Below are 57,671 nucleotides of genomic sequence, written 5' to 3'. Positions count from 1 at the left end.
CTTGAACTTTAATTCTTCCTGCTAAACCCATTAATACTTTTTCTCTATAATCTAAATTTATGAATTTATCTATCTTTTCTATTAAATCTTCCGCACTCTTAACATTAAATAATAGTCCATTGATATCATTATCTATTATCTCTCTACATCCTGGAATATCTGATGCTATAAGAGGTCTTCCACAAGCAGCACCTTCTAATAAAACATTTGACATTCCCTCTGAATATGAAGGATTAATTATACAACTACTTTTCTCTATAACATGAATTATATCATCATTAAATCCTTCATATTTAATAATTCCTCTTCTTTCATACTCACTTAAGATACTTCTATATTTAACTTCTTCTATTTTACCTATTATGCTAAAGTTTACTCTAGGGTAATTGACCTTTATACTTTTTGCAGCTTCTAAATATTCATCTATACCTTTATCTTTCATTACTCTAGCTATAAAACTAAAGTTAACTTCTGATTCTTTATCAGGATAATCTAACAAATTATATCTCTCTAAATTTACTCCTGATCCTGGCAGTAAATCATAGTTTCGAGTTAGAATATTATCGTTTATTAATGTATTCATATCTGATGTATTTTGAAAAAATATCTTAGTAGCTTTTTTATAAGATATTCTAGATAATATCTTTATAATTTTCTTCACTAGTCCATTTTTTAGATATCCACTTCCTAAACCAGTAATATTACAAATATAAGGAATTCTCATAAGTCTACAAGCTATTCCTCCATATATATTAGGTTTTATTGTATAAGTTAAAACTACATCTGGCCTTACTTTTATTAAAGTCTTTAGATATTGTAAACATAATTTAATATCTTCAAAAATATCAGTACCTCTTCCATTAATCTCTGTATTTATAAATATGCATCCCATATCTTTTAAAGCCTCAGTTCTTTTACTATACGGTAAAGATACATATACTTCATAACCTGACTTTATCATCTTTTCTATAAGTTCACGTCTAAAGTTGTAGATTACAATATCACTATTTCCTAACATCAACACTTTTTTCATTTACTTTAAACTCTTAATTAAATCCTCTGAATCTAATACCTTAGTTATCTTAATTCCAAAGTTTTGTTGAGCAACCACAACTTGTCCATACGCAATCTTCTTATTGTTCACAAGTATTTCTACCTCTTGGTTTTCTAATGTATCTAATTCCACTAATGAACCTCTACCTAACTCTAGTACTTCATTTAAAGACATCTTAGTTCTTCCCAAAACTGCAGTTATCTCTATTGGTATATCTAAAATTCTAGCTATTTTATCAGTCATTTTTATCTCTCCTCATTTACAATATCACTTATTTCTACGCCCTTTTTCATACCTATTAATCCTGGTTTAGCTTTATAGATAAATTCATCTCCTACACTTAACTTAATCTCATCATTAATCTTTTGATTTAAAAGAACTACATCTCCACTTTCTAAATTGATTAAATCATTAATACTTATATTTGTGCTTCCTAAAATTGCACAAACATCAACTTTAACATTTTTTACTGAATTAAAAATTTCATTTGTCTCTATATCAATATCTCTATCACAACATATTTCATCTATTTCCTTATACATTAGCGAGTTTACAATATGCCCTAAATTTTTGTATGGCATACAAATTACCATATCTCCTATAGCTTCATTTTCTAAATTTACTTTTATAAAGGAATTAAACACTATATCTTTGTTGCTTAATCCTTGATACTGAACAGAATTAGTATAGATATTTACAATGCTTATACTTTCATATTCATATGGTATATATATTCTCTTCAACAAATTTTGGATTAAGTATTTAATTAGCTCTAAATCGATATTAGTTAATTCTCTTCTTAAATCCTCTATTACTCCATTTCCTCCTAATAATAAATCAACTAAGCTTAACGCCACCGATTTATCTATAAATAGAGTTAGATTTTCTACTACAGGGCAAATATTATATTCAACAACCAAACTATTATTATCTATTTTTTCAATTAGTTCTCCATATGAAACTTGACTTGATCTATCTAATCCCATTTTAAAAGTTTTATTTTTCGTCTCGTAAGTTATTTGCATGTTTGAAGTCTTACAAAACTCCTCGCTAACTTGAATTAAATGTTTTAAATTTTCTATAGAGAATTTTTCACTTCTTTTAAAGTCATATAATCTTATATCTTCCATCTATATCCTCTTTCTATCTTGATTGTAGATTATTAATCATAGACCACATATCATCTGCAACAGTAATTCCTTTACTGTTTAATTGAAAAGCTCTTTGTATTGCTATTAATTCAGTCATTTCTTGTGAAATATCTACATTTGAAGCTTCCACATATCCTTGCATAATATTAGCCTTATTGCTAATTTTAATGTTTGATCCATCCTTAGGAGTAAACAAATTATCTCCTACCGCTAAAAAGTCATCCATACCTTCTCCAACATACAGTTTTATACTTCCTACCTTCTTGTCACCTGCAAATACCTCACCTTTTTTATTAACCGTAAAATTTTCAGAAGTAATTCCTGAATTTAAATAATTATTACTTCCTTCAAACTGTATATCTAAAACATTACCTTTGTCATCTACAAGCTTCCCTGTTGCATCTATATTAAATTCTCCACTTCTTGTGTACGCATATGTTCCATCTGGTCTAATAACTCTAAAAAACCCTTCTCCATCTATAGCCATATTGCTAACTAACTTAGTTTCTTTTAAACTACCTTGAGTAAAATTTCTTACTTCACTACTGGTTTTAACTCCTGTCCCAATAGTAGAATTTTTATTATTTACAGGGTACGAATCTCTATTTAAAGTATCTCTTACTAAATCCTGAAACCCCATTTCTAGCTTTTTATATCCAGTTGTATTTACGTTAACTATATTGTTAGATATTATATTTATCTTATTTTGATTTGCACTCATCCCAGTTTTACTAGTGCTTAATATACTATACATTTATATTCACCTACCTAACTGCTCCTATTTCATTAGCTATTTTACTTAAAGTTGAATCCATAATTTGTACAACCTTTTGATTAGCCTCAAAGGCCCTTAAATTTGCCATTAATGCTGATGTTACATCAATCATATCTACATTTGATGATTCTTTAGCTCTATTTTGTATTTTATAATTATTTGTTCCTATTGGATTTTCACCTGTAAAGAGATTTTGTCCAACTTTATTTAACCCATCATAATTTTCAAAATCTACTATGCTAAATTTGTAAGATATCTTTGAATCTAATAACAAATTATTATTGTTATCAACAGATACTTTTTTATTACCCACATAAATTGGTTCAACTCTGTTAGTAATCTGATTAACTCCTAATACATTTTCACCTGAAGAAGTAACTAAATACCCTTTACTATCAACTTTGAATACTCCATCTCGTGTATATGCTATATTCCCATCATTATCTCTTACAGTAAAAAATCCATCTCCTAATATAGCAAAATCAGTGTCACTTTCCGTATCAACTATTGTTCCTTGAGAGTAATTTGTTACTGTCTCATCTATTTTCACACCTGGATTCAAACTTCCTATTTGTTGTCTTTTACCTTCTCCATTAATATATCTATCTTTATTACTTAGCACTATTTCATCAAAGCTCTTAGAAACTAATGTTTCTGATTTATACCCTATAGTGTTTATATTAGCCATATTATTGCTTATTACGCCTTGATTAGCTTGTAAATTTATCATTGCTGATATTGATGAATACATTCCTCTTAACATAATTACCTCCCTAAGCTATATTGTAATTAAGCCTTTTCATTATATTTCTTAAGTTAACTATTGCTCTACTATGTAATTGTGATACTCTTGATTCAGATACTTCTAAAATCATTCCAATCTCTCTTAAATTCAATTCTTCATAATAATATAAAGATAAAACTAGCTTATCCTTTTGCTTAAGCATATCTATAGCCTTAGAAAGTATCTCTAATTTTTCCTCTTCCTCAATAACGTGTAATGGCAATAAAGTCTTATCATCCTTTATCGTATCTATAAGACTTATATCATTATTTCCTTGAAATATAACTGTATCTAAAGATGTTGTTGTCATAAGATGAATACTATTTTCTATTTTTTTAACTTCTTTTATAGATATATTTAAATATTTAGATATTTCAGTCTCAGTAGGTTCCCTTAATAAGTTATTTTGTAAATCTTGTATAGCAGAATTGTATTTATTTATCATTGATACATCTTTTCTTGAAATTGGAGAGTGTCTCCTTATTTCATCTATTATATAAGATTTGATCTTTAATGATGCATATGTTGAAAACTTACAGTTCCTATCTTCGTCATATTTATCAGCAGCATCTATAAGCCCCATTGTTCCATAACTTACTAAATCCTCATATTCTATTCCAATACTTTCTGTATAATACTTAGATGCTATATATCTTACTAAATTCATATTTTCTAATATGTATTTTTCTTGTTCTGATTTCATCAACTCAATACCCTCCCCTACTATATACTAACTGTAGCCTGCGCTTTTATTTGAACTTCATTTGGTATTTCATTTAGCGAAAGCACAGATACATTCGGAAATACCATCTCAACAAGTTTTCTAAATGGTGCTCGTATTTTTGGCGAAACTAAAATTATTGGCCTATTATTATAAAAATCAATGTTTTCACTTATATTTTTTATACTGCTAAAAATTTTATTTGTATTATCTGGATCTACTGCTGGATAAGTTCCATGGGCAGATTTTTGTAAGCTATTAGATATTAATCTTTCAACATCACTTGATAATGTTGCGACATTTATATAGTTATTTTCATCTATAAGCTCCGAACAAATTCCTTTGCTTAACGCCATTCTTACATACTCAGTCAACAATTCAATATCTTTTGTATTTATGGCATTATCAGCTAAAGTTTCAAGTATTGTTACTCTATCTTTTATTGATACTTTTTCCTTAAGTAAATTTTGTAATACCTTTTGAACCTCTCCTAATGTCATTAAATCTGGTATAAGCTCATCTACAACTACACTATATCTATCTTTAGTTGCATCTATTATAGCTTTAACTTCTTCCCTTCCCATTAATTCATGAGATTTTTCCTTTATTATTTCTAACAAATGAGTAACTAATATAGTGGAAGGATCTACTAACGTATATCCTTTTAATTCAGCTTCTTCAACTTTATCTTTAGTTATCCACATAGCATCTAACCCAAAACTTGGTTCAATTGCTCTTATTCCCTCTATATCTAACCCTAATCCCATAGGATCCATACATAAAATCATTGTTGGCATTAAGTCATATGTAGCTACTTTATTTCCCTTTATTTTTATACAATATTGATTTGGATTTAATTGTAGATTATCTCTTATTCTTATCGGTTGAACTATTATTCCCATATCTATTGCACATTGTCTTCTTATTGAAGATATTCTTTGTAATAAATCTCCTCCACCACTTTCATCAGCTAAAGGTATAAGGCCATACCCTATTTCAACCTCTAATGGTTCTACACTCAATAAATCTGTTACATCTTCTACTTCATTTAACGTAGCACTTTCATCTACTGCTACTTCATTATTTACAATTTCATTTCTACTTTCTTGCTCACTCTTTCTTAATACAAAGCCAATTGCAACACATCCAATACCAAGTGTTAAAAAAGATAACTTAGGTAATCCTGGTATCATTCCAAGTATAAGTAGTACTACACCTGTTATTGTTATGGCCTTTGGAATAGATGTTAATTGTTTCCCAGCAAGACTAGCAAAGCTTTCATCGCTATTGACTCTAGTTACAAGAATACCTGCTGAAGTCGATATTAATAACGCTGGTATTTGACTAACAAGTCCATCTCCAATAGTTAAACTTATAAAGTTTTGAGCTGCTTCTCCAAACTCCATATCTAACATCATGACTCCAATTATTATTCCACCTATTATATTTATTAAGGTAACTATTATCCCTGCTATAGCATCACCTTTTACGAACTTAGATGCACCATCCATAGATCCATAAAAGTCTGCCTCCTGTTGCAACTCTTTTCTTCGTTTCCTAGCAGTTGTTTCATCTATCATACCTGCATTTAAATCTGCATCTATAGCCATCTGTTTACCTGGCATAGCATCTAATGTAAATCTTGCAGATACCTCTGAAACTCTTCCTGATCCATTAGTAATTACTACAAATTGTATTATTATAATTATTAAGAATATAATTATTCCTACTACATAGTTACCTCTTACAACAAAACTTCCAAAGGATTCAATTATATTTCCAGCATAACCTTCTCCTAAAATAAGTCTTGTTGAGGAAATATTAAGCCCTAATCTAAATAATGTTGTTATTAATAATATTGTTGGAAATATTGATAATTGTAGTATATTAGTTGAAAATAAAGTCATAAGTAAAATCAATACTGACAAACTAATATTTATTACTAGTAATATATCAAGAACAAATGAAGGCAATGGTATTATAATCATTAGTATTATTCCAATTACCCCAAAGGCAACTAATATATCAAATCTATTTTTAATGTTGAATTTACTCATTTATAACCTCTCTATTTATTCTTTTTATATCTATTTTTTATTTTATATACAGCAACTAAAACTTGAGCTACTGCCTCATACATATCTGCTGGAACTTCCTGATCCACATCTACTTCTCTATACATAAGTCTTGCTAACGGTATGTTCTCTATTATAGGAATATCATTTTCTTTAGCTATCTCTCTTATCTTCATAGCCAAAACATCAGCTCCTTTTGCAATTACCGTAGGGGCTGAATCTACATCCCTTTCATACTTAATAGCTATTGATATATGAGTTGGATTTGTTATTATCACAGTTGCTTCTCTTGCATTTTGAATCATTCTCTGACTAGACATCTGTCTCTGCCTTTGTCTAATTTGAGACTTTACAAGAGGGTCCCCTTCTGACTGTTTATATTCTTCCTTCACTTCTTGCTTAGTCATTTTCAAGTTTTTCTTATGAGAATATAATTGGTAAGCAAAATCTATAGCACCAATAACTATTGCTATAAGTATTGCTATACTAAATAGTTCTTTTACTATTTCAATTATTGAATAAATTAAATATGGAAAATAAATATCTCCCAACTTCAAAATATCTATATATTTTTTTGAAATGAATGAATATCCTATATATCCAAGAACTATTAATAAAATAGTGTTTTTTATTGCCGATACCGCTGCTTTTTGTGAAAATATATTTTTAAATCCACTTATAGGGTTTAACTTTGAAAACTTAGGTTTTATTGCTTCTTTACTAAATAAAAATCCTGTTTGTGCTACATTCGATATAACTCCTAGCATCATAATTACAACACCTATAGGTATAAATATTTTGGCATAATTAAACAATCCATCAACTAGTAAAGAATGTCCCATTCCATTAGTTATATCAGTATTAAAGTTCATGGTTAAAGACGAGGAGATAATTATTTTTAATTGTTTTATTGAACTATTAAGCATTATGTAAATGCAACCTACAGCACCTATTAAAGTAAAAGCATTTGAGACTTCCTTACTTTTTGCTATATTACCTTTTTTACGCTCATCTTTTTTCCTTTTGGCGGTAGGTTGTTCTGTCTTATCTGATGCAGACAAAGTATCTCCCCCTAAATTTATATTTATGTGTTTTAAATTAATTCACTTATTAAATTTATAATTGGACCACTATATGCTAATGTTCCTTCTAACACATCTATTAATCCCTTAAACATATCCTGTATTTGATTTAAAATAAAAGGCAATGCGCTCATTAAAAATATTATTCCTACCAACATCTTTAATGGCATTCCTATAATCATTACATTTAAGCCTGAAATACTTCTTGATATTATTCCTGTTATTAAATCAGTTAATATTAATACAATTATTACTGGTATTGCCAGCTTTATTCCTATAATAAAATACTGTGTAAATACATGTATTATATAACTTAGATTATTTTCTAATATAGAGTATCCTATAGGTATTAAGTTAAAGCTTTTTTGTATAGAATCAATCAAAATATGATGGGCATCTACCACAAAAAATATTACAATTCCTACAAAGTACATTAAGTTTTCAATTATAGTTGATTGACTTTGAGTATTAGGGTCATATGTACTTGCCATAGATAATCCTAATTGGTTATCTATTAACTTACCCGCCATCTTCAATGTATAAAAACATATATTAACTATATACCCTAATACTAATCCATTAGCTGTTTCAATAGCAGTACATCTTATCAGTTCATAAAAGTTGTTTATTTCTATATTTACGTCTACGTTAATTCCTATTGCTATTGATAAGAAAAGTGAAAATGCAACCTTAAACAATTTAGGTGTTCCGTTCGGAAATATTATATTAGTAGCTATAAAGAACGCTGTTAGCCTAAAAAATACATATATTATCATAATTATTTAGCTATTGATGATATCATATTAAATAACTCTGTCGTAAGCATAACTAATTTATTTAACATCCATGGTCCACATAAAACTAAAACTAAAATTATAGTTACTAGTTTAGGTACGAAGGTCAAAGTTTGTTCTTGAATTTGCGTTGTAGCTTGAAAGATACTTATTACTAGTCCAACTATTAACGATATAAGGAGTATCGGACCTGCTACCATTATTCCTGCTACTAATGCTTTTTTAACTATTGTCATTATCATTATTTCACTCATATTTTTCTCCTATCATATAAAACTCTCAATTAGGGACTTAACTAATAAGTTCCATCCATCAACCATTACGAATAAAAGCAATTTAAATGGTAATGAAATCATTGCAGGTGGAAGCATAAACATTCCCATAGACATTAAAGTACTAGATACTATAAGATCTACAACTAAAAATGGTATATAAATTATAAAACCTATTTGAAAGGCTGTTTTTAACTCACTTATTGCAAATGCTGGCACTATTATATTAAGTGGTAACTCTTCTCTATCTATATTTTCACCTTTGATTGATGAGTTGTTTACAAATAACTCTAAATCTTTTTCTCTTGTATTCTTAAGTAAAAACTCTACTATTGGTTTTTTTAACTCTTCATAAGCTTGTTCATCATTTATTTCTTCACCCATATAAGGCTGTATAGAGTTTTGATTTATTTTTTCTACAACAGGACTCATAATAAACATGGTCATACACAAAGCTAATCCAATTAATATAGTATTAGGTATTGTTTGTTGAGCCCCTAATGCAGACTTTATAAATGAAAATGTAATTATTATTCTTACAAAGCTTGTCATCATAATTAGTATCGTTGGCAATAGCATAAGAATAGTCATAAAGAATAACATCTGCATACTTGAAGTTAATTCTGTATTAGATAAAATTTCGCTTATTATATCCATCTTTTCTTTTTCCTTTAAAGTTGTTATTTAATATTTCTTTAAAATTTATCTCAGATACTGCTGATAAACTTATAGAAGCTCTTTTCTCTTTTTTAGCATTAATAATTTCATTAACATCTTCTTCACTTAATTCTTTAATTACTTCCGTGTGATGAGCTGAAGATACTAATACACATCCTGTTTTTCCTGTTCTTATTACATATAATGTCGTATCTTTAGTCATATTAAATCTTTCAATAACCTGAGTATATGAACCTATATTTAACGTTTCTATACTCTTTCTACTAAGTCTTAGCGAAATTATTATTAAAGAAACTATAATCGGTACTATTATAATTATGTTAATCCAGTATTCTATAAGTGTTTTATCCATTATCTACTCTGTAGTCTCCTTTTGTTGAACTATTAATATATCAACTCTTCTATTTATCTCCATATTTGCACTTGATGTATTTTCTACTAAAGGTCTATTTTCTCCATACCCTGTCGCTGAAAATCTAGCAGGATCAAGCCCTTTTTCATTAATAAAGTACTTAACTACAGCAACTGCTCTAGCAGTAGATAGCTCCCAGTTAGATGGATATACATAAGAATTTATAGGTCTATTGTCTGTATGTCCTTGCACCATAATTTCATTATCAATCTGTGGTATTATACTGCTTATTACATCAAGAGCTTCAAAGCTCTCACTTTTCAATATAGCTTTAGATGAATCAAACAGTATACTATTTCCTAATTGAAGAATTACTCCTGCATCTTCTTCCCTTATTGTTATAACGTCACTTAATCCATTTTCTTCAATAATCGTAGTTACTTTTTCAACTAATATATCGTATGGATTTTTACTACCTACTCCAGGCTCTAAAATTTCCACTTCATCTCCTATTGGTTCAACAACCATTGGAGTTCCACTTACCTGCCCCTTAAGTGATGATGCAATTTGTTTTAACTTTTCATTATCAATAGTAGAAAATGAATATAATAGTATAAAAAATGTTAGCAATAATGTTATGGTATCTGCGTAAGTATCCATCCATGCATTTGTATTAATATCATCTTGCTTTCTTCTTCTACGCTGCATGTTTATTCATCCTCTTATTTAATATTCCATCGTTTAAATATTTGGCTTTTTCTTCTACAGTTAAAAAGCTTACTAATTTCTCCTCTAACACTCTTGTTGATTCAGCATTTTTTATACTTAAGATACCAACTAATATCATTTCTCTTATCTCAACTTCTTTTTCGCCCTTATTTTGAAGATTAAACCCAAGAGGATTTAAAACTAAATTTGCAAGCAATGCTCCGTAGAAGGTTGTTATAAGAGCCTTTGCCATACCACTTGCTATATTGTCTGGGTTATCCAACTGTGCCAACATTTCTATTAACCCAATTAATGTACCTATCATACCAAAGGCTGGTGCAAATGAACCCCATGCTTTAAATATCTTTGCACCTTTGTTATATCTATTTTCTACTTCTGAAATATTAGTATTTAAAATATCTACTATTAATTCTGTTTCAACACCATCTACTACTAATTCTAGCCCAGTTCTTAAAAAATCATCTTCTATGTCTTCTATATCTTCTTCTATTGAAAGTAATCCATTTTTTCTAGATTTCATAGATAAATTTTTAAAAGTGTCTATCATTTCAACTTTAGATACAGCTGGTGTCGTAAATAAACTTTTAGTCATCTTTAAAATATTTATCATTTCATCTAGTGGAAATGTTATAAGTAAAGCAGAAAATGAACCACCAATAGTTATGATTATGGACATCACATCGTAAAAACCACCTAAACCAACTTCACCACTTGATATTGCAAATATGATAAGACTTATTCCTAATAACAATCCAATTGGTGTTAATATATCTTGTTTCTTCATAATTAACCTCTTATTTATCTCTTAAGATTTATTATTTCTTGTAATAATTCATCACTTGTAGTTATTACCTTACTTGAAGCTTGGAATGCTCTTGTTGTAACTATCATATCCGTAAACTCCTCTGATAAATCTACATTTGACATTTCTATTGCTCCTTGTATTACCGAACCCGAAACTGCACTGTTATTTACAACATCTCCTGAAGCAACTGTTGCCTTGTATATATTTCCACCTATCATCTCTAAACCTTCTGGATTTGGAAATGTTGCTACATTTATAGTTCCAAGTTCTACTTTATTACCATCTTTCTCTATACCTGTAATAGCTCCATCTTTCCCCACAGTAAATGATATATATGTAGATAAATCAATAGTTATCGGATCGCCATCTGAATTTAACACTCTATATCCTTCAGCTGTTACTAATTGACCATTAGTATCTATATTAAATGATCCATCTCTCGTATATCCAATCTCCCCATCGCCTAAATCTATTACAAAAAATCCATCTCCATCAAGAGCTAAATCTGATGGTCTTCCAGTTGGTTGTAATGAACCTTGAGTCATATACTTATTTATTCCTATAACTTTTGTTCCAATCCCTACTTGTCCAGGATTTACTCCACCTACTGTAGCTGATGCTCCACTTGCATATATCATACTTTGATTTAAGGCATCTGAAAATCTTGCACTGGATTTTTTAAATGCTGTCGTTCCAACATTAGCTACATTATTACCTACTATGTCCATCTTTACTTGATTAGCTTTCATTCCACTTATTCCCGAATACATTGATCTTAACATTTTTCCTTACCCCTTTACTCTTCTATATTTTTACTTTCATTTACTTTAACAAGCTCTGAATATTCGAATTCTTTCACTTCTCCATTTTCTAATTTTAGTTCTAAAACTACAGTTCCATCCTTTACTGCTACGCTTTGGACCTTTCCTGAATAATCTTGATACTTTCCATCCTCATCTAAAGATGATACTTCAACATTTTTTCCTATTAATGATGATGCTGTTTGTAATGCACTATTAACTAAAACTCCATTATTTACTCCTATTAAATACTCCATTGAATCATTAAGAGTCATCATTTGCTCTAGACTAGAAAACTGAGCTAATTGAGTAATATATTGCGTTGGATCCTGAGGATTAAAAGGATCTTGGTTAGCCATTTGACCTACTAACATCTTTAAAAATATATCTTTGTCAGTTTCCTTTCCTGCTTCCACAATAGGAGTTCCATTTTCTGTTTTTCCATACATTGTGCTTTTTATATTTGATATCTCCATATGACCCTCCTATATTAATAAATTGATATTTGTCTCTTCAGATACCTTATTTATTTCTTCTTCTGAATCTTTACCATTAGTAAATGTATTTTTTCTTTCTTCTTTTGAAGTATTTCTATTAAACTGTTGATTTAAATCACCTGAAAAATCACCATGACCATAATTTTTAATTTCTACCGATACTTGACTTAATTTAATATCTAAATTTAATAAATGACTCTCTACATCCTTGATATTCTCATTTATTAATTTAAAGGTTTCACTACTTGATGAAGTAATAATAACTTTGTTTTCCCCTTTACTCTTTATTAACTTTATAGTTAATTCTCCTAACTCCTTAGGATTTATCTTTAAAGTTAAATCCTCAATCCCGTTATTTTTTAGATATCTAATTGCTTGTCCTATATCATCTACTATATAACCACTTCTAATCTCTACCGGTTTTATATCAGTAATGTCTTCCATTAAATTTTTTTCTAAATTAGATATATTATTTAAGATATTTAAATCATTATCACCAGACTCTATCTCTTTAGAAGGTAATATAGTATCACTATTACCTTCACTAATTTTCAATAATATATTTTTATCCTTGTCTAAATAATTATCTTCTACATATCGGATTTGCTTAAAATTATTATTTATTAAGTTTGCAACTGTACTGCCATTACTTTCTTTATTTAAGTTATTTTCTAAACCCTTCTTAATATCTTCAATTAACTTGATTTCAGTATTGCTATTATCTTTAATTAATAAACTATTTTTATGTATATCTTTTATTTCTTTTCTAACACTCTCTACTGTTCTATTAATAATATCTTCTAACTTATTATTTATAAGCTTTATCTCTGAACTATTTAAATTAATATCATTTAATACTGTAGCTATTTTATCTTTATTTAATTTTGTATTAAGTTCACTTAATCTTTCTGGATTTATTTTCTCTATAATTGAATCTAGCTCTTCTATTTTTTTACTATCAACATCATTATTGATATTTAATTTACTTATTAATGAATATATAATTTGTAATAATTCATCTTTAATCTCTACTTCTTCATCTTGAATATCTTTAAAAAAAATATTATCAACTTCATTTTCTAAAATAGATGAGAATCCTGTTTCGCTTTTTTCTGTTTTTTTATCATTATTAATCGAGTTATTCATTGCCATTGATAACATATCTATCTTCATATTTATCCAGCTCCTAACCTACGCTACTTTTATTTCTTAAGTACGCATACATTCCAAACTCATCATTTATAATTTGCTCCTTATGATCCTCACTCTTTTTATGAATCATATATTTATTATCTTTGAGTTTTTCTAAGGATTTTCTTTCAATTTGTTTATTCATTAAATCAACTCTGGCTTTATTTACTACTTCCTCTTTTTGGTTTAATTCATCATTAGTTTCATCAATCATTGTTGATATAAAATTCAAATAGTTTGAAGTTATTTTTCTCTCTACTATATTTTCAATATTTATTGAATCAGAGTATTTTTCGTAACTAACTTCTAGACCTTTTAACTTTTCTTCTACTTCTCTTTTTTCATTCTGAGCTTTCGAATAGTTTATTTTACTTTCATCTTCATTTTTAACCTTAATATCTAATACCTTTTGAAGACTAAACTTGAAGTTTTCCATATAACCTCTTCTCCTTATGCAAATATGTTTTTTAAGCTACTTATATTTTCATCAAATGTATTTTTTTCATTTATCCCTTGCTTTAAAAATTCATTCACCTTATCGATATAATCTATAGCTATATCTATCTTTTTATTTGATCCTCTTTCGTAAGCTCCAATGTTTATTAAATCTTCAGCCTCTTTGTAAGTTGCAATTATATCTCTCGCAAAAGATGCTACTTCTTTATGTTCGTCTTCACATATATCATTCATAAGACGACTTACACTATTTGAAATATCTATAGCTGGATAATGATTCTTATATGCCAATGCCCTAGATAAAACTATATGTCCATCAAGAATACCTCTTACAGCATCAGCAATTGGTTCATTAAAATCATCTCCATCAACTAGCACTGTATAAAAAGCAGTTATTGAGCCTTTATCAGAAAGTCCTGTTCTTTCCATAAGCTTAGGTAATTCCGCAAATACTGATGGAGTATACCCCTTCTGTGCCGGTGGTTCTCCTATAGCAAGTCCAACTTCTCTTTGAGCCATCGCAAATCTAGTTACAGAATCCATCATTAGTATTACCTTTTTTCCTTGATCTCTAAAATACTCAGCAATTGAAGTTGCAGTTAACGCTCCCTTAAGTCTTACTAATGGTGGTTTATCCGATGTAGCACAAACTACTACAGATCTTTTCATACCTTCTGGACCTAAATCCCTTTCTATAAAGTCCATAACTTCTCTACCTCTTTCACCTACCAATGCAATAACATTAACATCAGCTTCAGCTGCTCTTGCTATCATTCCTAAAGTTGTACTTTTACCTACTCCACTACCTGCAAATATCCCTATTCTTTGCCCTTCACCACAAGTTATAAATCCATCAATTGCCTTTATTCCAGTAGGCATTATATGTTTAATTCTCTTACGCTTCATAGGATCTGGCGGCTTATTAGATAAACTGTATCTCTCTCCTGCTTCTATCTTATATTCATCTATAGGATTCCCTAATGGATCTATTACTTTACCCAGAAGCTCCTCGCTGCACCTAACACTACAAGGATTTCCACTAGCAACCACTCTACAGCCTGGACCTATTCCAACTAATGTACCTAATGGCATTAATATAATTTCATTTTCTCTAAATCCAACTACTTCACAACTTATTGGATTATTAAACTGATTATATATTGTACATAACTCTCCCACCGAAGTTTTTAATCCCTCAACTTCAACAGTTAATCCAATAATTTTTTTAACTTTCCCCTCTGATATATATGGAGTTATATTATTAATCTTTTTAATCACCTTATTAAAATCTATAGATATCATATTTCCTCCACTATAATAGTTCCGATCTTATCTTTTCTAAAACCCCATCTATTCCTACTATTAATTTTCCACTACCTGTTTCTATTTCTACATTTCCCTTTTCTATATCTGAATCACATATAACAAATACTCTCTGAGTTAAATCAAGCTTATTTTTTATATCACTAATTTGTAATTGATTTATATATGTCGGATTTATCTTTATTACCATATCTTTTTTTAAGTTATATTCCTTTATTACATTCTCTAAAAGCTTGTTCATAGTATCAGTGTCTTCAAACTTTTCCCTAAGAACCTGCTCTGCTATTTCTATAGATACCTGTAAAATATTATTCTTACTCTCTTTTATATAATCTGCTGCTTCACTTCTTATTTGCAGTAAAGTTTTGTATCCTTCATCTTTTATTGCTCTACTTTCCTTAATTGCTTTATCTATATTTTTCTGATATGCTTCTTTAAATCCATCTTCATACCCATTTTTTAATCCTTGCTCATATCCTAATTCATAAGCTTTTCTCTCTATATCTTTTGCTTCAATATTAGCCTCATTTAATATCTTTTCTATCTCTAAAGAAGTCTTTTTAGAAATATTGTTATATTCTTCTTTCGCTTCAACTATTTTTCTTTCTATATCTTCTTTTTCTTTAATCAACTTTTCCGGTATATTACTTACTACTTCTCCATCATCTGATATACTAAAGCTTAATTTCCCCTCTATATGAATCTGTTTTTTTCTAAGTATATTATTGCTATTAGACAACGAGCTCTTCCTCCGTTCCCTTACTTATACTTATTTGTCCTTCATATTCTAAGTTTCTAACAACCTTTACTATATTTCTCTTAGATTCTTCTATCTGTGAAACCTTCACTGGCCCTAATAAGCTAATTTCTTCCTTAAGAACTTCAGCTGCTCTATTAGATTGATTTCTAAATATTACTTCTGATATGCTATTGCCACTTCCCTTAAGTGCAATAGCTACATCTTTTAAATCTACTTCCTTCAATATTCTTTGGATTGAATTATTATCTAGAGTTAATATATCTTCAAAAGCAAACATACTAGATTTAACTTTTTCAGCTAAAATAGTGTTTTTAACTTCTAGGAAATTCATAATATTTTTTTCCGTTCTTCCATCTACCTTACTTAAAATATCTATTAAATTATCAAATCCATCTGAGTGACCTATTTTCTTTTCACTTATTGATGCTAATTTTTCTTCAAGAATCTTATCTACAGCTTTTATTACTACAGGAGATATTCTCTCTATTGATCCTAGTTTTAAAGCAACTTCTCTTTGTAGGTCCTCATTTAAATTACATATTATTTGTGCAGACTTTTCTGGTTGAATATGAGCTAAAACTATAGCTATAGTTTGAGCGCTTTCTCCATGTATACATGAAAGTATTTGATTTGCATCAGCTTTCCTAGCAGCTGTAAAAACCTTAGTGTAAGCTTCATAGTTTATACCTTCCATAAGTTTGCTTGCTTTAGAGTCATCAAAGCTTCCTTGAATAAGACTCTTCGCATAATCTATTCCACCTTCTATTGAAAAATCTCTACTTTTTCTTATCTCTAAAAACTCGTTTAATATTTTTCTTCGTTCATCCGCAGTAACTGTATGTAACCCTGCTATTTCAACTCCTATTTTTTGTATTTGCTTATCTGATAGATTTTTTATTATGTTAGATGACAAATCAACACCTATAGTCATTAGTAATACAGCAGCTTTTCTCGCACCACTTATCTTATCCTTTTTTATATCCCCTAAATCATAGGCATTCCCTCTAATTAAAATATCTTTCTCCACTTTTATCACCTACCTTTAATCATTTATCCAAGTCTTAATTAACTTAGTTACTTCTTCAGGATCTTTCGAAACTATTAATTTAATTTCATCTTCTAGAGTTATCTCTTTCTTAGGTTGTTCTCTTAATTGTGATATTTCATTTATGATATCCTTATTATTTATAGACTCAAAAACTTCATCTATTTCATCTTCCTCTTTTCCTTTTCTACCTCTATAAATTAGTACACTTATAATAATTATTAATATTAAAAGTGCTAATCCACCTGCAATATATGCAATATTAGTTATATCTGGCATCATAGCTTCATCATCAGCAAATACATCCGTTACTTGTCCATTAAATTTCATAGCTACTACCGATAGTTGGTCTCCTCTATTTGTGTCCATTCCTATAGCTGATGAAACCATCTTCTCAACATTAGCTAAAGTCTCTTCTGTAATATCCCCATCTATTGCTACAGAAGCTGTTATACGTTTTACCTCTCCAGTGGTAGTAATAGTTTTTGTTTCTGTTCTGCCTACTTCGTACTCTATTTGCTCTTCTTTAGATGTACTATTGCTATTCTCTCCTTCTCCTGTATTAGTCATATTATTATCTACTGGCGATCCTGTCGCACTACTATCTAGAATTGAATTTTCAGTTCTTAGTTCTGATTTAATTACCTTATCTGGATCTATTTTGATTTCACTTTTTTCTACTGTATCAAAATTCAAATTAGCATTTACAGTAGCCTTAACTTTATCTTTACCAAAAATAGGTTCAAGCATTGAAACTACTGATTTTTGTAACTCTTCGCTTAGCTCTCTTTCTGCCGATCTAGAAGATGCTAATCCAACATTTTTAATTGGATTTCCATTTTCATCATATATATCTTCAGATAGCAAATTCATATTTTGATCTATAACTTCTATATTTTGCTTTGGTACATTTGTGCTACTAGCAGAAACTAAAGACATTATCGACTTTATTTGCGATTCATCTAACTCTCCTCCTGCTTTCAAAGCTATATAAACAGCGGCTTTACCTTCTTTATTTTCATTGGTAAACACAGACTCTTTTCCTTGTGTAATATGTACTCTAGCATCTTCTACTTGTGGAAATGTCTTTATAGTTTTTTCAAGCTCCCCTTGCAACATTCTTAATTTCTTTATTTGAAACTCTTCATCAGTCATAGAAAGGCTTGACCCCTCATCCATTAACTCAAACCCTTTTGAACCATTAGTAATGGTAGAAGATAGTTCTAATCTTAATCTGTCCACTTGCTCCTTTGGAACATATATAGTATTTCCTTCTATTTTAGTCTCAACACCTTTGTCTTCTAAAGCCTTGCTTATGTTGGCTGCATCATATGTATCTAAGCCTGAAAATAGAATTCCATATTTATTCTTAACACTATAATTGAAACTAAATATGATAGCTAACACTATAGCTACTACACCAATTCCTATAGCATATTTCTTATTCTTATCTAACTTTTTGAATCCATCTACTGACTTATTTATGAATTCTTTTATACTTTCTATAAAATTCTTCTGCATATTATTTACCTCTTAATGGATTTTAAAGTTGGATTTTATTTATTTCTTGATATGCTTCAACCATTTTATTTCTTACTTCTATAAGTAATTGCATTGAAAGCTGTGACTCTTGCATTGAAAGCATTACTTCATGCATTGTAATATCATCACCTTTTATAAGGCTTTCTATGCTGTTATCTGCATTTATCTGCTTTTCATTTACATTATTAATCGCATTACTTATGACATCTGAAAAACTCTTTTTCTCATCTATGTTCTTTTCTAAGCTTTGCATTCCTATATTATTTAATAATGAACTTGACCCTATTGATTGTATATTCATAACCTACCCACTACCTTCCTATTTCTAAAGCTTTAGATATCATATTCTTTTGAGCATTTAATGTATCAACATTCGATTCATATGCTCTTGATGCCGATATTAAATCTGACATTTCAACTAGTAAGTCAACATTAGGATATTCTACATATCCTTCATCATCTGCATCTGGATGACTAGGATCATACTCTCTTTTTAAAGGAGATTTATCTTCTTCTACCTTTGTTGTCTTTACACCTAATAACCCTAACTTTTTATCATAATTTTCAGAGAATATAGCTGTTTTTCTTATATAAGCCCCTCCATCTTCTGTTCTAGTAGTTCTTGAATTTGCAATATTGGATGAAATTACATCTAATCTTAGTCTCTCTGCCGATAAACCGCTTGCACTTATTCTCATACCATTAAATATACTCATATTAATTACCTTCCTGTTATCACACTTTTAGCTATTGCTAATTTTGTATTTGTTACACTAACCAATCCGTTATACATAAGTGTATTTGCGGCTTGATTTACTTTTTCATTTTCTAAATCAATATTATTTCCATCTGTTCTTATTGATGTTGACTTATCCTCTTTAACTTCTATCTTTGGACTTTTATTTATATTGTTTAGAGTTTCTTCGAAAGTTACATATTTTCTCTTGTATCCAGGTGTATTTATATTTGCTATATTATTTGCTATAGTCTTCCCCCTAATCTCAGTAGCATCTAGGCTTGTCTTTAAAAGTCTATATATTTCCATATTTACTCCCCTTCTTATTTTCAATTTTTTTAATTCTCTGAATTTTTTAACAAAAAAAATACTACTCCAAAGAGAGTAGTATTCTAAAAAACATTGTATAAGTATCTACTATTAAAACACATACTTTAATAACAATTATTATTAACTTAAATATAATAATAATTATTATAACTATCGTCTAATATTACATAAACAAAGTCTTAAAACAAAAAGTTCACTGACTCCTTGGCAACTGGCTGGCATGATTTTTAATTTTAGCCCCTATAGCTTTGCGTCACTAGGTTTCCCTAGTTTTGCCTATTCAATTTTAAAATTCTGCAAAAAAATACTACTGTCCGAAGACAGTAGTTAATAAAATTCTATTTAAAAGACAAGTATCTATATTAAGTGTAGGATATAATTACCCTTTATACTTAAATATTATAATAATACTTGTATATTTTAACATGAATCTCAAAACAAAAAGTTCACTGACTCTTCGGCAACTGGCTGGCATGATTTCTAATTTTAGCCCCTATAGCTTTGCGTCCTTAGATTTCCCTAAGTTTGCCATATTTAATTTACAAGTATCATTATATACCCTTTTTCTATTTATTTCTATACTTTTCACAATTTTTTTACATAATTTTACCTATATTTAGAATTATTTTTATAATTACACTTTTTTTGTTATTAAACTTTACTTTTTAAACTTATATTGTAATTATATTAAACAAAGGATAAAGCAATTGCTTTACCCTTATAAAACTAATTATCTTAATAATTGTAATACATTTTGTGGTTGTTGATTTGCTTGAGAAATCATTGATTGAGAAGCTTGAGATAAAATATTTAACTTAGATAAGTTAACCATTTCTTTAGCAACATCTACATCTCTAATTCTTGATTCAGCAGCTGTTAAATTTTCACTTGAAGTAGTTAAGTTACTTTGAGTATATTCTAATCTATTTTGAATAGCTCCCATATTAGCTCTACCAGTATTAATATCTTCAAGTGCCGTATCTATATTTTCTATTAAAGTTTGAGCATTTGCATTAGTATCCACAGCCATAGTTGAAGTACCAGTTATGGCACCTGTATCAGTTGCTATAACTAGACCTGTCAGCGTTTCAGCTATATCCTTTAAGTCTACATTATTTATAGTTCTAGTTTCATCAGTAGCTCCAGCTTGAATAGTTGTTGTTGCTGTTGTTCCATTTAAAACATTGATATCATTAAATTTTGTTTCTTGAGCAATTTTTAACATTTCTTCACCTAAGTGATTAATTTCAGTACTTATCTTTACTCTATCTTCTGCTGATAATGTATCATTGCCAGCTTGAACCGCAAGTTCTCTCATTCTGTGAGCTATGTTCCCAGCCTCTTCTAGAGCCCCTTCTTGAGTTTGAACCATAGAGATACCATCTTGAACATTTCTACTAGCTTGGTCTAATCCTCTAATTTGAGATCTCATTTTTTCAGAGATTGCTAATCCTGCAGCATCATCTCCAGCCTTAGTAATTCTTAATCCTGAAGAAATTTTCTCCATTGAGTTTCCTGATAAAGCAGTATTCTTTGTCATTGCATTGTGTGCTGTTAAAGCATTCATATTTGTGTTTACGATCATTGTAAAACCCTCCTTGATTTTTGACGACATCCTTGTCTTTTATATTCTATAAGGCTTAACTTCCTCTTGAAGAACCTTATGTTATATATATCGGTGTATACTTAAAATACTTTATACTTTTTTTGAAAAAATATTTAAATTTTCTTTTTTTATATTATTGTATAATTTATTTCCTTGGATACTAACTTTATATTCCTTTATTTCTTTTTTAGTATCTTGAATTTTTCTATCTAATAATGATTTAATCTCAAGCTCTAAACCTCTTAATTTTTCTCTATCATACAACAGCTTAAAACTTTCTATTTCATCATTAGCTATTAATACTTTTATAAATCCTTCCCGTTCTTCTATTAACAAATCAAATCCTTCATAATCTTCATCTTGTAGAGATTCTAACATAGCTATAGTTAACTCTTTATACAATTTTATTTTACTTTCCATGCTATACTCACCTACTGATTAACGAAATAATTCATTTGTGAGTTAAGCTTACTCATAGTTGCTTCTAATCTTGCAAATTTAGAATATAACTGTTGTTCTTTTGTCTTCATCTTACTCGTTAACTTTTTAATTTGCTCTTCTTGTTTTCTAATTTGTTCAGAATATAAGTTATTAAGATCAGTTGATGTCTTTTCAATACCTGCTTTTTTAGCGAATATACTAGTAGAACTTCCTACATATTTATACATATTAGTTTTTACTTTATCAAATACACCAGTAGTAATCTTTTCTGCTAAATCTCCATTTTCTTGAAGAACTTTTGTAAATTTATCTACATCAAGTTTTATTTGACCTGGTTTATTGTAATTATCAACACTTGTAATACCTATGTCTGATAAACTCTTACCTAAGCTCTCAAAAGGTCCTAGCATTGCACTTTTCATATCATCCATAAAGGCTCTTAGCTCACTATCATTTCTAAGCATACCTTCTTTAGATTTTTTATCCCAATTTTTTATTTCCTCTTCTGTCATTTCCTTTTTCTGAGCTTCTGTAAGAGGTGGATAACCATTTGATTTTTTCTGAGTTACTAAATCGTAAATATCATCCATTATCTTGTTATAATCATTTATAAAACTTTCTAATTTTTCAACTACAGGAGTTACATCTTGAGTTGAAGTTAAAGATGCTTGTCCAACACCATTTAAGTTATATGTTATTCCATCTATATTAAATGTATTTTTACTTTCATTTAATTCTTTAATCACCTTACCTGCACTATCCATTACAATAACTTCTGCATTTTTTCCTTCAGTTTCACTCATCTTCAAAAAGGATAGCGAATCTGAAGTATCTTTATTAACATAGTTACCATCTGCATCTTTTTCAACATCTATAATTTTCAAAGTTGAACTATCACCAGTAGTATTAGATGAAATAGTTAATTTTCCAGTCATATCACTAAAGGAAGCCTTAACTTCTCCTGGAAAACTTTCATTTATTTTATTTATCAAATCACTTACTTTATCATCTTTATTTATTGTAATAACCTTTGATTCTTTACCTTCACCAGTACTTATTTTGAAAGTAGCTCCATCAACTAATAATCCTAATTCTTCTAGAGTACTATCTTTCTTTATAGTTACTCCATTACTTGCACTTGATGCGCTCATAGTTTTAGATGTAGCTAATCTCTTAACATCAAAGTTATAATTAATATTACTTGCGCTTGAACTACCAGTGGCTGTTATAACACTATTATTAGAGCTATTAACAGTGATAGTGTTAAAGCTTTTGCTTCCTAATATGTAATCCTTAGAAGTTACACTAAAGTATTTATCATAAAAACCCTTTACATTTTTAGTTATATCTCTATATGTTTCCTGCTGCCATTTTACCATCTGTTGATTTTGAAATACTTTATCAATTTTACTTTGTTCACCAGTAAGCATATCCTTTATCATCTGGTCTGTATCCATTCCTGTTGCTAATCCTGGTATTCTAACTGAATTTACTGAAGACATACTATCCCTCCTATTTTACTGATTTTGCTATTTTATTTGCTTCATGCCACATATCTCTGATTTCTTCTATTAATGGCAATATCTCATCTATTATAGTCACATCTTTTTTTATATTTGCTATTGCTAACCTTTCTTTAATAAAAGAATATAAATTATGTAAATCTCTAGTAAAATCTCCGGCATTCATATTTAATGTTGAAATTAGTTCAGTATATATATCTTGAACTCTTGTTAATTCTTTATGTGCCAATTGAATATTTTTTTCTTCTATAGCCTTTCTTGCAAGCTTTGTACATCTAACTGTTGCGTCTACTAACATAAGTAATAGGTTTTCCTTTGATGACATATTTATTGAATTTTGCTTATATACATTGTATGGATTTGCAGCATACATCCACTACTTCCCCCTAATTGTTTCTTTATTTTAATAGTTTGCTTAAATCTATCTCCTTGCTTATAGCCTTAATATTTTCTTCTTTAACTTTTTCATACACTTCTTTTCTTAGTATAGTTTTATCCTTAGGTGCTGATATACCTAACTTAACACTTCCATCTTCCAACTTTACAACAGTTATTTCTATATCATCTCCAATTAATACTGACTCATCTTTCTTCCTAGTAATTACTAACATTTTTCTCTCTCCTTATTAAAGGATGTTTTGTATCATATGTATCATATTGAATAATATATTGTTTTGCTAAATTATTATTTATATTTATGACTATAGGAGCTTTTAAATTTATGGTTGATTTTTCTAATGTTTCTCCTAAAGTTATAATATTTAATATTAAAACATCCTTTGAATCTTTTACTTCTAAATCTTTCATAGTTTCATTATCTAAATTTAATTCATATTCACTATAAAAGTCAAAAGGAGATACTACAACAAAACTTACTTCCTCATCTAAAGAAGACATTACTTTAAACTTTTCATTATCTTTAATCTCATCTATTTTAAAGTTCTTAAGGCTTTCAAATCCTGGTATTCCTCTTTTAAATATTATTTGCATAAAACTACTCCTATCCTAAATAATCCAATAAAGTTGGTTGAATCATCTTAGCTCCAACTTGCATACTTGAGTTATATACCATTTGAGCAGATGTTAATTCTATATATTTCTCAGCCCAGTCAACATCTTGCATATCAGAATATACACCTTTAAGTCTGAGTATATTTTCATCATTACTTGATTTAACATTTGATACAGTATTACTTCTAGCTCCAATAGCTGATCTATTATTTAATACATGATTCATATAATCACCTAATTCTGAATTTAACTCTTGAACTCTATCTTTATCTACTGGATTATTTCCAAGCTCAACCAAAATATTATTTATTGTATTTAACCCCTTTAAATTATCTGTAACTTGTGAGGCTGTTAAGTTATAATCTATTCCTATTCCATCAGATATTTCTGCTTTTAGCTTATCTTCATTAGCTCCTGCCTTTAACCTTAACTCTACAATTCCATCAGCATTCTCAAATATTTCAACTGGTGCTTCATCGGTATTACTTCCACCAAATATAAATCTACCAGCATAAGTTGTATTTAATGCCTCTCCGATTTGCTTCACCTTTTCATTTATCTCACTTTTTATAGCTTTTATTTCATCTTCTCCATAAGAACCACTTATAGATGTAAGCAAAACTTTTATCTCACTACTTATATTTCCTATTTTATCTAAGGCATCATCTGTAGAATCAAGCCATCCTGTTATTTCATCACAATTATAATTATATCTTTCTACATCATTTATCTCATTCTGCATATTAAGTATTTTTATAGCTTCATAAGGATTATCTGATACCTTATTTATTTGCTTTCCAGTATTTAATTGCGTATTTAACTTATTTATTGACTGTAAACTCTTTTGAACATCACTTAAATAAGTGTTAGTCATAGCTCTATTTGTTACTCTCATAATAGCTTTTCCTTTCTACCTCACTAATCCATTTACAACTACATCTAAAAGAGAATCTATAGTAGATATTACTTTTGCACTTGCGTTATACGCATGTTGAAATTGTATTAAATTTATCATCTCTTCATCCATAGAAACTCCAGATACACTTAATCTTGAATTATCTATACTAAGCATTAACTGACTTTGGTTTTTTTCTTCTCTAACTACGTTTTGAGTAGCATGTCCTAATTTTTCAATTATCGAATTATAGTAATTATTAATAGTTATATCTTTCCCATTTATATTTACTTTTTCATCTTTTAAATTAAATAACTTTAATGCTTTATCTGTAGTCATTTGTAACTTGCTACTATCATTTAAAAGTTCTTCATTTATACCAAGCATTGGATTTTTATCTTCATCAAATACAAATAAATCTTTTACATCATCTGCTCCAAGACCATCATTATAAATATTATTTACACTATCAGCTATTCCTTTAGCTAATGTTTTCAAATCATTCATATATGAATCTAGTTCCTTAGCCATTTTTAATGCTCCACTTATTTCTCCTGAAGCATCTATTTTTTCTAATTCATCTAAAGTAACTTTTCCATCTGACATAGCTGCTTTTACATCATCATTTTGTATATTTAGCTTAAAGCTCAGATCATCTAATATCCTATCTCTTTCATCCATTAAATCATTAGGAGACTTTCCAGTTGCTTGAACAATCTTAATATTTTCTTCTAACTCTTTTAATGACCCTAACATAGAATTTACATCATTTAACATATCTGATGTTTGCTTATCTATATTCTCCTTAAGTTTTTCAAGCTTACTATATGACTGACTTATATTGTTAGCCAAAAACTTTCCATTCTCAATTACTATATTTTTAGCTCCTATATTATTTGGATCTTTAGATAACTCATGCCATCCATTAAAAAACTTATTTAATGATGAAGATATAGCATTATCTGATGGCTCATTAAATATATTTTCTATGTTTTTATAGTAATCATATCTTACACTTATTTCTCCATATGAATGACTTTCACTTCTAAATTGAAAATCATAAAATGTATTTCTTATTCTTGTAATATCGGTTACTTGTACTCCTGTTCCAAGCTGGCCAGGTCCCATACTACTGTTATAACCAATCTGACTATATGGCCTACTAGCTTTTTGTTCTACCCTTTGCCTTGTATATCCTGGTGTATTTAAATTTGTTATATTATGTGAAGTAGTCTGAATTGCTGTTTGATTTGCAGTCATTCCTGATGCTGCCGAATGAAGCGTTCCCATTAAACTAGGCATAATATTCTCTCCTCTATCTACTAATCTTTCCGTATGAATTGTATGTACCAACTGACTTAGATGGTTTTATAACTTTTATCATTTTATTTGTAAAAAACAATTGTTGCTTTATTAAAGTATTGTTAGTATCTTTTTGTAATTCTAAATTATTTAATAATACCTTTATCTCTCCATATACACTTTTTATATGGTCATCTTCGCTATTTTCTATAATAGATTTGAAGTCTTCATCTTTAATAAAATTTCTTCTTTTTATCTCTACAGTCGCAAGCTTTTTTCCGATAGATTCAATTTTTGTTGTTATGTTTTCTAGCAACATTATTTCTTTATCTATTATCGCTTTGTACTGATTATCTAATAGTTCTAACAACTCTTGCAGAATATTTTTCTCTTCAAAAACTATTAATTTTAATTCTGCATTCATCTATTTACTCTCCTTTATAGACTTAATAATTTTCTCAGCTACCTTTCTAGAATCAACAGTATATGTGCCTTGCTTTATTCTATTTTTGATCTCACTTATCTTATCTAAATCTATATTCTCATTTTCAGTAGTTATTTTATTTAAATATTTAGCATCTTCTGAAATAGTAACTTTATCTTTAGGTAATTTATTAACTACTTCTGCTTTATAATTTTGTCTTTGCTTAGTATAGGCATTTATCATATTATTTCTTTGTATTGAATCAATCTTCATATTTACCTCCTCTTAATTTCCTATTCATTAATCTATATTTATATTATCGGCATATTGCAATATTTATTTAGCTTTTTATAAAAAAGAAATAGGTATAGCGCTTTTACCACTACACCTATAAGATTTCCTTATTTATTTTTATTTGAATCTCATTTAAATTCCGATATTCTTACTGATATTTTTTCATCCAATTTTATAGTCTCACCTTTTGCTACATTTTTATTATTTATCTCTATATCTAAATCTTCATCTACAGTCTTATCTAAATATATAATATCTCCAACTTTTAAATCTATTATATCCTTTATACTCTTTTCACACTTTCCTATAACTACACTCATATCTAATTTCGCATTTAATATAGCAGATTTATTTTCAAATGCTTCAATTGGTTTTTTTTCTAAAGTTTCGAACTCTATCTCATATAATCTTTCTTTAAGCATTGTTTCCATTCTTATTCCCCCTACTTGTATATATCTAATAATAATCCTTGAATGCTATCTATAGTAGATGATATATCCAAGTTTTCTTTTTCCTCTTTTAATAATTCCTGTGTTAAACTTTCTAACCTTTCATTTATAGTTTCTACTGTAGAGTAATACTGATTTTCCCAAAAGCTTATGTTTTTATTTAATGTATATGTATAATCCACTACTGTTTTTAAGTATTTTTTTATCGTTTCTTTATAATTTTTAACATCATTATAGCTTTTAGTTACTATCAACCTATTTCCTTTTTTCTTAATATCCTTTATATAATTCTCTAGTTCCTCTTTTGTTGCTGATTTATATGACTTCATGAAGCTATCAGAAAATTGTTGTTTGTTGCCTATCACTTTATCTTTCAACTCTATATTTCTATTGATATTTACACCTTCAATTTTCATCTATAAACTCCTGTAATAGCTCATTACTTTTGGAACATAATTCTGTGTTTCCTTCGGCATCTTATATATATCATTTATAGAAGTTACCCCTCTGTTCATCATTCTAGTTGGTCCTCCATTATAAGCCATAAGAGCCATTTCAATATCTCCATTATATCTATCTATATAACTTTTTATATGTATTACTCCACCTTCAATATTTTGCTCTATATCTAAAGGATTTGTAACTCCTAATGATTGGGATGTTTCTGGCATAAGTTGCATAAGCCCTTGTGCTCCTGCTTCAGATACAACATTAGGATCAAAATTTGATTCAACCTTTATTATTGATTTTATTAATTTAGAATCTATCCCATACTTATTAGAATACTTTTCTATTGCATAATCTATTTTCTCATCGATATTTAAAGAATCTGTTGTAATATCTAATCTATTAGTATTATTAAATATACTTTCTAGTGATGTTTCTATTTCATTGATATTTAAATCTTTATTACTTTCTTTCATAGCTTTTAACAAACTTTCCATTATCATATTAAAAGCTCCTGAATCAGAACTACAACTACAATTATTAAAACTATTTAACCCATATGTACTTTTATTTCCTAAAGCCTGTATCATATTTAACATTTGCTCACCTCAATCATTCCTATTAGCAAAACTAATCTAATTATTTTAGATATACGGACACTATAGTAAAAACTTTATACCCTAATAATAAAAAAGTGCAGACTATTATTCTGCACTTTAATTTATTATTTCTACATTGTTTTAAACATATTTTTCAGGCTTTTCTTCTCCACTAAGAACTCTAATTGCACCTTGTGCTAATGCTAGCAATTCATCTTCTCCTGGATATACTACCATCGGCGCAATCCATCCTACGTATGAGTTTATATCATCACATACTTTTTTACCATATGCTATTCCACCAGTTAAAATAATAGCATCAACATTTCCTTTTAATACAGTTGCTATGCTACCAACCTCTTTAGAAACTTGATATATAAATGCATCATATATTAAGCCCCCATACTCATCTCCATCATCCTTCAGCTTTAATACGTCTCTAGCATCATTTGTATTTAAATATGCTACGTAACCACCTTTACCTACTAATCTATTATGCATTTCACTTTCAGTATATTTTCCACTATAACACATTGTTATTAAATCGCCTACAGGAACTGAACCTGCACGCTCTGGAGAAAATGGTCCATCACCATCTAATGCATTATTAACATCTATAACCCTTCCGTTTTTGTGAGCTCCAACAGAAACTCCTCCACCCATGTGAACAACTATTAAATTAAGGTTCTCATATCCTTTTCCACTTTCTTTTCCATATCTCTTAGCTACAGCCTTTTGATTTAAAGCATGGAATTTACTCTTCCTTGGTAGTTCTGGTAGGCCTGAAATTCTTGAAACCTCCTGAAGTTCATCTACCACAACTGGATCAACTATAAAAGCTTTTATTCCCAATTCATCTGCTATTTCTTTTGATAATATTCCACCTAAGTTAGATGCATGCTGTCCTTGTACTCCTATTTTCAAATCTTCTATCATCAAATCATCAACTTCATAAGTTCCTCCTGGCATAGGTTTAAGCATTCCACCTCTACCAACTACAGCATCTAAGGTTTTTATATCAAAATTTTTATTTTTTAATACATCTAAAATAACACCTTTCCTAAACCCCTTTTGATCATATATAGTTTCATATGAAAGAATTTCCTCTGATGAGTGCCTTAAAGTTTCAACTAAAACTTCATGTTCTCCATCATAAACTCCAATCTTAGTTGATGTTGATCCTGGATTAATTATTAATAACCTGTATGACATTTCTCAATCTCCCCTTTATCCCCTTATTTATTTGATTCTGCAACTAATGCTGCTAAAGCTATAGAGTTAACTTTAGTTTCGCAACTATCTGCTCTAGATGTTAGAATTACTGGTGCTGATGTTCCTACTAAAATTCCTCCATTTCTAGTTTTAGCTGTATATGTTAATGCTTTATACATTACATTTGCTGATTCTATATTTGGAAATACTAATATATCTGCTTTTCCAGCAACTTCACCTTTTATACCCTTATGGTGAGCAGCGTCCTCTGATAATGCATTATCTAATGCCAATGGACCATCTACTATACATCCTTTGATTTGACCCCTATCATTCATTTTAGATAAAAGTGATGCATCTATTGTGGCTGGCATGTCTGGATTTACAACTTCTACAGCACAAATTGGAGCTACCTTTGGATACCCTATTCCACAAGATTTAGCTACCATTACTGAATTATTAATAATCTGAGTCTTTGCTTTAATATCGGGATAAGTATTAAATGCAGCATCTGTAAGTAAAATCAGTCTGTCTATCCCTTCAATCTCAAATACTGCAACATGAGACATAAGTTTTCCTGTCCTTAATCCCACTTCCTTATTTAATACTCCTCTTAAAAATGTAGCTGTATCTATAAGCCCCTTCATTACCATATCAGCTTGTCCACTAGATACTAACTCCATAGCCTTCAACGTAGCTTTTTGAGGATTCTTTTCGTTTACTATTTCAAACTTACTTAAATCCATATCAATATTCTTAGCTATTTCTTCAATTTTTTCTTTATCTCCTACTAGGATTGCATCTACAATGCCTCTGTCCTTTGCTAAGCTTACAGCTTCTAAGACAGGCTCATCTTGAGCTACTGCTACGGCTAACTTCTTAGTACTTACAGCTTTTAATTGTGAAAATAATTCTTCAAAATTCTTTCCCATATAACACCTCATACTATTCCATATTTTCTTTATTTTTTTGTTAAATTTGTATCATTATTACTATTATACCACTATTTTACTATTTTGAAATTATATTCAATATTTTTCCAAAATAATTTTCTACATATTTAGCTTAAAATCCTTATTTACTCTCCATATTGACGATATTTATTAATTAACTTTTGATAAAATTATGCACAGATATTTAAAAATATAATTTCCTAAAGAATAAAAAAAGGAATTGCATAAGCAATTCCTTCTATAACTCTTAATTTTTAATTCTTAACTATTAATTAATTTATACTTTCCTATAATTCTTTCTGCCACTTTTATTCCATCAACTGCTGCTGATATTATTCCTCCAGCAAATCCAGCTCCTTCACCAGCTGGATATAAGCCATGCATAGATATACTTTCTAAGTTTTCATTTCTAGTTATTCTTACTGGGGCAGAAGTTCTAGTTTCTATACCTGTAAGAACTGCATCTGCTCTTCCATACCCTTGAATCTTCTTATCAAAGTTACCTATACCTTCCTTTATAGCTTCTACTACATAATTTGGTAAGCATCCTCTCATATCAACTAATTCAAACCCTGGCTTATAGCTTGGATTTACAGCTCCTAACTTAGTAGACTTTCTATCATTTAAAAAGTCTCCTAATAACTGAACTGGTGCATTATAATTACTTCCTCCAAGTTTAAATGCTAAACTTTCATAATGTCTTTGGAACTCCATTCCTCTTAAAACATCATTTCCTTCAAAATCTTCAGGGCTAACTGTAACTACTAAAGCAGAATTTGCATTTTCTAAGTCTCTAGCATGATAACTCATTCCATTTGAAACTAATCTATTCTCTTCTGAAGAAGCTGCAACAACAACTCCTCCTGGACACATACAAAACGAATAAACTCCTCTATTTAAATCTTTACTTTGGTATGTAAGCTTATAATCTGCAGCTTTTAATCTTGGGTGGTTATGATATTTACCATATTGAGAAATATTAATCATCTCTTGAGGATGCTCTATTCTTACCCCTACTGCAAAAGCTTTTGGTTCCATAAATATCCCTATTTCTTTTAACATCTCATATGTATCTCTTGAACTATGTCCTAATGCTAAAACTAAAGCCTCACAAGGTATTTCATTTCCATTAACTACTATACTCTTAATCTTACCATCTTTTCCGTTTATGTACTCAAGCTTTGATGAAAACATAACTTCTCCACCTAAAGCTATTATTTTCTTTCTTATATTTTTAACTACATCCTTTAGTATATCCGTTCCAACATGAGGCTTAGCTTCATATATAATTTCTGATGGAGCTCCTGCATCAACTAACTGTTCTAAAACATAATCACATCTTTTATCTTTAATTCTTGTAGTTAGCTTACCATCCGAAAACGATCCTGCCCCTCCTTCTCCAAACTGAACATTAGATTCTAAATTTAGTTCTCCCTTATCCCAAAACCTTTTTACAGTTTCGGTCCTTTTATCTACATCTTCTCCTCTTTCTATAACTAAAGGTCTATATCCCTTTTCAGCTAACATTAAAGCTGCAAATAATCCTGATGGTCCTAATCCTACTACTACAGGTCTACTGTTAAGTTTCTCATTTCCTGGCTCTACATCAGGATCATACTTTGTATCATCTATCTTTACATTATTATCATGAAGTTTATCAACTATTTTCTTTTCGTTTTTATGATTAACTTCAACCGCATATGTAAATTTAATGTTATTCTTATTTCTTGCATCTAAACTTTCTTTTATAATTTTAAAGTTTTCTATTTCATCAATTGATACTTTTAATTTTTTACTTACTCTTTTCTTTACTACTTCTATATCATCATCTAATCCTAGTACTATATTGTTAATTCTTATAGTCATATAATCACCTTTCAAATTGTTTTTTAAGAAACTATAACCCAATGGTTGATAATTTCATTTATTAAGTCGTAATTCAATCTGCGATAATTTCTTTAAATACATAGCTGATTAAAAATTTCACCTTTGATATTACTTATAGTTCTATATTTTATCATATCTTATTTATTAATACAGTTTTTTATAAAAAAATAAAGCCATCTTATTGATGGCTTTAATAATCAAATATTATCTATAAATTTATTCTGTTGGTGGAGTTTCCGTAACTATCTTTTCTATATTAAAAGATACTTTATCCAAAGCTTCTATCCTCACCTTATCATTAGGTGTAATTAATGCTATCGTTGGATCTTCTGTAAATTGTCCTGCTTCAGTATAGCTTGATAAATCTAAACTAGCAGTTATTGATTCTGACGTTATATTCTTTATATCCTCTTCATAACCACTAACTTTTATCCTTATACTTTTATTAGGTGCATCAAGCGTTAATCCTTCACTTAATCCATTTAATGCAACCTCTACAGTAACCTCTTTACTTACTTCACTTTCCACAACAACATTTATAGATATACTTTGAACTTCTCCTAGATTAACCTGTACTTTGTCAGGTATTTTTAATGCTACATCTATACTTGTATTTCCTGTAATATTTGATAGATTTACTACATCACTTTCAATTACATCAATAGTATCTAAAATTTCCTTAGGTCCACTTAATTCAACTTCTTTATAATTTGGTGTAAAATCTTTTAATCTTAAACCACTTGTTAGTTGACCTACTGTATTTATTTTAATAGGAACCACTTTTCCTTCATTTACTTTTATAGTTGCATCAACTGTATCTTGAGATAATGTTACATTTTCAATTTTATTACCATTCTCATCTACAGGATATAAATGATAACTCTTAGATATTGTTTCATTTACATTATATTCTTCACCTCTAGCTACTACTGAATAAACCTTATCTACTGCTGATTTTGGTCCACTAATAGTTACTTTACTTTTAGCAAATTCTATTGGCGCAACATAATAAGTCGGTTTTGCTATTATATCTATCTCTGAAGTTATCTCTACATCTCTCTTAATATATTCATCTATATATATCGTTAAGGTCAATGAACTATTATTCTTTATCGCCACTCTAGCAGGTGAATCAACTATATGAACTGGAATCTTATTAGCTCCAACCTTATAAGCATATTCGCTTAAATCTATAGTAATTTCAAAGTCATCCTTACTTATTTTACGTAAATCTTGAGTCGTTCCTTCAACCTTTAAGTTAACAAAGAATTGCTGGTTAGGAGCCAGTATAAGATTAGAATCTCTAAGCACTCCCTCATTCATAAGTTTGACAGGTACTTTATTTATATCTTGTGTCTTAATTGGGTTCTCTACATTCGTTACATAGAACCATAAAGCTACAGATAATAAAAGACATACTATTTGAACTATTACTTTTTGTTTATTATTCCAGTTATCCATAATTTCACCTTCTTGCCTGCCGTTTTAACTTTCTTCTCTTCTCTATGTTCCATTATCTTCAGTAAAATTACTCTTAATTTCTCTTTATCATAGTTTCTTGTTAATCTACCATTTATAGCCAATGAAATAGTTCCTGTTTCTTCTGAAACTATTATAACTATTGAATCTGATATTTCAGATAATCCAATAGCTGCTCTATGCCTAGTTCCAAGCTTTTTATTAATATCCTTATTACCGGTCAAAGGCAACACGCAACCTGATGCTAATATTTTATTTTTCCCTATAATCGTTGCACCATCATGTAACGGTGTATTTACTACAAATATATTTTCTAAAAGATTTGCTGAAATTCTTGCATCTAATATAGTTCCAGTAGATGTTATTTCAGCAAGCCCTGTACTTTGTTCAATAACTATTAATGCTCCAGTCTTAGTTTCAGCTAAGTTAGATACAGCTGTAACTATTTCTTTTACATATATATTTCTTTTTTCACTATCTTCGAAACCATGTACATCTTCAAATGCACTTCTTCCTAAATGCTCTAACGCTCTTCTTATTTCTGGTTGAAAAATAATTACTACTGATAATACTCCTATAGTTAATGTTTTATTCAATATAAAATTCAACATCGTTAAATTTAGCAATCCACTTATAGGAATTAATATAATTATAAAAACTATACCTTTCAATAATTGTTCTGCTCTAGTTTCTTTTATAAGCATATATCCTTTATAAAAAATAAATGCAACTGCTAAAATATCTACAATAGACATTATTGAAATATTTGCTAGTGAATTTGTAATCACTGTAAAAAACTCTTGCATTTAGTCCACCACCATAAATTTTCTAATTAAAATTATACACCATTATTCCAAGTCTTAGTATAAAAAATTTTATTTTATTATTTTTCCTTAACTTATTAATATTTATTTACTTTCATTAATATAAATTTATGTAAAGAATACTTTTTCGAGGTGTATATAATGGAAAACTTAAAAATTAAATTTAGAGGAAATCATAAGTTTATAGTAATTTTATTTTTATTAGTTTTACTAACATTACTATCTATAATATTTATTTATAATTATAAACTTAAAAATAATGTTAAAGAATCTAATACTTTTGATCATATAGTTGATGAATTAAATACTATAAACAATTCAATTGAAGAGTGCTCTACTGAATTTACTCTAAATAATAAAAACACAGTAACTACTCTTAAAAACAATATTGATAATTTAGAAAAAGTTAAAAATAATTTACGCTCTTTAGTAATTGTTGATGATTACGGTAGAGAAACTTCTTCTAAAATTCTTTCTTCTATAGAGTCTGCCCAAAATCTATATAATTGTTGCATTTCGTCTTTAGAATATCAAAACATATCATCTACCTCTGACTATGTAAGCAAAATAAATGAGCAACAATTTGACTTATTAAAAAGCTATGTTGATTTAAATTATTTAGGCATAGAAATAGGATTTACTGATGACTCTTTAATATTTTTCGACAAACTAATAAATTACTTGAGTAATTTAGAGACTCTTACCAAAAAGAGTAATGTAAATACATCTCAAGGTGAATTATTTATAAAGAGCTTTAAAACTGCTATTAACGATTTATCACAATTAACTGAAAACCTTGAACCTGCTATATCAAAAGTTAGAGAAGATAATAGGTCTTTCGATGCTATATTAAAAGATTTGGCCGATAAAGAAAGTAAATACTTAAGTATAAAAAGTAGTATTAATAGTATTTCTATTCCTGAAGGCTATTTATCATACTATACTTCTCTAATTGATACCTGTAACTTATATTCTAATTATTTAAAAACACTAAAGGTAGCTATAATATTCGAAAAATCATCTAGTAATTATGAAGATAATAAAGAAAGTATAGATAAAAATTATAAAAATGCTTTTTCTAAATTGGATGATGTTAATGACTCATTAAAATCTCTAGAAAAATCTTCAGAAAATTTTTAGTATTAATTTTCTTATTTGGGGTAAAAATATTGTTTGATTGGGTTATATCCAAAAGGAGGTTTTTATGAAAAAATTTAAACAAGTATTTTCTTTTATTTTGACCCTTTCTCTTTCAGCGCTATATAGTTATCCTAATTTTGCTTGCGAAAATGATATGCTTATGGTTCAGGATAGCGCAAACATACTTTTAACAACTAAAGCAAACGACAATTCAATAAATAATTTTATAGATATATCCAATGATGAGTATGTAGAAGTTTTTAGTCAAAACGATAGAATGATTTATTTAACTCAAAATGATATATATCTTATGTCGCAAATAGTTTATGCTGAAAGTAAAGGGGAGCCCTTTGAAGGAAAGGTAGCAGTTGCATCAGTAATACTTAATAGAGTATTATCTCCTAACTTTCCTAATACTATTGAGGAGGTAGTATTTCAGCCAAATGCTTTTTCTTGCGTCATAGATAATGAAATATACGTATCACCTTCTCAAGAATGTTTCGATGCGGTATATGAAGCAATAAATGGTCATGATCCAACAAGAGAGGCGTTATTCTTTTATAACCCTGAAATCGCAACATGTAGTTGGATGCAACAAGTTGATAAAACTAATATAACACCTATAGGCCATCATGTTTTCTTCTCATTATACTAAATAAAGCGCGACGCACTTTATTTAGTTAAGAGTTAAAAGAGAATAGCTAGAAGTTTAGAAATAAAGTCAGCTAAAGCTGACTTTAAAATATTATATTTTAGAAACTACAGAGCAGTTTCTTCCTAAACTTTTCACTTTTAACTCTTCACTCTTAACTTTAAAAGTGCTTCGCACTTTTATTCAAAGGTTCCTTTTATAACAGCTTCTCCTTTTTGAACAACTATTTTACCTTTAGCTATTACCATATCTATATCTAAGCTTTCTTCATCTACTATTACAAAGTCTGCATCTCTTCCTTCTGTTATTCTTCCTTTATTGTCAAGTTTAAGTATATTTGCTACATTAGAAGTTATTACTTTTATTGCTTCTTCTATCGGAACATTATGATTTTTTATACTTGCCTTAACCTCTCTATATAAACTAGCTACTGAACATATTCCTAAACCGATTAAATGTCCTTGTTCATCAAATCTAGGCATACTTCCATTTGCATCTGATGAAAATGTTATATGTTCTATATCTACTCCATTTTTCCAAAGAATTGCTAGACCTTCACCAGCTCTTATTTCTCCTGGTTCTAAAAAGTTAGGATCACTGCTTGTGGTTAAATCTATAAATCCTCCTCGTTTAGCGTATGCTTCACCTTCATAAAATAACTTATCACTTCTATTTATATGCGTTGGCAATACTTGTGTTGGTGGAATTTCTGTTTCATCTATTAATTTAGATAAATACTCTAATTTTCTAGCCCCATTACCTAAATGAACATTTACTATTCCTGCTTTTCCTGATAACAATCCTCCAACTCTTGCGCTAGCTACCGTATTAACAAAATCTTGATATGTAGCTTGAGAGCTTCTATGATCTGATAATGCAATTTCTCCAACTCCTATTACCTTATCAACCATCATCATGTCACCTTTAATACTATCAGTTATTGTTTTAACAGGAATCTCATAAGAACCTGTATAACAATAAGTAGTTATTCCCTCTTCTTCTAAGCCTTTAGCTTTGGCAATTAATGATCTCATATTTCTACATACTCCATCAGTTCCAATACACCCTACCACTGTAGTTACTCCAGCTTCTATTAGTGTTGATAACTGCATCTCTGGTGTACGTGTCTTAAATCCACCTTCACCACCTCCACCTAATATATGAACATGATTATCTATAAATCCTGGATAAAGTAACTTTCCTTTTCCATCAATTATTTCTATTGCTATAAAATTATTTGGAATTTCTACATTATCATATATTCCTTCAATTTTATTTGAAGTTATTACTACATCTTTAATTCCTAAATCTTCTGGTGCGTAAACATGTATATTCTTAATAACAGTAATCATTATTTTCCTCCTATACTTTTCTTAAAAACTTTATCTAAGTTATATTTTTTTATCCTATTAATATTATTAGTTACAAATAGAATATTAATCCTAATATTGCCGCAATAACTATAACTAAAATTGGATGTACTTTCTTGGATAATAATATGATTCCTATTATTATAGTTATAATTATACTTTTAAAATCTACATAAGATTCCTTTGCTAAATCTATAAATGCATATATTATAAGTGCTATAAGTATTGGTCTCATTCCAGCTAGCATAGACCTTATAACTATAGATTCCTTAAACTTATTTAATATTTTACTGATTATACTTACTAATATAAATGATGTTGTAACTACTCCTATTGTAGCTATGGCGCTTCCAATAATACCTCCTACCTTATATCCAACAAAGGTCGCAGAATTTATAGCTACAGGACCTGGTGTCATTTGTGATATACCTATTATGTCACTAAATTCAGACATAGATATCCATGCATTATTTTCTACTATTTCTTTTTGCATGAAAGGTAACATTGCATATCCGCCACCAAAGCTAAAGGTACCTATCTTTAAAAAAGCTAAGTAAAGTCTAATTAATATCTCCATAACCTTACACCTGCTTTCTTAAAAAGATAATCCCATATAGACCTGAAAGTATTATTACCAATACAGGATGTATATTAAAAAACGCCAATGCAATCAGTCCAATAATAATAGTTATAGCTGTTCTTATATTCTTTTCTAAACCTTTTGAAAGACTTATTGCTCCCACTAAAACTAGCATAGGTACTGCTGCTGTTATCCCTTTAAATGCCGCATTTACATAGTAATTATCTCTAAATTGCATAAAAAATACTGCAATGATTAAAATAATAAAAAATGATGGCAATATTACTGCAAGTAGCGCTACTATAGCACCTAACAACCCTGCAATTTTATATCCTAAGAATATTGATGTATTTATAGCCAAGGCTCCTGGTAGGCTTTGAGAAACTACTAAAATATCTACAAATTCCTCTTTAGTAATCCATCCTTTATTTCCTACTACTTCTTTTTCAATTAATGGTATCATCGCATAGCCTCCACCAAATGTAAAAGCTCCTATCTTAAATATTGATAAAAATAGTCCTAAAACTTTTCCCATATTACACCTCAAATTACATATAAGTATACTTATAATTAATATTCTCCTTTCTTTTTATTATTCCTGTCGAAAATTTAAAGATACTGTTTAGTCAATTAAGAATTAATGATTGGAAATTAATAAACAAAAAAAGTGCGCCTAAGCGCACTTTTTACTTTAATTAATAACTATTCATTTTAAATTATTAATGACTACTCTTGTTCTAAAATTATCTTCTTAGCTGTTAGAATTGAAGTAGCACTCATTGAGAATTCGTCTAGTCCGTATTCTACTAATGTTGGGATAGCAGCTTCATCTCCTGCCATTTCTCCACACATTCCAACCCACTTACCATGCTTGTGAGCTCCATCAATAGTCATCTTTATTAATCTTAATACAGCTGGATGCATTGGATTGTAAAGGTATGATACCTTTTCACTCATTCTATCAGCAGCTAATGTATATTGGATTAAGTCGTTAGTTCCGATTGAGAAGAAGTCTACATATTTAGCTAATTCATCAGCCATAACTGCTGCAGCTGGAATTTCAACCATGATACCCCATTGAGTTGTATCTGAAGTCTTAACACCTTCAGCATGTAATTCTGCTCTGCATTCTTCAACGAAAGCCTTAGCAGCTTGGAATTCTTCTAATCCTGAAATCATTGGGAACATTACGCAAAGATTTCCGTATACAGAAGCTCTTAATAAAGCTCTTATTTGAACTCTGAATATGTCTTTTCTATCTAAGCATAATCTTATAGCTCTGTATCCTAAGAATGGGTTCATTTCTTCCGGTAATGGTAAGTATGGTAATACTTTATCCCCACCGATATCTAATGTTCTAATAACTATTTGCTTACCGTTAGCTTTTTCTAAAACAGTCTTGTAAGCTTGGAATTGTTCTTCTTCAGTTGGAGCTGAATCTCTGTCCATGTATAAGAACTCAGTTCTAAATAGACCTACCCCATCTCCACCGTTAGCTAATACTTGATCTATATCTTCTGGCTTACCGATGTTACCACAAACTTCAATTCTCTTACCTGATTTAGTTACAGTTTTAACTTCGATAAGTTTCTTTAATTCTTCTTGTTCTGCTGCAAATTTTTCTTTTTTAGCAACATATTCAGCAATAACCTCTTCTGATGGATTGATTATAGCAAATCCTTCCATACCATCAACTATGATTGAATCACCATTTTTAACTGATTTAGTTATATCTCCTAAACCAACTACAGCTGGGATTTCTAAAGTTCTAGCCATGATAGCTGAGTGAGAAGTTCTTCCTCCGATATCAGTTAAGAAACCAACAACCTTTGATCTATCTAATTGAGCTGTATCTGATGGAGTTAAATCGTAGGCAACAACTACAGTATTTGCTTCAGTTATAGCAAATCCACTTCCACCTTTTCCTGCTAAGTTAGAGATTATTCTCTTAGAAACGTCTTTAATATCAGCAGCTCTTTCTCTCATATAGTCATCTTCCATTGATTCGAAGATCATAACAAATGTATCTGTAACGCTTTGAACTGCCTTCATAGCATTTAAGCTGTCACCTTCTATAGTCATTTCCATTTGACCTGTGAATTCTGGGTCATCTAATAAAGTTAAATGAGCTTCGAAAACTTGTGCTTCGTGCTCTCCTATTTCTGCAAGGGTTTTTTCTTTTATAGCTGTTAATTGCTCTTTACAAGCTTCTAAAGCTTTTTGTAACTTTTCCTTTTCAGCAGCTACGTCTGAAACCTTAGCATCAGTTATAACTATTTCTTCATGTTCTTGTATGAATACTTTACCTATTGCATAACCCTTTGATGCAGCAATACCTTTTTTCATTATTGAATTCCTCCCTATACCTTAAGCATAAATCTTGTTGTTCTTAAGTTGAAAATTAATTTAAAATTTTATCAAATAATTATCACTAATTTTCATTATAACATATTTTTTATTATTGTTAATAAAAAATGTTTACATTTTTTCCAATTCGACAAAAATCTTATATCATTTTCCCTATAAATTAAGCAAACCTTTCTATAAATCATCTATTAATGTACTAGCTTTTGCATATGCTGTTGATTTTGCCTCAAAGAAATCTGTCTTAACTGAGTTTGCATCTGATAATGTATCTACCCAATTAGCTGGATTTTTATCATAACCTTTATACAAAGGTGTTAATCCTATTTCCTTCAATCTCTTATTTCCTAAATATTTTATATATGATTCTATCATATTTTTATTTATCCCTTGTATATTATCTCCAATAACATAATGGCCCCAATTTATTTCATTCTCTACTCCTGTTCTCATCATCTCTCTTAATTCTTCTTTAAGATCTTCTGTAAATAGATTTTCCTCTTCCCTTTGAAGTTCTCTCATTATATTTCTAAATAACCAAAGGTGAGTATTTTCATCTCTATTAATATATCTTATCTCTTGAGCTGATCCAGGCATTTTTCCATTTCTCTCTAAATTATAGAAGAACATAAATCCTGAGTAAAAATATATACCTTCTAGTATATAGTTTGCCATTATAGTCTTAATCAAATTCTCTTTTGTAGGTGAATCTATAAAATTATTATATAAATCTCCTATGAATTTATTTCTACTAAGTAAAATCTCATCATCTTTCCACTGATAAAGTATTTCATTTCTCTTCTCTGGAGAACATATAGTATCTAACATGTAACTATAACTTTGAGAGTGAACAGCCTCTTGGAAAGCTTGAATCGTTAAACATAAATTCACTTCACTAGCTGTGATGAAATTATTTATATTACTCAAATTAGCAGTTTGTATTGAATCTAAAAATATTAAGAAAGAAAGTATTTTATCATAAGCTGTTCTTTCTTCATTAGTTAACCTATTATAATCTTTTAAATCCTGAGCAAGATTAATTTCTTCTGGTATCCAGAAGTTATTCATTCCTTGTCTGTACCAATCAGAAACCCAACTATATTTCATGTTATTAAAATCATTTAAATTTGTTGTATTTCCATTAATCATTCTTTTCTTACTTATTTCTATATCCCCATTTTCATTAAACAGAGGCTTTCTATTAACATTCATCTCTCATTTCTCCTCACTCTTATTTAATTAAGAATTAAAAGTTAAAAATTTATAATTAATGTTAAACTGCTTATGCAGTTTTCAATTTTATAAAATCAATTTATCTAATTTACTTCTTTAACTCTTTATTATTATTTAACTATTATATTTTTAAAAGTTAGAAACTGCATTAGCAGTTTCCTCCTAAATTTAAAATTGTTATTTATTAATTTTTAATTATTTTATGCTGAACAACTCTCGCAATCTGCAACAGTTAATGATTTAGATCTTACATAATAAATTGATTTAACTCCACATTTACATGCTTCTATATATAAATTCATTATTTGTCTCATTGTATAGTCTGTAGTTATATATAAATTAAACGACTGCCCTTGATCTATATGTCTTTGTCTTATGCCATTTACTTGTATGCATAACTTTTGGTCTATATTATATGCAGAGTTATAATACCAGAAGTTTTCCCAACTTAAATTTGGTGCTGTTTTAGGTATTATACTTCCCTTTTTCTCTTCTAACCAGAATCTTGCCATTACAGGATCAACACCCTCTGAAGTTCCTGCTATAGTAGCAGTAGATCCATTTGGAGCAACTGCAAATAAATATCCATTTCTCATCCCAAATTCTTTAATATTTTTTCTTAATTCATCCCACATTGTTGACTTATAATTTCTTAAGTCAAAGTATTCACCTGTTTGCCAATCTGAACCTTCAAAATATGAATATGAACCTTTTTCTTTTGCAATATCCATACTAGCTTTTATTGCATAGAAATTAATTCTTTCATAAACTTTATCAGCAAACTCTAAATGCTTATCTTCTGTCCAATGTATTCTATTGTTAGCTAACATGTGGTGATATCCACTTGTTCCAAGACCTATAGCTCTATACTTCTTATTAGTTACCTCTGCAAATGGTACTGCATAATAATTTAAGTCTATTACATTGTCCATAGCTCTTATTTGAGTCTCAACTACATACTCAATTTCTTTATCTGAATTTACATCTACATTTCCTAAAACTACTGATGAAAGATTACAAACTACAAAGTCTCCGGCTTTAGTTTTTTCTACTATTATTTTATCTCCATTTTCATCAGTTATTTCTGTTTGCTGTATGTCCATAGCGCTTGTGTTTTGCATTATTTCTGTACAAAGATTTGAAGAGTATATCATACCTTTATGCTTATTAGGATTCATCTTATTGGCTGTATCCCTATAAAAAGCAAATGGAGTACCAGTTTCTGCTGCACTCTTTATAATTAATCTAACTATATCCTTAACAGACATTACTCTCTTTTCTATTCTGTCATCATTAACACAATCATAATATCTTTCTTCCCATTCTTGACCATAAAAATCTTCTAGATTATATCCTTTTACAGTTCTTATTTCATGAGGACACATCATATACCAGTTCGCATCTATATCACTCTCTGCTAACTTCCAGAAAAGATCTGGATAACAAAGTCCAGGGAACACATCATGTGCTTTCTTTCTATCATCACCATTGTTTGTTCTTAATTGTAAAAACTCTGGTAAGTCCTTATGCCAAGCATCTAACCATATTGCTACTGACCCATTTCTAACTCCTAGCTGGTCAACTGCAATAGCTGTGTCATTAAATAACTTTATCCATGGTATAACTCCACCTGCTGCACCCTTAAATCCTCTTATAGTAGATCCCATAGCTCTTACTTTCCCAATATATATTCCCATTCCTCCACCAAATTTAGATACTTCAGCAAAGTTATCTAATGATTTATATATTCCTTTTAAGCTATCATCTACTGTATCTATAAAACATGAGCTTAATTGATAAAATGGCTTTCTTGCATTTGACATTGTTGGAGTAGCCATAGTTGCCTTTAGTGAGCTTAAAACATCATAAAATCTTTTAGCCCAATATAATCTATTTTCCTTTTTCTCTGGAATTGCTAAATGCATAGCTATCCCCATAAACATTTGTTGAGGTAATTCTAAAACAGCTCTATTAAAATCTTGAATTAAATATCTCTTTGCTAACAAATCTATTCCGCTATATGTAAATATAAAGTCTCTCTCTGGCTTTATTTTTTTCTCTAATTCATCTATATCATCTTTTGAGTAATTATTTAATATATACTCTCCATAAAGCTTTCTTTCCGTCATAGCACTTATGAAGTTATAAAAATCACCGTATACATTAGAACCCTCTTCTAACCCTCTATTTTTTCTTATATCATCATATAATTTATCTATATATAATTTCGAAGCGACATATTGCCACTTAGGTTCACTATCTGTTGTTAATTCAAGTGAAATTTGAATTACTGAATTTCTGACCTCATCATTGCTCATTGATGGTCTTATTATATTCGCACAGCTTTCTATTAACTTCTTACTTGTATATATCTCATTTTCCCCTTCTATTCCTTTAACTGCATAATCACATATTTTTTGTAAATATCCCATTGTTTCCTCCACCACATATAGTATACTATACTTTATTTTTCAACACTCTAACACAATATATTGTTAATTATAACTTTGCTATATATACTTGTAAAATTAAAAAAGATTTAAAAAAAAGAGAAAATAACATACTTTCCTCTCTATTTCTTAAATTCTCTAATATTTTTACTATCTAATAATCGCTACTACTTAATATTACTTATTGAAATCTTTTCATATTTTATTGATAATTTTATGAATATCATATTAACATCTCCTAAAAACTAATATATAATCAAATTTGTGATAAAGAATACTTGCAACACGAGGTGCACTAATGAAAGATTTAATTAAATCAAAAACTTTTTATATTGATGTAATAGTTATAATCTTAGGATGTTTTATCTATTCTCTAGGGGTCAACCTTTTTTTAACTAATGCAAAGCTTGTAAGTGGGGGAGTAACAGGGATAGCACTTATTTTTCAATATGCATCTGATATTCCATCAGGGGTTACTGTGTTCCTATTAAATATTCCTTTATTCTTTGTAAGTTATAAGTTCCTTAGCAAAAGATTTACTTTGTATACTGCTATAGGTATGGTTTCAATTTCATTATCATTAATCTTAACTAAGCCATTATCATCATTAGTTCAAGTTAATGACATGCTACTATACTGTATATATGGTGGAGTCTTATGTGGTGTAGGTATGGGACTAGTATTTTATAGAAATGGTTCTACAGGCGGAATAGATATTATAACTATGGTAATTAGAAAGAATTATTCTAATTTTGAAATTGGTAAACTTAATTTCGGATTCAATCTGATTATAGTAGCTATCGCAGCACTTATTTTTGGTTTGCCACAAGCTTTATATACCCTTATATCTATGTTTATACAAGGAACACTTCTAGATAAGGTTTTAAATGGATTTACCAGCAAGAAACTATTGTTAATTCTTACTGAAAAAGAAAATGATATTATAAACTATGTTATTAATGATTTACATCGTGGTATTACATCAATTATGGCAGAAGGTGAATATACTCACAGTAAAAAGAAGATGTTATATGTAGCTATAACATCATCACAATTTATCAGTTTAAAAAATAAAATTCTTCATATTGATCCTAAAGCATTTATTACAATAATCGATGCTTCAGAGGTTAAGGGCAAAGGATTCGTAAATATATAGCTAAAATTTAAGAGTTAAAAGTTAAAGATGAAACTACTAAAGTAGCTTCCAAAACAATAAAGTTACAATAACTTTGTTCTTTAACTTCTAACTCTTCTCTATTAACTTTTCGTGTTATTTCCTCGGAAATCCCTATTAATTGCTATTCTCGTTAGTATTATTACTATTTTCACTGAAATACCTATCTATTCCTAAAGAAATTCCATCAACTATTAAATTTTGATGTTCTTCACTCTTTAGTTTTATTTCCTCTTCAGGGTTAGATAAAAATCCACATTCAACTAATATTGATGCTCCATCAAACTTATCTCTTAGAATTAAGTATGCTTCACCAGCAGGCTTAGCAACTCTTTTATTATTATCTTTAATTGTCTCTTTTAAGGAATCTTGAACTACATTAGCCAATGTTGAGCTCTTATCATTAGATGCATACCACACCTGTGCTCCATAGCACTTGCTTTGAGCAAACATATTTTGATGTATAGAAACAAAGATATCACAATTAGTTTCTACTTTCATGTCTGCCCTTCTTTTTAGGTCATCACGTTTTTTCTCTCTAATAGTACTTCCTTTTTGATATAAACCTTCATCCTCATCTCTAGTCATATAGACAGTATATCCTTTACTAACTAGGTTTTCTTTAAGCTTTAATGCTATTTGAAGATTTATATCTTTTTCAATAGTTCCATTCTTAGATTGGGCTCCTCCATCAATTCCTCCATGACCTGGATCTATTAATACAACTTTAGAGTCATCACTTTCCATACTTGCTTTTGTAGGAATTGTACAAATTGATAATAGAACAAAAATACTAAATGCAAATATAATAATCTTTTTCATATTATTCCTCCAACTAAACATATCTGATATTAGTATTCTTTAATGCTTCATTCTTTATACCATCTTATATTAGTTAAATTTAATATCTATCTTTTATAACTAAATTAGATAAAAAAAGATGTTATAGATTTTACTCTATAACATCTTTTGACTTATTAATTATTTTCTATAACACTCTCAGCTATATTAGTTGAATGGTCTCCTATTCTTTCAAGGTTACTTAATAGATCTAGGAAAACCGCACCTGCATACGCATTGCAAGTTCCATCATATAATCTCTTTATGTGTAAATCTCTGAATTTTCTTTGTTTCTTATCTATTTGTGATTCTACATCCATAACAGTCTTAGCTTTTTCAACATCTCTATTTTCATAACTTTCAATAGCTATATCTACAGCTTGTAAAGTTGATTCATATATTGATCTTAATTCATCTAAAGCTTCAATACTATATTCTAATCTTTTATTTATCTTTTGAATTGTTAAGTCAGCAAGATTCTCTGCATGATCTCCAATTCTCTCTATATCAGTAACTATGTGGAATGTAGCTGCTACTATATTCTTTTCTTTATCTGATAAATCGCATTTAGATAATTTAACTAAATAAGTTGTAATACATTCTTCAAGAATATTTATTACATTCTCATTTTCATAAACCTTTTGAGCTAATCTTTCATCATTACTAGTAAATGCACTCATAGCTAATTCTAAACTCTTCTTAGATTTGTTAGCCATTCTAATAGTTTCTTTAATAACTTGTCCAGCAGCAATTACTGGTGTTTCTAATAATCTATCATCTATATATTTTACTCCAGCCTTTTCATCGTCATCATCACCTGGAATTAATTTAGTAACGATCTTAATTAATATAGGTATTAACGGCACCATTATTAACGTATTAACTACATTAAATATAGTATGTGAATTTGCTATTTGTCTGCTTACATCTGAAGTAAATCCAGATACGAAATTTCCTAATATATTTGTAGCTATAAGCGGTAAGAATATTACGGTACCAACTATATTGAATATTAAATGTAATAAAGCTGCTCTATGTGCTGTCTTATTTGTACCAACAGTTGCTATCATAGCAGTTACACAAGTACCTATATTACATCCCATTATTATTGGTAATGCTTGATTTATGTCTAATGCTCCAGCTGTAGCTAATGCTACTAAAATACCTGTAGTTGCAGATGAACTTTGTAATATTGCTGTTATTAAAGCTCCTGCAAGAACACCTAAGAATAAGTTACCACCAACAGTTGATAATATTTGTTGGAATACTACTGAATCAGTTAATGGCTTCATTGCTGAACTCATAGAACCCATTCCTGTAAATAAAATACCAAATCCTAAAATGATATTACCAATTTCTCTTGTTCTCTTTACTTTTACAAACATAACTATCATAGCACCAATAAAAACAAATATTGGAGCTATTGTGCTTAATTTAAAGGCTACAAGTTGAGCTGTTATTGTTGTACCAATATTAGCCCCCATTATGATTCCTGCTGCTTGTGCAAGATTCATAAGACCTGCATTAACAAATCCTACTACCATTACCGTAGTAGCACTACTACTTTGAATAACTGCAGTTACTATTGCCCCAACTATAACTGCTATAATCGGATTTTTAGTTACCTTTTCAAGTATCTTTTTTAAACCTTCTCCTGCAGCGTTTTCAAGACCATCACCCATTAATTTCATTCCGTAAATAAATAGTCCTAAACCACCTAATAACTTAATTATAACCATTAAAGTATCCAAAGATAATATTCTCCTTTTCTATATAATACTAAAGTTAATTTATTTTCTAGAGTAAGTTTACAATAATTCTTAACAATTGTTAAGAGTTCTACCCGTTTTTTAACATAGATTTAATATAACTATATTCATTTAGATAAATTTTAAAAGTACATTATTAAATATTTATAAATAAACCAAATAACAATAGATTAAATTTAAAAATATTAATAATTTTATGTTTTGTAGTTGGAAGAAATTTCTAATAATTGAGTAAAAAAAAGAGAGGTAAAACCTCTCTTTGAACACCAAACTATCTCTTAGAGAATTGTGGAGCTCTTCTAGCCTTTTTAAGACCGTATTTCTTTCTTTCCTTCATTCTTGGGTCTCTTGTTACGAAACCAGCTTTCTTTAATTCAGACTTTAAGTTTTCATCTGATTTAATTAAAGCTCTAGTTATTCCGTGTCTGATAGCTCCAGCTTGACCTGTGAATCCACCACCGTGAACATTAACTAAAACGTCGAACTTTTCCTTAGTTCCTGTTAAAACTAATGGTTGGTTAACGATCATTCTTAAAGTTTCTAAACCAAAGTATGTTTCGATATCTCTTTTATTGATAACTACATTACCATTTCCTGGTACAAGTCTAACTCTTGCAACTGATTTTTTTCTTCTTCCAGTACCCATGTATTGAACTTTTGCCATTTTTTATTCCTCCTCCCGAGATTGTTGTATTAGTACTTTAATTCAAGTACTTCTGGTTTTTGAGCTTCGTGATCGTGCTCAGAACCTCTATATACTTTTAATTTACCAAGCATTTTTCTTCCTAATACTCCTGATGGAAGCATTCTTCTAACAGCTTCTTCGAAAGCAAATTCTGGCTTCTTAGCTAAAACTTCTCTATATGGAGTTTCTTTTAATCCACCTACGTATCCGCTGTATTTTCTCATCATTTTTTGATCTAACTTCTTACCAGTTAAAACAACTTGTTCAGCATTGATTACTATTACGTGATCTCCGCAGTCAACGTTTGGTGTAAATGTTGGCTTGTTCTTTCCTCTTAAGATAGAAGCAACTTGAGAAGCAACTCTTCCTAGTGGCTTTCCAGCAGCGTCAACAACATACCATTTTCTTTCAACTTCTTGTGCTTTTGCAATGTATGATTTCATGTTTTTCCCTCCCTGAACTTACATTTAAAGTAATTTTTTATAATTACCGATTTATGTTAAGATCCTGGGCTAGCGGATCTTACCTACATAAATATTCTAACAAACAAAACTTATTATAATACACGGTTTCGGGTGTGTCAACAAATTTTTGAATTTTTTTAATAATAAACTTCTTTTAGAAGCAATCCCTTAGCTGGCACACAGAATCCAGCTAATTTCCTATCCTTTTTTGCTATAATTTCTTCTATATACTGTGGTTTGTTCTTCCCTCTACCTACTTCAATAAGTGTTCCAACTATTATTCTAACCATATTATATAAGAAACCATCACCTGTCACCGAAATTTTTATAATTTCATCTTTTTTTTCTACCTTTAAATCAAAAATTGTTCTTACCGTTCCTTTCACAGAGCTTCCTTGACTTCTAAATGCTATAAAATCATGAGTTCCTACAAAATATTTAGCAGCTTCTTTCATGGCGTCCACGTCTAAGTCATACTTAGGATGATAAGAATAGTTTCTAAGTAAAGCAGAAGGTGCTTCTGTATTTAAAAGATTATATTCATAAGTCTTTCCTTTTGCATTATACCTCGCATGAAAATCATCATTTACCTCTTCTGATTTAATTATAACTATATCATCTGGTAATTTAGTATTTAATGCCTCTCTAAACCTCTTTGGTGGCACAGAGCTATTAGTTTTGAAGTTAGCTACAAAACCTTTTGCATGAACTCCTGCATCGGTTCTAGATGATCCTATAACTTCAATAGTTTCTTTAGTAATAGAAGCAATAGCTACTTCTATTGCTTCTTGTATAGTTATTTTATCTTTTTGTCTTTGCCATCCATAATAATTTGTTCCATCATATTCTATTGTTAGCTTTATATTATTCACATTATCACCTTACTGATTTAATATTACATAGCAAATCTTATTGCAAAACTTGCTATAACTAAAAGTGAGAAAACTCCGAAAGCTATAAAGTCTTTTGATGAGAACTTTAATACCTTCATTCTAGTTCTCCCTGCTCCCCCTCTATAGCATCTTGCCTCCATTGCCATAGCTAACTCATCTGCTCTTCTAAATGAGCTTATAAATAGTGGTACTAATAAAGGTATTAAACTCTTAGCCTTCTGAACTATTCCTCCAGTTTCAAAATCAGCACCTCTTGCCTTTTGCGCTTTCATAATCTTATCAGTTTCATCTATAAGAGTAGGAATAAACCTTAATGCTATTGTCATCATCATAGCAAGCTCGTGAGCTATTTCCTTTCCTATAGGCTTTAATAGTCTTTCTATGCCATCTGTAAGCTCTATAGGTGATGTAGTAAGTGTTAATACGGATGTACCCATTATAAGCAATACTAATCTTGCAGCCATAAATACAGCTGTTCTTATTCCTTCTTCATATATCTTAATAAAACCAAATTCAAATAATAAAGTTCCACCTCTAAGCATAAATATATTTAAAGCTGCAGTTAAAATTATTAAGAAAAATACAGGTTTTAATCCCTTATATAAATATCTCGGTGGGATTTGTGATATATATACTACTAATGCTAAGAAAGCAACAACAAATGCATACCCTATAAATTTATCAATTACAAATAGGCAAACTATAAATAATATTGATAATAATATTTTAGTTCTTGGGTCTAATTTATGAACAAATGAATCGCCAGGTAAATATTGACCTATAGTTATATCCTTAATCATAATTACTTTTCTCCCATATTAGATTTTTTATCATTAACAAATATTTTTAATAACTCTTCTTTTCCTTGTTCCACTGTAAATACTTCATCAGAAACATTAAATCCTCTTCTCTTCAACTCTCTCATTAAGTAAGTTACTTGTGGTACTCCAAGACCTATTTCTTCTAATGTATCTATTTCTTTAAATACATCTTTAGGTTCTCCTTGAAGAGCTACTTTCCCATGATTCATAACTACTATTCTTTTAGCAAGCTTACCAACGTCCTCCATGCTATGGCTAACTAATATTATAGTCATCTTATACTCATCATGTAATTTTTTAATTTGAGCTAAAATATCTTCTCTTCCTTTTGGATCTAATCCAGCTGTAGGCTCATCTAAAATTAAAACCTTAGGTTCCATTGCAATAACACCAGCAATTGCAACTCTTCTTTTTTGCCCACCACTTAATTCAAATGGAGAAACATCTTTATATTTATCATAATCAAGTCCAACCATCTCCATGGCTCTTTTAACTCTTACTAATATCTCCTCTTGACCTAACCCTAAATTAGTAGGTCCAAAGGCTATATCTTTTTCAATTGTTTCTTCAAATAATTGATATTCTGGATATTGAAACACTAATCCAACTTTTTTTCTAATATCAGAAAGCTTGACACCTTTTTCTGTTATATCAATGTCATCAACTATAATCTTTCCACTACTTGGCTCTAATAAGCCGTTTAGGTGTTGTATTAACGTTGATTTTCCTGATCCTGTATGTCCTATTAAAGCAATAAACTCTCCATCTTCTATGTATAAATTAACATCATCTAATGCCTTTTTTTCAAAAGGAGTTTTTGGCATATAGATATGTGTTAAATTCTCTATTTTAATTGACATATCGCGCTCACCATCTCATTCACATTTAAAATTTTAGTATCAATATTTATACCTAATTTTTGTAACTCATAGCATAGTTCTGTTACTTGTGGTACATCCAAACCTATATCTTTCATTTTCTTAACTTGTGAAAATACATCTCTAGGTATTCCTTCTAATATAACTTTTCCGCCATCCATAACAACAACTCTATCAGCTTCAGCAGCTTCATCCATATAGTGAGTTATTAATATTACAGTTATTCCATATTTCTTATTTACTTCTTTTATATTACGTAAAACTTCTTTACGTCCTGATGGGTCTAACATCGCTGTAGGTTCATCAAATATTATACATTTAGGCTTCATAGCTAAAATACCTGCAATGGCTATTCTTTGCTTTTGTCCACCTGATAATAAATGTGGTGCATGCTTTTTATATTCTAGCATACCTACTTTTTCTAAAGCTTCATCAACTCTTTCCCTAATTTCTTCAGGAGGTACTCCTAAATTCTCTGGTCCAAAGGCAACATCTTCTTCTACTATAGTTGCAACTAATTGATTATCTGGATTTTGAAAAACCATTCCTGCTGCAGCTCTTATATCCCATAAATTTTTATCATCTGAAGTATTTAGCCCGTTTACCACCACAGTTCCTTCGCTTGGCAATAATAAAGCATTCATATGCTTTGCTATAGTTGATTTTCCAGATCCATTATGTCCTAATATAACTAGAAATTCTCCTTGCGCTACTTCAAGGTTTACACCATTTATAGCATACTTCGGAGCTTTATCTTCATAATTTTCATATTTAAAAACTAAGTCTTTACACTCAACCATTTTTGTCAATTCAATCCCTCCCTTAGAAAGTAATAATAAATATCATATAAAAACTTTATATTTTTTCCATAAATTAATTATATATCATGTTAAATTATTTACAAGTGTATATACTTTAAGAGAAAAGGTAAAACTTTTATATAATATCTAATTATATACAAAATGGGGATTAAGTATAAACTTAATCCCCTAATATATTATACTAATTCAAGTATAACAACTTCAGCTCCGTCCCCTCTTCTAGGGCCTTTTTTAATCATTCTAGTATATCCACCATTTCTGTCAGCATACTTTGGAGCGATTTCTTCAAATAAAGTTTTAACTACTTCTTCTTCTAAAACGTAAGATAAAACTTGTCTTCTAGCGTGAAGATCTCCTCTTTTAGCAAGAGTGATCATTTTTTCAGCTATACTTCTAGCTTCTTTAGCTCTTGTTTCAGTAGTCTCTATTTTACCATGCTTTAAAAAGCTTGTAACAAGACTTCTTAACATAGCTCTTCTTTGGTCTGTAGAAAGACCTAACTTACGATAACCTGCCATGGAATTTACCTCCTTACTTACTACTCGTCGCTTAGTTTTAAGCTTAAGCCTAATTCCTTAAGCTTTCTTTCAACTTCTTCTAAGGATTTCTTTCCTAGATTTCTAACTTTCATCATGTCGTCCATTGATTTGTTAGCTAATTCTTGAACAGTGTTGATACCAGCTCTCTTTAAACAGTTATATGATCTAACTGAAAGATCTAGTTCTTCAACTGTCATTTCTAGGACTTTTTCCTTCTTATCTTCTTCTTTTTCTATCATAATTTCAACGTCGTTAGTAGCTACTCCTAAAGACATGAATAACTTAAAGTGCTCAATTAGAATCTTAGCTGATAAGCTGATAGCTTCATCAATCTTAATAGTTCCATTAGTCCAGATCTCTAAAGTTAACTTATCGTAGTCAGTAATTTGACCAACTCTTGTATTTTCTACAGTGAAGTTAACTCTCTTTACTGGAGTGTATATAGAATCAACAGCTATTGATGATAATGGAAGTTCATCACTCTTATTTTTATTTTGAGTAACGTATCCTCTACCTCTATTAACAGTTAACTCCATATATAACTTTCCGTTATCGTCTAAAGTTGCAATATGTAGGTCTTTATTCACAACCTCAACGTCTCCATCTGTTTTTATATCTGCACCTGTTACTACTCCAGGTCCTTGAGCATCTATGTAGATAGTCTTTGGACCTTCACCTTCCATTGTTAATGCTAAAGATTTAATGTTTAAGATTAACTCAGTAACATCTTCTTTAACACCTTGTACAGTTGAGAATTCATGTAATACTCCGTCTATTTTAACTGATGTAGTAGCCACACCTGGAAGTGATGATAAAAGTATTCTTCTCATAGCATTTCCAAGTGTTATACCGTAACCTCTTTCAAGTGGTTCTACTACATACTTACCGTAAGTACCATCTTCATTCGATTCTATACACTCGATTATTGGCTTTTCTATTTCTAACATGTACAAACCCTCCTTATATTTAAAATGGCAACCTTATTACGAGGGCAACTGATTCCATACTTAAATCTAAGATATATTTGTCTTAAAACAAATATTAATTTATTATTTGCTGTATAACTCAACGATTAGAGTTTCGTTAACTGGTACGTCAATGTCTTCTCTAGCTGGTTCAGCAACAACTTTACCTTCATAGTTTTCAACGTTAGCTTCTAACCATTTTGGTAATGTTTTTGGATTTTCAACAAATGTCTTGAACTTTTCAGTTCCTCTGCTCTTTTCACAAACAGCAACTACATCATTTACTGAAACTTTGTATGAAGGGATATCTACCTTCTTACCATTTACTAAGAAATGTCCATGAGTAACTAATTGTCTAGCTTCGTTTCTTGAAGCACCATACCCTAGTCTGTAAACAACGTTATCTAGTCTCATTTCTAGTAACTTAAGTAAGTTTTCACCTGTAATACCTTTCATATGATCAGCCTTTTCATAATATGTTCTGAATTGGCTTTCTAAAACTCCGTATATTCTTCTAGCTTTTTGCTTTTCTCTTAATTGAACTCCGTAGTTAGACATCTTCTTCTTAGCTGCGCCATGTTGTCCTGGTGCATAACTTCTTCTTACGAAAGCACATTTATCTGTAAAGCATCTATCTCCTTTAAGGAATAGCTTTTGACCTTCTCTTCTACATAATCTACATGTAGCTCCAGTATATCTTGCCATTCGTTACACCTCCTGTTGAATTTATATAATAACTAGACTCTTCTTCTTTTTGGTGGTCTACATCCGTTGTGTGGAATTGGAGTAACATCTTTAATTAAAGTTACTTCTAATCCAGCAGCTTGTAATGATCTGATAGCTGCTTCTCTACCTGAACCTGGTCCCTTTACGTATACTTCTATACTCTTTAAACCGTGTTCCATAGCTGCTTTAGCTGCAGTTTCTGCTGCCATTTGTGCTGCAAAAGGAGTGCTCTTTCTTGATCCTCTGAAGCCTAATGCACCAGCACTTGACCATGATAAAGCATTTCCAACTGCATCAGTTAAAGTAACTATTGAGTTATTGAAAGTTGATTGAATGTGTGCAGCACCGTGCTCAACATTCTTTCTTTCTTTTCTTCTTCTAGTCTTTTTGACTTGTTTAGCTGCCATGAGTTTCCCTCCTTATTACTTCTTCTTGTTTGCGATAGTCTTCTTAGGACCTTTTCTAGTTCTAGCATTAGTCTTAGTTTTTTGTCCTCTAACTGGAAGACCTTTTCTATGTCTAATTCCTCTATAACATCCGATTTCTACTAATCTCTTAATGTTTAAAGCTGTGTCTCTTCTTAAGTCACCTTCAACTAATAAGTTCTTAATGTAGTTTCTGATTTCATTTACTTCTTCTTCTGAAAGATCCTTAACTCTAGTGTCTGGATTAACTCCAGTAGTAGCTAAAATCTTTTGTGAAGTTGATAAACCTATTCCGTATATATATGTTAGACCTATCTCAACTCTTTTTTCTCTTGGTAGGTCAACACCTGCTATTCTTGCCATTAATTTACACCTCCTGATAATTGAAATGCACTTGTATTTGCTTGTTTTATTTATAATAAATTTTTAGGTCAATAGAAATTTTCCTATTGTCAGCCGTACCTAAAAACTATTTTCATCTAATTTAACGCCTATATAATAATATTGAAATTTCAGTAAAAAGTCAATATATTAATATTTGTAAATACATATGTCTAATACTTAATTATATTAGCCTTGTTTTTGCTTGTGCTTTGGATTTTCACAGATAACCATTACTTTTCCTTTTCTTCTTATAATCTTGCACTTTTCGCAAATAGGCTTAACTGATGGTCTTACTTTCATCGCTAACCCTCCTTGTTATTTATGGTAAACTAATTACTTAGTTTAATTTATTTAGCTCTCCAAGTAATTCTTCCTCTTGTTAGGTCATATGGAGAAAGTTCTATAGTAACCTTATCTCCAGGTAGAATTCTTATGAAGTTCATTCTTAACTTTCCTGATATATGAGCTAGAATCTTATGACCACTCTCTAACTCAACTTGGAACATTGCATTAGGTAAAGCTTCTAAAACTACACCTTGCATTTCTATTACATCATCTTTTGACATAAGGTAATCAACCCTCCTTAACAATGCCTTTTTCTTTTAGAAATTTTTTAATCTTTAAATCAGCACCTCTATCTTGGGATATAACTGATGCTTTAATCTCATCATTTACATCTTCTAAAACAGTAAAATGTTTTAGCTTTTTCTTCTTCGGCATCTGAATAGTTTTAGTCCTTCCGTTACTAAGAAGGTAATAATCATCATTTAACTTTTTAACAATAACATAATAATGATCCTTATCTCTTCCACATATTGAAAGAACAACTTTTCCAATTAAGTCATTGTTTTGCAAATTTTTCACCTCGATGATTACCTTAGCCATAAATTTACAAGCCACCTCTTGGTATCATGCGAATTTATAACTAAGCAACACTTATTTAATCAGTGTCAATATTTCTGGCCCATCTGGTAAAATTACAACAGTGTTTTCGTAGTGAGCTGATAAGCTCTTATCTGCAGTAATAACTGTCCAATCATCACCTGCGGTTTTCACTCTATATGTTCCTATGTTAACCATAGGTTCTATAGCTAGTGCCATACCAGTAACTAACTTGGGACCACGGCCAGGTCTACCAAAGTTAGGAACTTCAGGATCTTCATGAACGGTTCTGCCTATTCCATGACCTACGAAATCTCT

Annotated in this window: 69 protein-coding genes and 2 riboswitches (2 of these 71 cut by a window edge); of the genes, 3 read left to right on the top strand and 66 right to left on the bottom strand. The window is 29.6% G+C overall.

Going from position 1 to position 57,671, the window contains the following annotated elements; all coding sequences use genetic code 11:
• From H8S20_RS19240 to cdaA, 43 genes are all read right to left on the bottom strand, one after another.
• Positions 1-1,033: the 5' portion of a glycosyltransferase family 4 protein gene (locus H8S20_RS19240; protein ID WP_186861095.1), read on the bottom strand. It extends 107 nt beyond the left edge of the window; only the first 1,033 of its 1,140 coding nucleotides appear in the window; the start codon lies at positions 1,031-1,033; the stop codon falls past the left edge of the window.
• On the bottom strand, positions 1,034-1,297 hold the full coding sequence (fliN, locus tag H8S20_RS19235) for a flagellar motor switch protein FliN (RefSeq protein WP_051986733.1): 264 nt from the start codon (positions 1,295-1,297) through the stop codon (positions 1,034-1,036).
• A 2-nt stretch (positions 1,298-1,299) separates the two neighbouring features.
• On the bottom strand, positions 1,300-2,184 hold the full coding sequence (locus H8S20_RS19230) for a FliM/FliN family flagellar motor switch protein (protein ID WP_032117100.1): 885 nt from the start codon (positions 2,182-2,184) through the stop codon (positions 1,300-1,302).
• Between the two features lie 13 nt (positions 2,185-2,197).
• Positions 2,198-2,959 (bottom strand): flagellar hook-basal body complex protein, encoded by a 762-nt coding sequence (locus H8S20_RS19225; RefSeq protein WP_032117099.1) that lies wholly within the window; start codon positions 2,957-2,959, stop codon positions 2,198-2,200.
• A gap of 10 nt (positions 2,960-2,969) precedes the next feature.
• The gene (locus H8S20_RS19220; RefSeq protein WP_186861094.1) at positions 2,970-3,743 is read right to left on the bottom strand and encodes a flagellar hook-basal body complex protein; all 774 of its coding nucleotides are present in this window, start codon (positions 3,741-3,743) and stop codon (positions 2,970-2,972) included.
• Between the two features lie 10 nt (positions 3,744-3,753).
• Positions 3,754-4,467: a sigma-70 family RNA polymerase sigma factor gene (locus tag H8S20_RS19215; protein ID WP_186861145.1), complete on the bottom strand. Its 714-nt coding sequence runs from the start codon at positions 4,465-4,467 to the stop codon at positions 3,754-3,756.
• 20 nt (positions 4,468-4,487) lie between these two features.
• Positions 4,488-6,542: a flagellar biosynthesis protein FlhA gene (gene flhA / locus H8S20_RS19210; RefSeq protein WP_186861093.1), complete on the bottom strand. Its 2,055-nt coding sequence runs from the start codon at positions 6,540-6,542 to the stop codon at positions 4,488-4,490.
• 11 nt (positions 6,543-6,553) lie between these two features.
• Positions 6,554-7,621 carry a flagellar biosynthesis protein FlhB gene (gene flhB / locus H8S20_RS19205; RefSeq protein ID WP_051986731.1) on the bottom strand — a complete coding sequence of 356 codons (1,068 nt, stop codon included), beginning with the start codon at positions 7,619-7,621 and terminating at the stop codon, positions 6,554-6,556.
• Between the two features lie 32 nt (positions 7,622-7,653).
• On the bottom strand, positions 7,654-8,418 hold the full coding sequence (locus H8S20_RS19200; protein WP_051986729.1) for a flagellar biosynthetic protein FliR: 765 nt from the start codon (positions 8,416-8,418) through the stop codon (positions 7,654-7,656).
• A gap of 2 nt (positions 8,419-8,420) precedes the next feature.
• The gene (gene fliQ / locus H8S20_RS19195; protein WP_032117095.1) at positions 8,421-8,690 is read right to left on the bottom strand and encodes a flagellar biosynthesis protein FliQ; all 270 of its coding nucleotides are present in this window, start codon (positions 8,688-8,690) and stop codon (positions 8,421-8,423) included.
• Between the two features lie 12 nt (positions 8,691-8,702).
• A complete protein-coding gene (gene fliP / locus H8S20_RS19190; protein ID WP_186861092.1) occupies positions 8,703-9,365 on the bottom strand; it encodes a flagellar type III secretion system pore protein FliP in 663 nt (220 codons plus the stop codon).
• Complete coding sequence (locus H8S20_RS19185; RefSeq protein ID WP_032117093.1) at positions 9,337-9,738, bottom strand: flagellar biosynthetic protein FliO; 402 nt, start codon at positions 9,736-9,738, stop codon at positions 9,337-9,339. The genes fliP and H8S20_RS19185 overlap by 29 nt, the downstream gene beginning before the upstream one ends.
• A gap of 3 nt (positions 9,739-9,741) precedes the next feature.
• Positions 9,742-10,446, bottom strand: coding sequence for an OmpA family protein (locus H8S20_RS19180; protein ID WP_032117092.1), 705 nt, complete (start codon positions 10,444-10,446; stop codon positions 9,742-9,744).
• Positions 10,436-11,251 (bottom strand): motility protein A, encoded by an 816-nt coding sequence (locus H8S20_RS19175; RefSeq protein WP_186861091.1) that lies wholly within the window; start codon positions 11,249-11,251, stop codon positions 10,436-10,438. The genes H8S20_RS19180 and H8S20_RS19175 overlap by 11 nt, the downstream gene beginning before the upstream one ends.
• 14 nt (positions 11,252-11,265) lie before the next feature.
• On the bottom strand, positions 11,266-12,054 hold the full coding sequence (gene flgF / locus H8S20_RS19170) for a flagellar basal-body rod protein FlgF (RefSeq protein ID WP_186861090.1): 789 nt from the start codon (positions 12,052-12,054) through the stop codon (positions 11,266-11,268).
• Positions 12,055-12,068: 14 nt separating this feature from the next.
• On the bottom strand, positions 12,069-12,548 hold the full coding sequence (locus H8S20_RS19165; RefSeq protein ID WP_186861089.1) for a flagellar hook capping FlgD N-terminal domain-containing protein: 480 nt from the start codon (positions 12,546-12,548) through the stop codon (positions 12,069-12,071).
• 9 nt (positions 12,549-12,557) lie between these two features.
• Complete coding sequence (locus tag H8S20_RS19160) at positions 12,558-13,742, bottom strand: flagellar hook-length control protein FliK (protein WP_186861088.1); 1,185 nt, start codon at positions 13,740-13,742, stop codon at positions 12,558-12,560.
• A 13-nt stretch (positions 13,743-13,755) separates the two neighbouring features.
• Complete coding sequence (gene fliJ, locus H8S20_RS19155) at positions 13,756-14,196, bottom strand: flagellar export protein FliJ (RefSeq protein WP_032117088.1); 441 nt, start codon at positions 14,194-14,196, stop codon at positions 13,756-13,758.
• A 14-nt stretch (positions 14,197-14,210) separates the two neighbouring features.
• On the bottom strand, positions 14,211-15,518 hold the full coding sequence (fliI, locus tag H8S20_RS19150) for a flagellar protein export ATPase FliI (RefSeq protein ID WP_186861087.1): 1,308 nt from the start codon (positions 15,516-15,518) through the stop codon (positions 14,211-14,213).
• 10 nt (positions 15,519-15,528) lie between these two features.
• Positions 15,529-16,278: a FliH/SctL family protein gene (locus H8S20_RS19145; RefSeq protein ID WP_032117086.1), complete on the bottom strand. Its 750-nt coding sequence runs from the start codon at positions 16,276-16,278 to the stop codon at positions 15,529-15,531.
• Positions 16,271-17,326, bottom strand: coding sequence for a flagellar motor switch protein FliG (fliG, locus tag H8S20_RS19140; protein WP_366456653.1), 1,056 nt, complete (start codon positions 17,324-17,326; stop codon positions 16,271-16,273). Before fliG ends, H8S20_RS19145 begins: the two co-directional genes overlap by 8 nt.
• A gap of 15 nt (positions 17,327-17,341) precedes the next feature.
• Complete coding sequence (gene fliF / locus H8S20_RS19135) at positions 17,342-18,865, bottom strand: flagellar basal-body MS-ring/collar protein FliF (protein WP_032117085.1); 1,524 nt, start codon at positions 18,863-18,865, stop codon at positions 17,342-17,344.
• Between the two features lie 22 nt (positions 18,866-18,887).
• Positions 18,888-19,187, bottom strand: a complete 300-nt coding sequence (fliE, locus tag H8S20_RS19130; RefSeq protein WP_032117084.1) for a flagellar hook-basal body complex protein FliE — start codon at positions 19,185-19,187, stop codon at positions 18,888-18,890.
• A gap of 10 nt (positions 19,188-19,197) precedes the next feature.
• Entirely contained in the window at positions 19,198-19,602 is a 405-nt protein-coding gene (flgC, locus tag H8S20_RS19125) for a flagellar basal body rod protein FlgC (protein ID WP_032117083.1), read from the bottom strand.
• Positions 19,603-19,607: 5 nt separating this feature from the next.
• Positions 19,608-19,931, bottom strand: coding sequence for a flagellar basal body protein (locus tag H8S20_RS19120; RefSeq protein ID WP_032117082.1), 324 nt, complete (start codon positions 19,929-19,931; stop codon positions 19,608-19,610).
• 224 nt (positions 19,932-20,155) lie between these two features.
• A riboswitch (cyclic di-GMP riboswitch) is annotated at positions 20,156-20,239 on the bottom strand.
• Between the two features lie 169 nt (positions 20,240-20,408).
• Positions 20,409-20,492, bottom strand: a riboswitch (cyclic di-GMP riboswitch).
• 190 nt (positions 20,493-20,682) lie between these two features.
• The gene (locus tag H8S20_RS19115; RefSeq protein ID WP_186861086.1) at positions 20,683-21,537 is read right to left on the bottom strand and encodes a flagellin N-terminal helical domain-containing protein; all 855 of its coding nucleotides are present in this window, start codon (positions 21,535-21,537) and stop codon (positions 20,683-20,685) included.
• 111 nt (positions 21,538-21,648) lie between these two features.
• Positions 21,649-21,978 carry a flagellar protein FliT gene (gene fliT / locus H8S20_RS19110; RefSeq protein ID WP_032117080.1) on the bottom strand — a complete coding sequence of 110 codons (330 nt, stop codon included), beginning with the start codon at positions 21,976-21,978 and terminating at the stop codon, positions 21,649-21,651.
• Between the two features lie 11 nt (positions 21,979-21,989).
• Positions 21,990-23,501: a flagellar filament capping protein FliD gene (gene fliD, locus H8S20_RS19105; RefSeq protein WP_186861085.1), complete on the bottom strand. Its 1,512-nt coding sequence runs from the start codon at positions 23,499-23,501 to the stop codon at positions 21,990-21,992.
• Between the two features lie 10 nt (positions 23,502-23,511).
• Positions 23,512-23,895, bottom strand: coding sequence for a flagellar export chaperone FliS (gene fliS / locus H8S20_RS19100; protein ID WP_186861084.1), 384 nt, complete (start codon positions 23,893-23,895; stop codon positions 23,512-23,514).
• Positions 23,896-23,920: 25 nt separating this feature from the next.
• A complete protein-coding gene (gene csrA, locus H8S20_RS19095; RefSeq protein WP_186861083.1) occupies positions 23,921-24,133 on the bottom strand; it encodes a carbon storage regulator CsrA in 213 nt (70 codons plus the stop codon).
• Positions 24,117-24,512, bottom strand: coding sequence for a flagellar assembly protein FliW (gene fliW, locus H8S20_RS19090; RefSeq protein WP_032117076.1), 396 nt, complete (start codon positions 24,510-24,512; stop codon positions 24,117-24,119). The genes csrA and fliW overlap by 17 nt, the downstream gene beginning before the upstream one ends.
• A gap of 10 nt (positions 24,513-24,522) precedes the next feature.
• A complete protein-coding gene (locus H8S20_RS19085; protein WP_186861082.1) occupies positions 24,523-25,428 on the bottom strand; it encodes a flagellin N-terminal helical domain-containing protein in 906 nt (301 codons plus the stop codon).
• Positions 25,429-25,443: 15 nt separating this feature from the next.
• Positions 25,444-26,730, bottom strand: a complete 1,287-nt coding sequence (gene flgK / locus H8S20_RS19080; RefSeq protein ID WP_032117074.1) for a flagellar hook-associated protein FlgK — start codon at positions 26,728-26,730, stop codon at positions 25,444-25,446.
• A 13-nt stretch (positions 26,731-26,743) separates the two neighbouring features.
• The gene (locus H8S20_RS19075) at positions 26,744-27,154 is read right to left on the bottom strand and encodes a flagellar protein FlgN (RefSeq protein ID WP_186861081.1); all 411 of its coding nucleotides are present in this window, start codon (positions 27,152-27,154) and stop codon (positions 26,744-26,746) included.
• Positions 27,155-27,427: a flagellar biosynthesis anti-sigma factor FlgM gene (gene flgM / locus H8S20_RS19070; RefSeq protein WP_186861080.1), complete on the bottom strand. Its 273-nt coding sequence runs from the start codon at positions 27,425-27,427 to the stop codon at positions 27,155-27,157. It abuts the gene before it with no gap.
• A 149-nt stretch (positions 27,428-27,576) separates the two neighbouring features.
• Positions 27,577-27,879: a FliM/FliN family flagellar motor switch protein gene (locus tag H8S20_RS19065; RefSeq protein ID WP_186861079.1), complete on the bottom strand. Its 303-nt coding sequence runs from the start codon at positions 27,877-27,879 to the stop codon at positions 27,577-27,579.
• Positions 27,880-27,890: 11 nt separating this feature from the next.
• Positions 27,891-28,313 carry a YaaR family protein gene (locus H8S20_RS19060; protein WP_186861078.1) on the bottom strand — a complete coding sequence of 141 codons (423 nt, stop codon included), beginning with the start codon at positions 28,311-28,313 and terminating at the stop codon, positions 27,891-27,893.
• Positions 28,314-28,943 carry a lytic transglycosylase domain-containing protein gene (locus tag H8S20_RS19055; protein ID WP_186861077.1) on the bottom strand — a complete coding sequence of 210 codons (630 nt, stop codon included), beginning with the start codon at positions 28,941-28,943 and terminating at the stop codon, positions 28,314-28,316.
• 141 nt (positions 28,944-29,084) lie between these two features.
• Complete coding sequence (gene buk, locus H8S20_RS19050; RefSeq protein ID WP_186861076.1) at positions 29,085-30,155, bottom strand: butyrate kinase; 1,071 nt, start codon at positions 30,153-30,155, stop codon at positions 29,085-29,087.
• A 23-nt stretch (positions 30,156-30,178) separates the two neighbouring features.
• Positions 30,179-31,087 carry a phosphate butyryltransferase gene (ptb, locus tag H8S20_RS19045; protein WP_186861075.1) on the bottom strand — a complete coding sequence of 303 codons (909 nt, stop codon included), beginning with the start codon at positions 31,085-31,087 and terminating at the stop codon, positions 30,179-30,181.
• Positions 31,088-31,369: 282 nt separating this feature from the next.
• A complete protein-coding gene (locus H8S20_RS19040) occupies positions 31,370-32,974 on the bottom strand; it encodes an NAD(P)/FAD-dependent oxidoreductase (RefSeq protein ID WP_186861074.1) in 1,605 nt (534 codons plus the stop codon).
• 237 nt (positions 32,975-33,211) lie between these two features.
• Positions 33,212-34,456, bottom strand: coding sequence for a CdaR family protein (locus H8S20_RS19035; protein ID WP_186861073.1), 1,245 nt, complete (start codon positions 34,454-34,456; stop codon positions 33,212-33,214).
• Positions 34,426-35,280: a diadenylate cyclase CdaA gene (gene cdaA, locus H8S20_RS19030; protein WP_186861072.1), complete on the bottom strand. Its 855-nt coding sequence runs from the start codon at positions 35,278-35,280 to the stop codon at positions 34,426-34,428. The genes H8S20_RS19035 and cdaA overlap by 31 nt, the downstream gene beginning before the upstream one ends.
• Positions 35,281-35,439: 159 nt before the next feature.
• Between cdaA and H8S20_RS19025 the strand changes: the two genes are divergently transcribed.
• Both H8S20_RS19025 and H8S20_RS19020 read left to right on the top strand, forming a co-directional pair.
• The gene (locus tag H8S20_RS19025; protein WP_186861071.1) at positions 35,440-36,438 is read left to right on the top strand and encodes a hypothetical protein; all 999 of its coding nucleotides are present in this window, start codon (positions 35,440-35,442) and stop codon (positions 36,436-36,438) included.
• A 64-nt stretch (positions 36,439-36,502) separates the two neighbouring features.
• Positions 36,503-37,093, top strand: a complete 591-nt coding sequence (locus H8S20_RS19020) for a cell wall hydrolase (RefSeq protein ID WP_186861070.1) — start codon at positions 36,503-36,505, stop codon at positions 37,091-37,093.
• Positions 37,094-37,269: 176 nt separating this feature from the next.
• Here H8S20_RS19020 and iadA read toward each other — a convergent pair whose 3' ends face one another.
• The 6 genes from iadA to H8S20_RS18990 form a co-directional block, all read right to left on the bottom strand.
• A complete protein-coding gene (gene iadA, locus H8S20_RS19015) occupies positions 37,270-38,442 on the bottom strand; it encodes a beta-aspartyl-peptidase (RefSeq protein WP_186861069.1) in 1,173 nt (390 codons plus the stop codon).
• A 70-nt stretch (positions 38,443-38,512) separates the two neighbouring features.
• Complete coding sequence (locus H8S20_RS19010) at positions 38,513-39,037, bottom strand: chromate transporter (protein WP_186861068.1); 525 nt, start codon at positions 39,035-39,037, stop codon at positions 38,513-38,515.
• Between the two features lie 4 nt (positions 39,038-39,041).
• Entirely contained in the window at positions 39,042-39,575 is a 534-nt protein-coding gene (locus H8S20_RS19005) for a chromate transporter (RefSeq protein ID WP_186861067.1), read from the bottom strand.
• A 191-nt stretch (positions 39,576-39,766) separates the two neighbouring features.
• Entirely contained in the window at positions 39,767-41,386 is a 1,620-nt protein-coding gene (gene ptsP, locus H8S20_RS19000) for a phosphoenolpyruvate--protein phosphotransferase (protein ID WP_032117060.1), read from the bottom strand.
• 195 nt (positions 41,387-41,581) lie between these two features.
• Complete coding sequence (locus tag H8S20_RS18995) at positions 41,582-42,616, bottom strand: ribonucleotide-diphosphate reductase subunit beta (protein ID WP_032117059.1); 1,035 nt, start codon at positions 42,614-42,616, stop codon at positions 41,582-41,584.
• 221 nt (positions 42,617-42,837) lie between these two features.
• Positions 42,838-45,069: a ribonucleoside-diphosphate reductase subunit alpha gene (locus tag H8S20_RS18990; RefSeq protein WP_032117058.1), complete on the bottom strand. Its 2,232-nt coding sequence runs from the start codon at positions 45,067-45,069 to the stop codon at positions 42,838-42,840.
• A gap of 316 nt (positions 45,070-45,385) precedes the next feature.
• Here H8S20_RS18990 and H8S20_RS18985 point away from each other — a divergent pair, with 316 nt between their 5' ends.
• Positions 45,386-46,243, top strand: coding sequence for a YitT family protein (locus tag H8S20_RS18985; protein WP_186861066.1), 858 nt, complete (start codon positions 45,386-45,388; stop codon positions 46,241-46,243).
• Positions 46,244-46,378: 135 nt separating this feature from the next.
• Here the strand turns inward: H8S20_RS18985 and cwlD are convergent, their stop codons facing one another.
• From cwlD to map, 17 genes are all read right to left on the bottom strand, one after another.
• The gene (gene cwlD / locus H8S20_RS18980) at positions 46,379-47,083 is read right to left on the bottom strand and encodes an N-acetylmuramoyl-L-alanine amidase CwlD (protein WP_032117056.1); all 705 of its coding nucleotides are present in this window, start codon (positions 47,081-47,083) and stop codon (positions 46,379-46,381) included.
• Positions 47,084-47,238: 155 nt separating this feature from the next.
• Entirely contained in the window at positions 47,239-48,852 is a 1,614-nt protein-coding gene (locus tag H8S20_RS18975) for a Na/Pi cotransporter family protein (protein ID WP_032117055.1), read from the bottom strand.
• A gap of 289 nt (positions 48,853-49,141) precedes the next feature.
• Positions 49,142-49,534 carry a 30S ribosomal protein S9 gene (rpsI, locus tag H8S20_RS18970; RefSeq protein ID WP_032117054.1) on the bottom strand — a complete coding sequence of 131 codons (393 nt, stop codon included), beginning with the start codon at positions 49,532-49,534 and terminating at the stop codon, positions 49,142-49,144.
• A 29-nt stretch (positions 49,535-49,563) separates the two neighbouring features.
• Positions 49,564-49,998 carry a 50S ribosomal protein L13 gene (rplM, locus tag H8S20_RS18965; protein ID WP_032117053.1) on the bottom strand — a complete coding sequence of 145 codons (435 nt, stop codon included), beginning with the start codon at positions 49,996-49,998 and terminating at the stop codon, positions 49,564-49,566.
• A 158-nt stretch (positions 49,999-50,156) separates the two neighbouring features.
• On the bottom strand, positions 50,157-50,891 hold the full coding sequence (truA, locus tag H8S20_RS18960) for a tRNA pseudouridine(38-40) synthase TruA (protein ID WP_186861065.1): 735 nt from the start codon (positions 50,889-50,891) through the stop codon (positions 50,157-50,159).
• Between the two features lie 23 nt (positions 50,892-50,914).
• Positions 50,915-51,712 carry an energy-coupling factor transporter transmembrane component T family protein gene (locus H8S20_RS18955; protein WP_186861064.1) on the bottom strand — a complete coding sequence of 266 codons (798 nt, stop codon included), beginning with the start codon at positions 51,710-51,712 and terminating at the stop codon, positions 50,915-50,917.
• A 2-nt stretch (positions 51,713-51,714) separates the two neighbouring features.
• Positions 51,715-52,593 (bottom strand): energy-coupling factor transporter ATPase, encoded by an 879-nt coding sequence (locus tag H8S20_RS18950; RefSeq protein WP_186861063.1) that lies wholly within the window; start codon positions 52,591-52,593, stop codon positions 51,715-51,717.
• A complete protein-coding gene (locus tag H8S20_RS18945) occupies positions 52,578-53,411 on the bottom strand; it encodes an energy-coupling factor transporter ATPase (RefSeq protein ID WP_186861143.1) in 834 nt (277 codons plus the stop codon). The genes H8S20_RS18950 and H8S20_RS18945 overlap by 16 nt, the downstream gene beginning before the upstream one ends.
• 197 nt (positions 53,412-53,608) lie before the next feature.
• Positions 53,609-53,950: a 50S ribosomal protein L17 gene (gene rplQ / locus H8S20_RS18940; protein WP_032117049.1), complete on the bottom strand. Its 342-nt coding sequence runs from the start codon at positions 53,948-53,950 to the stop codon at positions 53,609-53,611.
• A gap of 20 nt (positions 53,951-53,970) precedes the next feature.
• Positions 53,971-54,918, bottom strand: coding sequence for a DNA-directed RNA polymerase subunit alpha (locus H8S20_RS18935; protein WP_032117048.1), 948 nt, complete (start codon positions 54,916-54,918; stop codon positions 53,971-53,973).
• 102 nt (positions 54,919-55,020) lie between these two features.
• Complete coding sequence (gene rpsD, locus H8S20_RS18930; protein ID WP_032117047.1) at positions 55,021-55,641, bottom strand: 30S ribosomal protein S4; 621 nt, start codon at positions 55,639-55,641, stop codon at positions 55,021-55,023.
• 32 nt (positions 55,642-55,673) lie between these two features.
• Complete coding sequence (gene rpsK / locus H8S20_RS18925) at positions 55,674-56,069, bottom strand: 30S ribosomal protein S11 (RefSeq protein WP_032117046.1); 396 nt, start codon at positions 56,067-56,069, stop codon at positions 55,674-55,676.
• A gap of 15 nt (positions 56,070-56,084) precedes the next feature.
• Positions 56,085-56,450 (bottom strand): 30S ribosomal protein S13, encoded by a 366-nt coding sequence (rpsM, locus tag H8S20_RS18920; RefSeq protein ID WP_032117045.1) that lies wholly within the window; start codon positions 56,448-56,450, stop codon positions 56,085-56,087.
• A gap of 207 nt (positions 56,451-56,657) precedes the next feature.
• Positions 56,658-56,771, bottom strand: coding sequence for a 50S ribosomal protein L36 (gene rpmJ, locus H8S20_RS18915; RefSeq protein WP_016205879.1), 114 nt, complete (start codon positions 56,769-56,771; stop codon positions 56,658-56,660).
• Positions 56,772-56,818: 47 nt separating this feature from the next.
• Entirely contained in the window at positions 56,819-57,037 is a 219-nt protein-coding gene (gene infA / locus H8S20_RS18910) for a translation initiation factor IF-1 (RefSeq protein ID WP_005212092.1), read from the bottom strand.
• A gap of 7 nt (positions 57,038-57,044) precedes the next feature.
• On the bottom strand, positions 57,045-57,356 hold the full coding sequence (locus H8S20_RS18905; protein ID WP_051986726.1) for a KOW domain-containing RNA-binding protein: 312 nt from the start codon (positions 57,354-57,356) through the stop codon (positions 57,045-57,047).
• A gap of 51 nt (positions 57,357-57,407) precedes the next feature.
• On the bottom strand, positions 57,408-57,671 hold the 3' end of the coding sequence (map, locus tag H8S20_RS18900) for a type I methionyl aminopeptidase (protein WP_032117044.1). It continues 486 nt past the right edge of the window; 264 of the gene's 750 nt are visible here — the last part of the coding sequence; the start codon falls outside the window, past its right edge; its stop codon occupies positions 57,408-57,410.

Source organism: Clostridium hominis, assembly GCF_014287825.1.
Classification (GTDB): domain Bacteria; phylum Bacillota; class Clostridia; order Clostridiales; family Clostridiaceae; genus Clostridium; species Clostridium hominis.
This window is presented reverse-complemented; position numbering and strand designations above follow the sequence as displayed.

Excerpts from the sequence above, each read along its gene's own strand:
- fliN (WP_051986733.1), bottom strand. The coding sequence starts at position 1,297 with ATGACTGATAAAATAGCTAGAATTTTAGATATACCAATAGAGATAACT.
- H8S20_RS19230 (WP_032117100.1), bottom strand. The coding sequence starts at position 2,184 with ATGGAAGATATAAGATTATATGACTTTAAAAGAAGTGAAAAATTCTCT.
- H8S20_RS19225 (WP_032117099.1), bottom strand. The coding sequence starts at position 2,959 with ATGTATAGTATATTAAGCACTAGTAAAACTGGGATGAGTGCAAATCAA.
- H8S20_RS19220 (WP_186861094.1), bottom strand. The coding sequence starts at position 3,743 with ATGTTAAGAGGAATGTATTCATCAATATCAGCAATGATAAATTTACAA.
- H8S20_RS19215 (WP_186861145.1), bottom strand. The coding sequence starts at position 4,467 with ATGAAATCAGAACAAGAAAAATACATATTAGAAAATATGAATTTAGTA.
- flhA (WP_186861093.1), bottom strand. The coding sequence starts at position 6,542 with ATGAGTAAATTCAACATTAAAAATAGATTTGATATATTAGTTGCCTTT.
- H8S20_RS19200 (WP_051986729.1), bottom strand. The coding sequence starts at position 8,418 with ATGATAATATATGTATTTTTTAGGCTAACAGCGTTCTTTATAGCTACT.
- fliQ (WP_032117095.1), bottom strand. The coding sequence starts at position 8,690 with ATGAGTGAAATAATGATAATGACAATAGTTAAAAAAGCATTAGTAGCA.
- fliP (WP_186861092.1), bottom strand. The coding sequence starts at position 9,365 with ATGGATATAATAAGCGAAATTTTATCTAATACAGAATTAACTTCAAGT.
- H8S20_RS19185 (WP_032117093.1), bottom strand. The coding sequence starts at position 9,738 with ATGGATAAAACACTTATAGAATACTGGATTAACATAATTATAATAGTA.
- H8S20_RS19180 (WP_032117092.1), bottom strand. The coding sequence starts at position 10,446 with ATGCAGCGTAGAAGAAGAAAGCAAGATGATATTAATACAAATGCATGG.
- H8S20_RS19175 (WP_186861091.1), bottom strand. The coding sequence starts at position 11,251 with ATGAAGAAACAAGATATATTAACACCAATTGGATTGTTATTAGGAATA.
- flgF (WP_186861090.1), bottom strand. The coding sequence starts at position 12,054 with ATGTTAAGATCAATGTATTCGGGAATAAGTGGAATGAAAGCTAATCAA.
- H8S20_RS19165 (WP_186861089.1), bottom strand. The coding sequence starts at position 12,548 with ATGGAGATATCAAATATAAAAAGCACAATGTATGGAAAAACAGAAAAT.
- H8S20_RS19160 (WP_186861088.1), bottom strand. The coding sequence starts at position 13,742 with ATGAAGATAGATATGTTATCAATGGCAATGAATAACTCGATTAATAAT.
- fliJ (WP_032117088.1), bottom strand. The coding sequence starts at position 14,196 with ATGGAAAACTTCAAGTTTAGTCTTCAAAAGGTATTAGATATTAAGGTT.
- fliI (WP_186861087.1), bottom strand. The coding sequence starts at position 15,518 with ATGATATCTATAGATTTTAATAAGGTGATTAAAAAGATTAATAATATA.
- fliF (WP_032117085.1), bottom strand. The coding sequence starts at position 18,865 with ATGCAGAAGAATTTTATAGAAAGTATAAAAGAATTCATAAATAAGTCA.
- fliE (WP_032117084.1), bottom strand. The coding sequence starts at position 19,187 with ATGAATATACAATCAATAGGGTCAAGTTCATTATTAAATAATATAGGA.
- flgC (WP_032117083.1), bottom strand. The coding sequence starts at position 19,602 with ATGAGTATATTTAATGGTATGAGAATAAGTGCAAGCGGTTTATCGGCA.
- H8S20_RS19120 (WP_032117082.1), bottom strand. The coding sequence starts at position 19,931 with ATGGAAATATATAGACTTTTAAAGACAAGCCTAGATGCTACTGAGATT.
- H8S20_RS19115 (WP_186861086.1), bottom strand. The coding sequence starts at position 21,537 with ATGATCGTAAACACAAATATGAATGCTTTAACAGCACACAATGCAATG.
- fliT (WP_032117080.1), bottom strand. The coding sequence starts at position 21,978 with ATGGAAAGTAAAATAAAATTGTATAAAGAGTTAACTATAGCTATGTTA.
- fliD (WP_186861085.1), bottom strand. The coding sequence starts at position 23,501 with ATGTCTTCAGTAAATTCAGTTAGAATACCAGGATTAGCAACAGGAATG.
- fliS (WP_186861084.1), bottom strand. The coding sequence starts at position 23,895 with ATGTATGCTGCAAATCCATACAATGTATATAAGCAAAATTCAATAAAT.
- csrA (WP_186861083.1), bottom strand. The coding sequence starts at position 24,133 with ATGTTAGTAATTACTAGGAAGAAAGATGAGTCAGTATTAATTGGAGAT.
- fliW (WP_032117076.1), bottom strand. The coding sequence starts at position 24,512 with ATGCAAATAATATTTAAAAGAGGAATACCAGGATTTGAAAGCCTTAAG.
- H8S20_RS19085 (WP_186861082.1), bottom strand. The coding sequence starts at position 25,428 with ATGAGAGTAACAAATAGAGCTATGACTAACACTTATTTAAGTGATGTT.
- flgK (WP_032117074.1), bottom strand. The coding sequence starts at position 26,730 with ATGCCTAGTTTAATGGGAACGCTTCATTCGGCAGCATCAGGAATGACT.
- H8S20_RS19075 (WP_186861081.1), bottom strand. The coding sequence starts at position 27,154 with ATGAATGCAGAATTAAAATTAATAGTTTTTGAAGAGAAAAATATTCTG.
- flgM (WP_186861080.1), bottom strand. The coding sequence starts at position 27,427 with ATGAAGATTGATTCAATACAAAGAAATAATATGATAAATGCCTATACT.
- H8S20_RS19065 (WP_186861079.1), bottom strand. The coding sequence starts at position 27,879 with ATGGAAACAATGCTTAAAGAAAGATTATATGAGATAGAGTTCGAAACT.
- H8S20_RS19060 (WP_186861078.1), bottom strand. The coding sequence starts at position 28,313 with ATGAAAATTGAAGGTGTAAATATCAATAGAAATATAGAGTTGAAAGAT.
- H8S20_RS19055 (WP_186861077.1), bottom strand. The coding sequence starts at position 28,943 with ATGTTAAATATGATACAGGCTTTAGGAAATAAAAGTACATATGGGTTA.
- buk (WP_186861076.1), bottom strand. The coding sequence starts at position 30,155 with ATGTCATACAGGTTATTAATAATTAATCCAGGATCAACATCAACTAAG.
- ptb (WP_186861075.1), bottom strand. The coding sequence starts at position 31,087 with ATGGGAAAGAATTTTGAAGAATTATTTTCACAATTAAAAGCTGTAAGT.
- H8S20_RS19040 (WP_186861074.1), bottom strand. The coding sequence starts at position 32,974 with ATGACTATAAGAATTAACAATATAGTACTAGGATTAGATGATGATATA.
- H8S20_RS19035 (WP_186861073.1), bottom strand. The coding sequence starts at position 34,456 with ATGGATAACTGGAATAATAAACAAAAAGTAATAGTTCAAATAGTATGT.
- cdaA (WP_186861072.1), bottom strand. The coding sequence starts at position 35,280 with ATGCAAGAGTTTTTTACAGTGATTACAAATTCACTAGCAAATATTTCA.
- H8S20_RS19025 (WP_186861071.1), top strand. The coding sequence starts at position 35,440 with ATGGAAAACTTAAAAATTAAATTTAGAGGAAATCATAAGTTTATAGTA.
- H8S20_RS19020 (WP_186861070.1), top strand. The coding sequence starts at position 36,503 with ATGAAAAAATTTAAACAAGTATTTTCTTTTATTTTGACCCTTTCTCTT.
- iadA (WP_186861069.1), bottom strand. The coding sequence starts at position 38,442 with ATGATTACTGTTATTAAGAATATACATGTTTACGCACCAGAAGATTTA.
- H8S20_RS19010 (WP_186861068.1), bottom strand. The coding sequence starts at position 39,037 with ATGGAGATATTAATTAGACTTTACTTAGCTTTTTTAAAGATAGGTACC.
- H8S20_RS19005 (WP_186861067.1), bottom strand. The coding sequence starts at position 39,575 with ATGGGAAAAGTTTTAGGACTATTTTTATCAATATTTAAGATAGGAGCT.
- ptsP (WP_032117060.1), bottom strand. The coding sequence starts at position 41,386 with ATGAAAAAAGGTATTGCTGCATCAAAGGGTTATGCAATAGGTAAAGTA.
- H8S20_RS18995 (WP_032117059.1), bottom strand. The coding sequence starts at position 42,616 with ATGAATGTTAATAGAAAGCCTCTGTTTAATGAAAATGGGGATATAGAA.
- H8S20_RS18990 (WP_032117058.1), bottom strand. The coding sequence starts at position 45,069 with ATGGGATATTTACAAAAAATATGTGATTATGCAGTTAAAGGAATAGAA.
- H8S20_RS18985 (WP_186861066.1), top strand. The coding sequence starts at position 45,386 with ATGAAAGATTTAATTAAATCAAAAACTTTTTATATTGATGTAATAGTT.
- cwlD (WP_032117056.1), bottom strand. The coding sequence starts at position 47,083 with ATGAAAAAGATTATTATATTTGCATTTAGTATTTTTGTTCTATTATCA.
- rpsI (WP_032117054.1), bottom strand. The coding sequence starts at position 49,534 with ATGGCAAAAGTTCAATACATGGGTACTGGAAGAAGAAAAAAATCAGTT.
- rplM (WP_032117053.1), bottom strand. The coding sequence starts at position 49,998 with ATGAAATCATACATTGCAAAAGCACAAGAAGTTGAAAGAAAATGGTAT.
- H8S20_RS18955 (WP_186861064.1), bottom strand. The coding sequence starts at position 51,712 with ATGATTAAGGATATAACTATAGGTCAATATTTACCTGGCGATTCATTT.
- H8S20_RS18950 (WP_186861063.1), bottom strand. The coding sequence starts at position 52,593 with ATGTCAATTAAAATAGAGAATTTAACACATATCTATATGCCAAAAACT.
- H8S20_RS18945 (WP_186861143.1), bottom strand. The coding sequence starts at position 53,411 with ATGGTTGAGTGTAAAGACTTAGTTTTTAAATATGAAAATTATGAAGAT.
- rplQ (WP_032117049.1), bottom strand. The coding sequence starts at position 53,950 with ATGGCAGGTTATCGTAAGTTAGGTCTTTCTACAGACCAAAGAAGAGCT.
- H8S20_RS18935 (WP_032117048.1), bottom strand. The coding sequence starts at position 54,918 with ATGTTAGAAATAGAAAAGCCAATAATCGAGTGTATAGAATCGAATGAA.
- rpsD (WP_032117047.1), bottom strand. The coding sequence starts at position 55,641 with ATGGCAAGATATACTGGAGCTACATGTAGATTATGTAGAAGAGAAGGT.
- rpsK (WP_032117046.1), bottom strand. The coding sequence starts at position 56,069 with ATGGCAGCTAAACAAGTCAAAAAGACTAGAAGAAGAAAAGAAAGAAAG.
- rpsM (WP_032117045.1), bottom strand. The coding sequence starts at position 56,450 with ATGGCAAGAATAGCAGGTGTTGACCTACCAAGAGAAAAAAGAGTTGAG.
- rpmJ (WP_016205879.1), bottom strand. The coding sequence starts at position 56,771 with ATGAAAGTAAGACCATCAGTTAAGCCTATTTGCGAAAAGTGCAAGATT.
- infA (WP_005212092.1), bottom strand. The coding sequence starts at position 57,037 with ATGTCAAAAGATGATGTAATAGAAATGCAAGGTGTAGTTTTAGAAGCT.
- H8S20_RS18905 (WP_051986726.1), bottom strand. The coding sequence starts at position 57,356 with ATGGCTAAGGTAATCATCGAGGTGAAAAATTTGCAAAACAATGACTTA.